The organism is Vulcaniibacterium thermophilum (assembly GCF_007923255.1).
GTDB lineage: Bacteria > Pseudomonadota > Gammaproteobacteria > Xanthomonadales > Xanthomonadaceae > Lysobacter_F > Lysobacter_F thermophilum.
Genome location: NZ_VOHJ01000002.1, coordinates 109,961 through 166,070 on the forward strand (window position 1 = coordinate 109,961; position 56,110 = coordinate 166,070).

Here is a 56,110-nt window from a genome sequence, read left to right on the forward strand (position 1 = left end):
CGGCCGTCGATCGCATGCCGCGTGTAGGCGCCGGTGAGCGCGTCGAAGGTCGCGCGCCGGCTGGCCTCGTCTCGGTCGCGGCGCAGCTCGAGTAGCTTGTCGGAGAGGCCGATGGTCAGCAGCACGCCGCCGAAGGCGTAGCTGACCGAAATCATCTGGTCGATGCCTGTCCAGTCCTGCAGCAGGCCGAACGGCTGCGCGGCGCGCAGGCTGATCGTCACCAGCACCGGCAGCCATCCGACCGTGAGGTAGCGTGCGGCTCGATTGCCTGCCCACAGACTGGTCAGCGACGCCGACAACACGGCCAGGGCGACGACCGGCAGCACGGCGTTGAACACCGGCACGTTCAGGGCAGAAGGCGACACCAGATTCGCCAGCGTCAGGCCGACGGCAATCCATGTCAGCCACGCGAACAGCCGGTCGTGGCGCGGCGCGTACTGCTGCAGGTCGAGGTAGCGCCGGAAGAACAGGCAGGAGGCGACCAAACCGGCAGCGGCGGCCACGCGTGCCGGCTGCGGGCCACTTCCGAACAGGCGGCCCAGGCCCGGCACGGCGCGCAGCTCACCGCCCATGCCGGCACTGAACAGCACGACGAACAGCAGCAGAAGCGCGAGATACACGAAGCTGCGGTCGCCGACTCCGATCCAGTAGGTGAGCGCCAGGACGACCAGCACAAGCGTGGCGGCGAGGATGGCCGCTCGCCAGGCGGCGTGGCGCAGGTCGCCCTCCTGGACCTGCGCGCGCGTTTCGATGGCGATCTTGACCGGCACCGGGCTTGGCATGGTGACGCGCAGGTAGATCGGCTGGCCGGGCTGCAACCCGTCGGGCAGCGGCACCACCAGCGCGCGCGTGGAATGGCGAGGGTCCGAATCGCGCCCGTACAACGCGTGCCGCGTCGGCGTCGCGCGGCCCGGCACCCAGGCCTCGACCACGGTATGGCGCGGCGACAGCAGCAGCAGATGCGGCTCGCTCGCGGCCGGCCTCGGCACCGTGCTCCGCACGCGCCACCAGACCGCGCTCGGTCCCCGCTGCTGGATCACGGCGGGCTTCTCGGCGGGCACGAAGCGCGCATCGTGCAGGCCAGCGACCACCTCCGCGGCAGTCGCGCTCGGTTCGTCCAGACGGTCCACCTGCACCGTCGCGCCGGCAGCCGCCGCCATGCCGGCCGCGTGAAGCAGCAGCAACGCCAGTGCCGCGCGCATCAACCGTGGAAATGTCCCCAGCACGCTCCCCTCCCCAACGGCCATCCTAGCGCGAACGGCCATCGCCGGACGTCAGGCCCGACGCCCGCTCACCCGTGCCACGGCGTCGTGCGCGTGCAGGCTCTCGAAATGCGCGACCTCGACTTCGAAGCGCTCGACGCGTTCGTCGCCGCTCAACGCGGCGGCGACGCGGCGGGCGGCGTCCTCGCAGAACATCAGGTTGTCGGCGTTGAGGCGGGCGAAGGCCTGTTCGTCCTCGCGCTTGACCGCGGTCTGCACTGGGGTGCCGAGCGCCTGCTCGATGCGGTCGATCAGTGCGGTGACCGGCAGCTCGTCGAAGCACGGGCGAAGCTCGACGCGCACGTCGGCGCGGCTGCGCTGCGCGTGCGGGGTGGCGGCCAGGCCGCGCTCGGAGGCCAGCCACTCGGCGACCGCCGGCGGCGACAGCGGGCGGGCGGCGGCGAAATCGGCGAGGAAGCGTTCGGCGTTGAGCTGGCGCGACAGCGCGGCGGAGGCCGGACACGTGCTGGAGTAATCGACCGCGACCCGCAACGCCAGCTTCAGATGTCCGCCGACGAGCTGGGCGTCGATCTCCACCGGATACCGCTTCCAGCCCGCATGCGCGCTGGCCAGGGCGGGACGCAGCAGCAGGTGCTCGAAGCGCAGGGTCAGGCGCGCGGCGTCGGACAGTTCGCCCTGCGTCTCCACCAGCGTCTGCAGCACGCGGCGCAGGCCGGCCGGCGTCATCGGCTCATCGCCGAACGCGTCCTGCAGCGCCAGGTACAGCCGCGACATGTGGATGCCGCGCGCCTCGGCACGACGCAGGTTGACGGCCACGTCGGCCGAGGCGGCCACCCGCACCGTGCCGCCCTGCCCCGTCGCGACCGCGACCGGCAACGCGAGGTTGGCCATGCCGACCCAGTCCAGCGGGCGCGCCAACGCGACCGCGTCGGCGGCGACGTCGGGCAGGGAGCGGGGCGTGGGGGCCTGGGTCACGTCGGTTCCTGGAGGCGGCGGCCCTGCGGCCGGCCGAGCGGGACGCGCATTGTACCGGCCGTCGAGCGGCGGGCCGGTGTCACGGCGGGAACGTTCAGTCCGCGGGGGTCGGGGTCGCGGCTGTAGCCGCTCCTGGCGGAAAAGGACGGCGTTCAGCCGCGCGCGATCGCGCCGCGCCAGGCGGACCAGAGCGCGCGCGGCGGCGAGAGCGGCTGCGCCGGGTCCGGCTGCCGCAGACGCGCCTGCGACAGGCGGAGCCAGATGCCGCGCGGGCGTGCGGCGCGCTGGGCGCGCAGGCGATCGTGCAGCTCGCGCGCCCAGGCCGCGCGGGCGCCGTCGCCGTGATCGAGGCTCCAGCGCACGGGCACGGCATCGTCCGGATGATGCGCCAGCCGCAGGTACAGCAACGACAGCGCGAGCGCCTCCGGTGCGGGACGCATGTCGAACAACGCGGCCTCGGCCTGCGCGGCCGCTTCGGCGAACGGCTGCAACAGCGCCAGCGCCTGGCTGGCGTCGTGGGCGCGCGTCCGGCTCTCCGCCAGCGCCGGCACGGCTTGGGCGAGCGCCGCCCACGGCGCCGGCAGACGCTGCAGCGCCAGCGCGAGCGGATGCCGGCGCATGCCTGCCGACCAGCCCTGCAGTTCCTCCTGCCACCAAGCCAGTTTGGCCTCGCCCGGGCGCGCGTCGCGCCCGCCCCACGCGGCGTCGGTGAGCTCCTGCAGCAGCGTGGCCCAGGCGAGAGCCGCCTGGCGGTGCGGCGGCGGCACGAACACCTCCGCGATCGGCCATTCCGGCCAGCGTCCGCGCCACTTGTCGAGGAAGCTCGCCAGCGCCGGATCGGGCGCGGACGGGGCGCCGGCGGCGTTCATCGCGCAGGCCACCTCGCCGGATCGGCCAGCGCCGCCGGCGTGTCGATCATGACGTCGCCCTGCCACGCGATCGGGTCGTCCTCGGCCAGCCGGTAGCCCCACAGCGCCACGACCGACGGCATGCCGGCCGCGCGCGCGGCGACGATGTCGCGCTCGTCGTCGCCGACGTACACGCAGGCCGACGGCGCGACGCCGAGCCGCTCGGCCGCCACGGTCAGCGGCAGCGGGTCGGGCTTGCGCGCGGTCAGCGTGTCGCCGCCGATCAGCACCGCGCAGCGCGACTGCCATCCCAGCAGCGGCAGCAGCAGACGCGCGAGGTACTCGGGCTTGTTGGTGACGATGCCCCAGCGGCTGCCGGCGGCCTCCAGTGCGCCCAGCATCGCCTCGACGCCGTCGAACGGCGCGCCGTGGCGACCGAGCTCGCGCTGGTACACCGCCAGGAACTCGGGTACCCAGCTCTCGCGGGTTTCCACCGCCACGTCCGCGAACGCCGCCGCGAGCATCGCGCGCGCGCCTTTCGACACGTGCGGCCGCAGCGCATCGAGCGCGATCGGGCCGCGCCCGCGCTCGGCGCGCATGGCGTTCACCGTCGCCAGCATGTCCGGGGCGCTGTCGAGCAACGTGCCGTCGAGATCGAACAGGGCGACGTCGGGGAAGCGGGCGCCGGGTTTCAGACGGGCTTGCATGCGGTGGCCAGGTAGTTGACGTCGGTGCGACGGGTGAGGCGGGCGGCGTGGCGCCAGGGCTCGTACAGCAGGCCGCTGACGTCCTCGAGCTGCAGCCCGGCCTCGCGCAGCCATGCCGCGAGCTCGGCCGGACGGATGAAGTCCTCGTAGCGGTGCGTGCCCTTCGGCAGCAGGCGGGCGACGTATTCGGCGCCGACGATGGCGAGCGCGAACGCCGCCGGGGTGCGGTTGAGGGTGGAGACGAACAGCCGCCCGCCCGGCCGCAGCAGGCGCGCGCAGGCGCGGATCACCGAGGCCGGATCGGGCACGTGCTCGAGCATCTCCATGCAGGCAACGGCATCGAACGCGCCCGGCATCTCGCCGGCGATGTCCTCCACCGACTGCAGGCGGTAATCGACCTTGACCCCGCTCTCCAGCCCATGCAGGCGGGCGATCTTCACCAGCTCGGGCGCCAGGTCGATCGCGGTGACCTGCGCGCCTTCGCGCGCCATCGCCTCGCTCAGCAGGCCGCCGCCGCAGCCGACGTCGAGCACGCGCGCGCCGGCCAGCGGCACGCGCCCGGCGACGTAGCGCAGGCGCACCGGGTTGAGCGCGTGCAGCGGCTTCTGCGGGCCTTCGGGATCCCACCAGCGATGCGCGAGCGCGGCGAACTTGTCGAGCTCCGTCTGGCGGACGTTGGCAGGGGTCATGGCGGGGACGCGGTGCGGGGGACGCCAAGTCTAGCGGCAACCGCGCCCGCCGCCGGTGCCCTTCAGCGCTGCAAGGCGGCGATGCGTTCGCGCCATTGGCGGGCGCGCGCGAGAAGCGCGTCGGCCTCCATGTCCACCAGCGCGCCCGCGCGCAGTTTCGCGCGGCCGGCGATCCACACGTCGCTGACGTGCTGGCGGCCCGCCGCGTACACCAGTTGCGACAGCACGTGGTGCACCGGCTGCGTTTCCAGCGCCGACAGATCGATACAGACCAGGTCGGCCTGTTTGCCGGGCTCGATCGAACCGATCCGGTCCTCCCAGCCGACCGCGCGCGCACCGCCGAGGGTCGCCGCGCGCAACGCGCTCGCGGCGTCGAGCGCGGAGGCGTCGCCCGCGACCGCCTTGGCCAGCAGCGCGGCGGTACGCGTCTCGCCCACCATGTCGAGGTCGTTGTTGCTGGCGCAGCCGTCGGTGCCGATCGCCAGCGCCACGCCGGCGCGCTGCAGCGCCGCCGCCGGGCAGAAGCCGGACGCCAGCTTGAGGTTCGATTCCGGGCAGTGCACCACGGTGACGCCGCGCTCGGCGCACAGCGCGATCTCGGCGTCGGTGAGCTGGGTCATGTGCACGGCGACGAGGCGGTCGTTGACCACGCCCAAGCGGTCCAGGCGCGCGAGCGGACGCTGGCCGTGCTTGTCCTGCGACTCGTGCACCTCGTCGGCGGTTTCGTGCACGTGGCAGTGCACGGGCACGTCGAGCTGGTCGGCGAGCATGCGGATGCGTTCGAAGTTCGCATCCGACACCGTGTACGGCGCATGCGGCGCGAACGCGGTGCCGATCAGCGGATCGTCGCGCCAGCGGTCGTGCACTTCGGCCGCGCGTGCGAAATAGTCGTCGGCGGTCTTCGCCCAGGCGGTCGGGAAGTCGATGACCGGCAGCCCGACGCGCGCGCGGAAGCCGTGACGGCGGTACACCTCCGCCTGCACGTCGGGGAAGAAGTAGTTCTCGTTGCAGCAGGTGGTGCCCCCGCGCAGCATCTCCGCGATCGCCAGCGCCACGCCGTCGGCGACGAACTCCGGACCGATCACAGCCGCCTCCACCGGCCAGATGTGCTGCTGCAACCACTGCATCAGCGGCATGTCGTCGGCGATGCCGCGCAGCAGCGTCATCGGGTTGTGGGTGTGCGCATTGACGAAGCCGGGAATCAGCACCGCATCCGGGCGGCGGACGGTTTCGCGCGCGGCGAAGCGGGCGCGCGCCTCGGCCGCCGGCAGCAAGGCCAGGATGCGGCCGTCGGCGACGGCCACGGCGTGATCCGCCAGGACCGCGCCGTGCGGTTCGACCGGCACCACCCAACCGGCTTCGATCAGCAGGTCGCAGGGCTGGGGCAGCAGATCGGTCATGCAGGCACTCCGAAGGGGCGTTGAAGCCTAGGATGCCGGGGGCGTGCTGTCACGCCGGTGGTCATCCATGCCGGCGGGCGTGGGGACGAAAGCCGACCTGCCGTGGCTGCGCGGCCGCGACGCCGCTCGCCGTTCCCGCGAGCGGGCGGCCCATGCCCTTCGCCGCTTCGATCGAAACGTCCATGGATTCCCCGCGGGAAGGCGAGGTGGGGCCGTGTCGGCCTGCAAGGTGAGGAGGAACGCGTTTCCCGCCGCGCGGTCATCCGGACGCCCGCCGCGCTGCGGCGGGCCGGAGAGGAGTGGGGAGTCAGGCCGGATCCCCGGGTTCGCGGGATGACGCACGGGCAAGGCCAATGGAGCCCCGCTGCGGGGATGACGCGTGGGCAAAGGCCAAATGGATCCCCGCTTTCGCGGGGATGACGCGTCGGCAAAGGCCAAATGGATCCCCGCTTTCGCGGGGATGACGCATCGGCAAAGGCGCCGCGCGAAGCGCGGCGCGCCGATGCGTCACTTCACCCGGCTGACGTACTCGCCGGAGCGGGTGTCGACGCGGATCACCTCGTCCTGCTGCACGAACAGCGGCACGCGCACCACCGCGCCGGTTTCCAGCGTGGCCGGCTTGCCGCCGCCGCCGGAGGTGTCGCCGCGCACGCCGGGGTCGGTCTCGACGATCTTGAGTTCGACGAAGTTCGGCGGCTGGATCACGATCGGGTTGCCGTTCCACAGCGTGACCACGCACTGCTCCTCGCCCTTCAGCCAGCGCTCCACGCCGCCCATCGCGGCCTTGTCGGCCTGCACCTGCTCGAAGGTCTCGGGGTTCATGAAGTGCCAGTACTCGCCGTCCGAGTACAGGTACTGCATGTCGACATCGACCACGTCGGCGGCCTCGACCGAGTCGGTCGCCTTCATCGTCAGTTCGACCACACGGCCGCTCTTGAGGTTGCGGTACTTGATGCGGGTGAACGCCTGGCCCTTGCCCGGCTTGACGTACTCGGTCTCGGTGATGACGCACGGCTCGTTGTTGACCAGGATCTTCTGCCCGGTCTTGACGTCGTTCATGCCGTAGCTGGCCATGCTGCTGCTCCTGCTGGATGTGATTCGGGTGCCGCCCGCCGGCGCCGGGAGCGGAAGGTCGGTAGAATGGAGGACTGGTCGCGCCGCGTCGGCGGCCGCACCGCCCGCACCCCTGGCACCGACCAAGGCCGGCCATGATACCCGTTGCCCCTGCCCCCTTGCAGCCGCAGGCCGCTGCGCCCGCGCGCTGGCAGCGCCTCTGGCGCGAGGCCGTGCGCGATCCGCGCGAACTGCTCGGGATGCTCGAACTGCCCGAGGCCGCCGTGGCGCTGTCCGACGACGCCGCCGCCGAATTCCCGCTGCGCGTGCCGCGCGGTTTCGTCGCCCGCATGCGCAAGGGCGACCCGCACGACCCGCTGCTGCGCCAGGTGCTGCCGCTGGACGAGGAGCTGCGGCCGATGCCGGGCTTCGCGCTGGATGCGGTGGGCGATGCCGCCGCCAAGGCCGGCACCGGGGTGATCCGAAAGTACCGCGGCCGCGCGCTGCTGATCGCCACCGGCAGTTGCGCGGTGCACTGCCGCTACTGCTTCCGCCGCCATTTCCCGTACGGCCAGGAAACCGCCGCCGCGGCCGGCTGGCGGCAGACGGTCGACCTGATCCGGCGCGACGCCAGCATCGACGAGGTCATCCTGTCCGGCGGCGATCCCTGGTCGCTCGCCACCGACAAGCTCGCCGAGCTGACCCGCGCGCTCGCCGAGATCCCGCATCTGAAGCGCCTGCGCGTGCATACCCGGCTGCCGGTGGTGCTGCCGGAGCGGGTGGACGAGGCGCTCGTCGGCTGGATCGCCGCCCTGCCGTGGCCGCTCACCGTGGTGATCCACGCCAACCACGCCAACGAATTCGATGCCGCGGTGGATGCCGCCCTCGCCCGCCTGCGCGATGCCGGCGCGGCGCTGCTCAACCAGGCCGTGCTGCTGCGCGGCGTGAACGACGACGTCGAGGCGCTGGCCGCGCTCAGCGAGCGCGCGTTCGCCGCCGGCGTGCTGCCGTACTACCTGCATCAGCTCGACCGCGTGCAGGGCGCGGGGCACTTCGAGGTCGACGACGTGCGGGCGCGGGCCCTGCACGCCGCGCTCGCCGCCCGTCTCTCCGGCTACCTGGTGCCGCGTCTGGTGCGCGAGGTGGCCGGCGATCCGGGCAAGCGCCCGCTGTGAGCGCGGCCCGCCGGCGAGGCGTGATCCGCGCGTGAAGCCCGATTGGGCAATGGACGCCTCCGCGCGGTTCATGTCATAAACCCTCCCACGCAGGAGGGGAGCGCCTGATGGCATTCGGAAAAGACGCGGCCTTGCGCCTGATGGTGGTCGACGACAGTGTCGAGGCCGCCGAAGCGATCGTGAGCGGGCTGCGCAACAGCGGCATCGCGGTCCGTCCCAGCCGTCCGGAGAACGAAGCGGAGCTGGCGAGCCTGCTCGAGCAGCAGCCGCCCGACCTGATGCTGGTCGATCCGCAGGCCAGCGGCGTGCCGCTGGCGGCGGTGCTGCAGGCGGTCAGCGCCAGCGGCAAGGACCTGCCGGTGCTGTTCCTGGCCGAACACGTGGACGACGCGCTGCTGATGCGCGCGATGGAGGCCGGCGCGCGCGGCGTGGTGATCCGCCGCAGCGTGCCGCACCTGCAGAGCGTGGTGCGTTCGGAATGGGCCGATCTGGAGGCGCGCCGCGCCCTGCGCCGGCTCGAGGCGCACGTGCGCGAGACCGAGCGCCGCTGCGACGCGCTGATCGACTCCTCGCGCGATCCGATCGCCTACATCCACGAAGGCATGCACATCCGCGCCAACCAGGCGTACCTGGAGGTGTTCGGATTCGAGTCGTTCGACGACATCGAGGGCATGCCGCTGCTCGACCTGGTGGCGCCGGCCCAGGTCGGCGCGTTCAAGCAGTTGCTCAAGGAGATCGCCCACGGCGACGCGCCGCCGCGCTTCGAGACCGAGGCGCGCACGATGGAGGGCGAGTCGTTCAAGGCGGTGATGGAGTTCACTCCCGCCACCTACGAGGGCGAACCGTGCCTGCAGGTGGTGATCCGCCGGCAGGAGATCGACCCGGCCCTGGCGCGCGAGGTGGAGGAGCTGCGCCAGCGCGACATGGCGACCGGCCTGCTGAACCGCGCCACCTTCCTGCGCACGCTGGAGGACGCGGTGGCCGCGGCCGCGCAGGGCGACAGCCAGCACGCGCTGCTGCTGGTCGAACCGGACCATTACGCGCGGTTGCTGCAGGACATCGGCCTCGACGCCGCCGACGCGCTGATCGCCGCACTGGCCGAACGCCTGCGCCGCGTGCTCGGCGAGGACGCGGTGGCCGCGCGCTTCGGCGAGCATCAGCTCGCCGTGCTGGTGCGCAACGCCAGCCACAAGCGCTCGCTGGAAGTCGCCGAGGCGGTGCGGGCGGCCTTCGCGGGGCACGTGATCGAGACCGAGCGCGCCTCCCTGAACGCCACCGTGAGCGTGGGCGGCGTGCAGATCAGCGAGAAGATCGCCAGCATCAGCGCCGTGCTCGGCAAGGCGGCGCAATGCGTGCAGTCGGCCGCCGGCGTGGGCGGCAACCGCGTCGAGCTGTTCGATCCGGGCGCCGCCGACCGCGCCGAGGAGGAACGCATCGAGGCGTGGGTCCGGCGCATCCGCGACGCGCTCGACGGCGACCGCTTCACGATGTTCTACCAGCCGCTGGTGCACCTGCACGGCGAACCGGTGGAGATGTACGAGACCTTCCTGCGCCTGCAGGGCGAGCCGGGCGAGCTGATCCAGCCGCTGACCTTCCTGCAGATCGCCGAGGAGCACGGCCTGCTGTGGGAGATCGACCGCTGGGTGGTGGGCCGCGCGATCCAGGTCATCGGCGAGCGCCTGCGGGGCGGACGGCGCACGCGGCTGCTGGTGAAGATCACCCAGGCCTCGCTGCAGGACGACACGCTGGCCGCGTTCATCGAGGAGCAACTGGCCAAGCACAAGGTCGACGGCGAGCTGCTGGTGATGCAGTTGCCGGAGTCGAAGGTGTTCACCCACCTGCGCGCGGCGCAGGCGCTGCAGGAGCGCGTGTCGCGGCACGGCGTCAAGGTGGGGCTGGAGCAGTTCGGCGCCGGTCTCAACTCGTTCCAGTTGCTCAGTCACTTCCCGGCCGACTTCCTCAAGATCGACCGCAGCTTCACCCAGGATCTCGCCACCAATCCGGCCAGCCAGCAGCGCGTGCGCGAGATCGCCGCCAAGGCGCAGGAAATGGGCAAGCAGACGCTGGCGGAATTCGTGCAGGACGCCGCCACCATGACCATCCTGTTCAGCGCCGGCGTGCACTACGCGCAGGGCCACTTCCTCGCCCCGGCGGGCCCCGCGATGGATTACGAGTTCGACGTCTGAGCGGCATCGTCAGCGCCACGGATCGGCGCGGACGAACACGGATTGGAAGCAAATCCGCAGCACCGCTCCGTGGCACGGTGGTTGGAGCCCTGAGCGGGGCAGGTCCAATCTGCCTTCCACGCCTCGCGATGGCGTCAGCGCTCCAACGGGCTACTTCGCCAGCGCGTGGAGGTATTCGACGAAGGACATCACCGCCTCGTCGTAGCCCGCCACCGCGGGGTTGGCGGACTCGATGACGTAGTACTCGTCCGGCGCGTGGGCGCCGCCGCCGTGGCCGAGCCCGAAATGCCCCGACGGCAGGCGCAGCGGCGGATCGGTGAACACGAAGCCGGGATAGGAGCCGGCGGTGCGCGGCCACAACACCGGATCGAGGCCGCGCTTGCGCAGCACGTCGAGCTGCGCGCGGATCAGCGCCGAGTCCGCCGCGGTGCCGGTGGGGTCGTAGCCGCCGGTGACGTTGATCTCGATGTCGCCGAAGCCGCGCTTGCGCAGGTGCTCGCGCAGCGCCGCGACCGCCGCCTCGCGCGTCATGCCCGGCACCAGACGCAGGTCGAGCTTGGCCGCGGCGCGGTGCGGCAGTACGGTCTTGCCGCCGGGGCCGGTGTAGCCGCCGACCAGGCCCTGGATGTTCACCGTCGGCTGCGAGACCAGGCGCTCGTTCGCCTCGCGCCACGGCAGGTCGTCGATCCAGCGCTGCACGCCGAGCTGCTGCTTGGCGCGCGCCTCGCTGCGGCGTGCGCTGGCGGCGGCCACCATCGCCTTCTCCTCGGCGCTGATCGGCCGCGGCTTCGGATAGCCCTCGATGGTGATGGTGTTGCCGTCGTCGGCCACCAGCGTGTCGAGCGCCTTCACCAGATGCCAGGCGGGGCTGTCGACCATCGCGCGCAGCGAGGAGTGCACGTCCTTGGTGGGCCCGCGGCCCCACTTCTCGCCGCTGGCGACCAGCTCCAGTTCGACCACGCCCTTGGCGCCGAGCGACACGGTCGCCACGCCGTCGGCGTCCTGCATCGCGGACGGCATGAACACGCCGATCGTCCCGCGCAGGGCTTCGAGCACCTCCGGCCGGTGCACCAGGCGGGTGATGTGGGGCGAGCCGATCTCCTCCTCGCCCTCGGCCACCAGCACCAGGTTGACCGGCGGCTTGCGTCCGGCCGCGCGGATGGCGTGCAGCGCGGCCAGCAGCGCCGACTGCGGTCCCTTCTGGTTGACCGCGCCGCGTCCGATCATCACCTTGCCGAGTCCCGGTCGGTCCACGATCCGCGCTTCCAGCGGCGGCGAGCTCCATTCCGCCGGGTCGAACTGCTTGACGTCGTACATGAAGTAGAGCCCGACCGTCTTCGGCGCGCCGGCATCCAGCCGGGCGAACACGCCGGGCTTGCCGCCGGTCTCGACGATCTCCACGTGCTGGAAGCCGGCCTCGCGCGCGAGCCGCGCCATGTGCTCGGCGCCCTCGCGCACGTTGAGGTTCTCCGCCGCGATCGACGGCAGCGCGATCCACGCCTGCAGGCGCCGGATCGCGGCGTCGTGCTGGCGCTCGACCTCCTTGCGGATCGCCGCCAGCTCGTCGGCCTCCGCGGCCGGCGCGCGCGGGGCGGTGGCCAGTCCGGTGAGGAGCAGCGCGGCGGCGAGCAGCGAGGCGGAGGAGAGGCGGCGGCGGGTCAGGCGCATGGGCGGCGTACCGGTTGGGCTGCCCGCGCCAGTTAACGCACCCACCGTCAGCGCCGGGTGAGTGCGCGCGCCGCGCAAACGTATGCAGGCGGCGCGCGGCGCGAACCGGCGGTCCGATCGGCTAACGTGTGAACCCCCGCCCGCCTGCGCACGACCATGAGCGACGCCGTCCTGCTGGCCGACATCGGTGGCACCAATGCCCGCTTCGCGTTGGCCGATCCCGCCGCGCCGATGCCGCTGCTGCCCGACAGCGTGCGCCAGTTCGCGGTCGCGGACTTCCCGTCGCTGGCCGACGCGGCCCGCCATTACCTCGAACAGACCGGCGCACGCGCCGGCCGCGCGGTGCTCGCGGTGGCCGGCCGCGTGGACGGCGACGAGGCGCGCATCACCAACCACCCGTGGGTGATCTCCAGGCGGCGCACCGGCGAGGCGCTGGCGCTGACCGACGTCGAACTGGTCAACGACTTCGCCGCACAGGCGATGGCGATTCCGCTGCTGACGCCGGCCGATCTGGCGCCGATCGGCCCGGTGGGCTGGCAGCCCGACGCGGCCGGCGGCGATCGCACCTACGCGATCCTCGGCCCCGGCACCGGGCTCGGCGTGGGCGGGCTGCTGATCCGCGACGGCCGCCACTACCCGCTGCAGACCGAGGGTGGACACGTCAGTTTCGCGCCGGGCACGCCGTTGGAGATCGAAATCCTGCAGCGGCTGTCCAACGAGTTCGGACGCGTGTCGAACGAGCGTCTGGTCTGCGGGCAGGGGCTGGTGAACATCCACCGTGCGCTGTCGGCGATCGCCGGGACCGATCCCGGGCCGATGCAGCCCCAGGACGTGACCGCGCGCGCGAAGGAAGGCGACCCGCGCTGCCAGCACACCATCGACGTGTTCTGCGCGGTATTCGGCGCGATCGCCGGCGACGTGGTGCTGACCCTGGGCGCGTGGGACGGCGTGTTCCTGACCGGCGGCCTGGTGCCGCGGCTGATGCCGTGGCTGGCCCATTCCGCGTTCCGCTTCCGCTTCGAGCACAAGGGCCGGTTCTCGCCGGCGATGGCGCGCGTGCCGACGCTGGCGGTGCTGCATCCGCAGCCGGGGCTGCTGGGCGCGGCGGCGATCGCCCGGCGCTGGCGAGGCTGAGCGCGGCGCGCCGGCTCAGCGGGGCGGTGCGCCGGCCGGCGCGGCTTCGAACTCCACCACCGCCGGTACGCGCGCGATGCGCAGTTCGCCGCCCTGCCACGGCACCGGCGCGCCGTCGATCCGCGCATGGCCGCGCATCGCCGTGGGCCAGGCGAGCACCAGTCCGCCCGGCGGCACGTCGAGGCCGCCCGCGAGCTCCAGCCGCACGCGTCCGTCCGCCTCGCGCAGGCGGTACGACAACGGCCCGTGCGGCGTGCGCAGTCCGTGCACCGCCACGCCCTCGCCTTCCAGCCAGTCGTGCGGAATGCCGGCGGCGAGCACCAGCGCGGCGTCGTGCTCGCGCTCGTAGGCGAACATGTCGAGCAGCGAGCGCACGTAGTCGGATTCCACCCACGCATGCGGCAGATCGCCGAGGAAGAACGGCGTGCGCGGCGTGCGCGAGACCACCTCGGCCCACTGGTTCCACCCGCGCGGCTGCTGGTCGGCGAAGAAGAACCGCAACGCCTCGTGCGCGCGATCGCGCCAGCCGAGGCGGACGAAGGTGCCGACGGTGCGCAGCTCGTACGGCGTGTAGTCCTTCCACGCCCGCCGGCCGTCGCGGCGCTCGACGAACTGGCGCCAGTAGCGTTCGAAGGTGGCGCGCAGCGCCGCCTCCGGCAGCCGGCCCTGCTCGCCGCCGGGGGCGAGCGCGATGGTGGTGGAGGTGGCGTCGAAGTCGCCGAGTTCGGCCGCGCCCGGCAGGTAGTCGATGCCGTGCTGCCTCATCGCGATCCCGAGCGAGGCGTACAGGTCGGCACGGAACCGGTCGCGCGAGGCGGCGATGCGCGCGGCGTCGCGCTCGCGCCCCAGCCAGCGCGCGATCGCGACCGCATCCTTGTACCCGCGCAGCGCCCAGAAGTCGTCCCAGTACGAGTGCATCGGCTTGGCCGAATAACCCTCGTGGCTGATGGAGGCCGGCATCAGTCCGTAGAACGCCGGATTGCGCCGGCGGTTCCGCCCGGTGCGTTCGCTCAGGCGCAGCCGGTCCATGTAGGCGACCGCCTTTTCGACATGCGGCCACATGTCGCGCAACAGTCGCTCGTCGCGCGTGTAGCGGTAGATCTCGGCGACCGTGTAGATCAACTGGCCGTGACTGTCGTTTTCCGGCACCGGATCGCTGCCGCGGTCGTCCACGCAGCACGGCACCTTGCCGTCCGGGAACTGGTACGGCGCGTACCAGCGCAGGAAGGCCTCGGCGACGTCGGCGCGGCCGAGCCGCAGCAGCCCTTCGGCGATCATCGCGCCGTCGCGGATCCAGGCGCGCGCGTACGAGCGCGTGCCCGGCTGCAGCCGCGGGCCGGCGCGGCTCATCAGCATGTGGGCGAGCGCGGTGCGCAGCGTGTCCACCGCATGGCGGGCCCTGTCCGGCACCTGGATGCGCACGGCACCGAGCCGTTCGCGCCAGAACGCGGCGGTCTCCTGCTGCAGCCTGGCGGCGGACACCGCCGGGCCTTCAGCGGGCTCGCCGGAAAGCGGCGTGCGCCAATCCACCTCGAAACTCGCGCCGGGCGCGAGCCGCACCGGAAACAGCACCGCGCCCGACGCAAGACCGCGCGGGTCGCCTGCGGTCCGCTCGCTGGCCGCCGTGCGCGGTCCTTGCCTGCAGGCCACGCACCAGCGCGACCAGTCCTCCGCGCGCAGGCGCTCGACGATCTCGCCGGCGTCGAACGGCGATAGCAGCGCGCCGGCGAACGGCTGCGAGAGCCGCAGCGTGCGCCCGTCGACGCGCATTGCGCGCCCCTCCGCTGCGATCTCGCGGATCGGGGCCACGCCGCCGCGGGTGTTGAGGAACTGCGTCGGCGGGTTGACCTGGAACGGACGCGCGGCGAGGACCAGCACGTAGTCGCGCGGCCGGCGGCCCGGGTTGGTCAGCCGATAGCGGGCCACCAGCCGCGACCGCGCGGCATCGCCATGCGCGAAGGCGGTGATGTCCAGCGCGGCGTCGGCGTGCCGCCAGTGCACGCTCGGGATGGGGAGATGGCGCTCCAGCAGCGACTGCTCCGCGCGCACGTCGGCCCACGTCAGCAGCTTGCCGTCCACCACGACGAACGGCTCGACGCTGAAGCGTCCGCGCGCCACCTCGACCGCGCCGTCCTCGCCGAGCAGTCCCTGCTCGGGGCCGCCGTCCACGCCCAGCAGCGTCCAGTACGGCTGTTCGCCGTGGAAGCCGCGCGGGAACTGGCCGCGCGGGTGCTCCGCGGCCAGCGCGCGGATGAAGTCGTTGGGCGTCGCCGCGAACCCGAGCGGCTTCACCTCGATCTCCTCCAGTGCGTAGGCCGTGCCGGGACCGGACTGCGGCCGCAGACGCAGCAGGCGCGCCTCGGACTCCGGCAGCGCGAGCGCATCGAAGCCGCCGTTGCCGTGCTCGACCCGCGCGATCTCGCGCCACTGCCCGGGCGCACCGGCGGCGTCCACCGCGTAGCGCGATGCGTGCGCGCCCGGCCCCCAGCGCAGGATCAGCCCGCCGAACTCGCGCGGCGCGCCGAAGTCCAGCACCAGCGCGGGCGCGCCGTCCTTCGACACGCGCCAGGCCGTGCGCCGCGAGCCGTCGACCGCGCGCGCGGCCGCCTGCGCGCCGCCGGTCGACGCGGCGTCGCCGAGCGGACGCAGCGGACCGGTCGCATCCGGCGGCAACGGCTCGAAGTGCAGCTCGTCCAGACACACGCGCCCGCGACCGCCCTCGCGCGCGCTGACCGTCAGCTCGATGCGGGCGCTCTCGCGCAGCGTGCGGTCGGCCGCCGGTCCCCAGGCGAACTCGATGTGGCGCTTCTTGAACGCCAGCGGTGTCCACGCCGCCGGCCAGGCGAAGTCCGGGCGGTTGAACCACCAGACGTTGTCGCCGCCGGCATCGACGAACTTGATCTCGAGATTGTTGCGCGGTCCCTCGCCGCGCAGGTGCAGGCGGAAGCGGTAGTTCTCGGGGAACCGGATCGGAAGCCGGCGTCGCGCGACCGCGTAGCCCGCCACGCCGTTGAAGTCGTACTCCAGGCACAGCGCCCGGCCGTGCGCGCCGGCGACCGTATGCAGCCGCGCGCTCACGCTGTCCGAGCCCACCGCTTCCCAGCCCTGCGCCGACTCGAACGCGTCGAGCACGCGCGCCGGGGTCGCATCCGCCGCGACCGGCGGCGCCAGCGCCGCCACCGCCGCGAGCCACCCCAACGCCCGTTCCGCCGTCCGCATCGGCAGCTACCCCTTCACGCTTCCCAGCAACAGACCCTGCAGGTAATACCGCTGCAGCGCGAGGAACAGCAGCAGCACCGGCAGCACCGTCACCACCGAGCCGGCCATCATCATCTCGTTGTCCTGCACGTGCTCGCGCGAGAGCGTGGCCAGCGCCACCGGCAGCGTCTGCATGGACTGGTCGCTGAGCACGATCAGCGGCCACATGAAGTCGTTCCAACCGGCGAGGAACACGAAGATCGCCAGCGTCACCAGGATCGGCCGCAGCAGCGGCAGCACGATGGTGAGGAAGATCCGCCATTCGCCGGCGCCGTCGATGCGCGCCGCTTCCAGCAGCTCGTCCGGGATCGAGCGCGCGTACTGCCGCACCAGGAAGATGCCGAACACGCTGGCCAGCCCCGGCACCATCGCGCCGGCATAGTGGTTGACCAGCCCGAGCGGCTTCAGCATCAGGAACAGCGGCATCATCGCCACCTGCGCGGGAATCACCAGTGCGGCGAGCAGGGCGCGGAAGGTGCGTTCGCGTCCGGCGAAGCGCAGTTTGGCGAACGCATAACCCGCCATCGTGTTGAGCAGCAGCGCCACCAGCGTGGTGCCGCCGGCGACGACCAAGCTGTTGAGCAGATGGCGGCCGAGGCCGGCGCGCGCGAACAGTTCGCGATAGTTGCGAAGCGTCGGCGCGTCCGGCAGCAGCGGCGGCGGGAACCGGCTCGCCTCGCCGGGCTGCATCAACGACACCGACAGCATCCACAGCAGCGGCGCCAGGCTGACCAGCGCCAGACCCAGCAGCGCCCCGTTGACGATCGCACGCGCCAGCCGCGGGTTCATTCCGCCCCCTTGCGCCGCGCCCAGGCCAGCAGCGCGCTGGTCACCGCCATCATCAGCGCGAACAGCAGGAACGCGACCGCCGAGGCGTTGCCGAGGTTCCACCACTTGAAGCCTTCCTCGTACATCAGATACAGCACACTGACGGTGCTCTGCAGCGGCCCGCCCTGGGTCATCACGTACGGCTCGGCGAAGAGCTGGAAGTAGCCCGCGGTGGTCAGGATGGCGACCATCAGCAGCACCGGCCCGAGCATCGGCAGCGTGACGTGGCGGAACTGGCGCCAGGGCGAAGCGCCGTCGATGCGCGCGGCCTCGTACAGATCTTCCGGGATGCTCTGCAGGCCGGCGAGGAAGATGATCATGTTGTAGCCGAAGTTCTTCCACACCGCGAACAGGATGATCGTCGGCATGGCCCAGCGCGGGTCGCCGAGCCAGTCGACCGGGTCGATGCCGAACCAGGACAGCGCCCAGTTGGCCAGTCCGTAGCGCGTGTGGAACAGGTAGCGCCAGATGACGGCGACCGCGACCACGGTCGTGACGACCGGCGCGAACAGCGCGGTGCGGAAGAACGGGCGGAAAATCGCGAGCCTCGAATGCAGCAGCAGCGCCGCGCCCAGCGAGACCGCGATCGACAGCGGCACGCCGACCGCCACGAAGTACGCCGTGTTGCCGAGCGCGGTCCAGAACAGCGGATTGCGCAGCAGCCGGAGATAGTTGTCGAGGCCGACGAAGCGCAGGTTGCGCACATCGGCGAGCGCATAGATGTCGAAGTCGGTCAGGCTCAGCGCGAACGCCGCCAGCACCGGAAGACCGAAGAAGACGGCGATCACCGCGAGCGCCGGAGCGGCGAACACCCAGCCCGCGGTGGAGGCTTTCACGGCGCCCTCCCCGCTTCGCGATCGAGCATCCAGCGGCGCTTCGCGAGGATGGCGTCGGCGCGGCGGTCCAGTTCCGCCGCCGCCTGATCGACGGTCAGTCGGCCCAGCACCATCTGCTCGGCGACCAGGCGCATCTCGGTGGCGATGCGTTCCCACTCCGGCACCTGCGGAGTGGGCTTCGCGCGTTCCAACTGGTCGCGGAAGGCGCGCGCGTGCGCGTCGTCCGCCAGAGCGGCGCTGCGCCAGGCGCTGCGGCGCGGGGGCAGGTCGCCGGTGAGCGCATGGAAGCGCGCCTGCACCTCCGGACGCGACAGATAGGCGATCCATGCCCATGCCGCGTCCTTGCGCCGCGACGAGGCGAACAGCACGAGGCTGGTGCCGCCGGCCACCGAGGCGCCGGGCCCGTCGGGACCGGGCAGCGGCATCGTCGCCCAGTCGTCCGCGCGCTCGGGCGGCAGGCGACGGCGGAACTCGGCGATGTTCCACGGCCCGCTCACGTAGAAGGCGTAGTAGCCGCGTCCGAACTCGTCCCACACGTTGGCGATCTGCGTGTTGCTCACGCGCGGCGCGAGCCCGCGGTCGAACATCGACTTGTAGAACGCCAGCGTCCGCCGGAAACCCGCGCTGCGGAAGTTGCCGTAGCGGCCGCCCTCGCGCAGCAGCGGTTCGGGCTGCTGGATGGCGAGGTTGAGCAGCGGCTCGAACTCGTTGAGCGGCAGCAGGATCGCATAGCGCTCCGGGCCCGCGTCGCGTTTCACCGCCACGAGCGCGTCGCGCCACTCGGCCCAGGTGCGCGGCGGGCGCGTTACGCCGGCGCGTTCGAGCAGATCGCGCCGATAGAACGGCAGGCGCGTCTCCACGTACCACGGCAGCGCGTAGATGCGGCCGTCGATCGCGCCGCTCTGCCACGCGCCGCGGAAGTAGTCGTCGGCACGGATCGACGGTGTGCGCGCCAGCCGGCCGTCCAGCGGCGCCAGCGCGCCGAGCGCGGCGAACTCGGGAATCCACGTGTTGCCCAGCGCGCATACGTCCGGGAGCGCGTCGCCGGCGAACGCGGTCAGCAGCTTCTCGTGCGCGGCGGTCCACGGCACCTGTTGCAGTTCGATGCGGATGCCGGGATGCGTGCGCTCGAACTCGGGGATCAGCCGGGCGACGACCTGGCCTTCGAAGCCCATCGCCCAGAAGCGCACCACCTGCCGCTCGTCCTCGCGCGCACAGGCGGCGAGCAGCATCAGCAGCGCGAGCAGCGCCGCGCGCAGCACTCAGCCCGCCCTCTCCAGCCACCCGCCGCGGAAGCCGGCGCGCTCCAGCCCGCGACGGATGTGCGGATTGCGCCGCATCACCCGCCACACGAAGTCGTCGCGGTGGTTGGCGATCGCCAGCACGATCGGGCCCTGGTCGATGCCGATGTAGTCGCCGTCCACCCAGCCGACGCCGGGCACCACCCGTCCGTGCCTGAGCGGAAGGTCGTAGTGGAAACTCGGGTTGAACGCATCGAGGAAGCCGTACTTCGCGTAGATGGCATGACCGTAGCGGCGGTGCATCTCCTCCACCGCGGGGACCACGACCTCCGGCGCGAACGGCAGCGAACCGGCCGCGGCGGTCGGCGCGATCGTGCCGTCGTCGAGCTCGTACTCGCGGCCGACGCCGCGCGCGGCGTAGGTCCGGAAGCGGCGTTTCCCGCCCCGCCAGTCGAGCTCGGCGTCGATCGGGCCGTCGCAGGCGGTGAGGCCCCAGACGTTCTCGCCATAGCCCGTCCAGCCGCGCGGATTGGCGATCGCGTAGGCGCGCTGCGAGAGCACCGCGCGCCGGCTGTTCTCGAAGTAATCGAATCCGCGGCGGCGCATGTAGTCGTCGAGGATGCCGCGGAGGTCGATCCACAGGTGCGAGTACTGGTGGCCGAACAGCGGCGGAAAGCCCAGGTGCGTCTGGCCGTGGTAGTCGCCCCAGCCGCGGTCGTAGGTGGACGTCCAGGCGTCGTAGGCGTCGCGCCCCACCGGATGTGTGGGCGAGCCGAGCGCCAGCACGTAGACGAGCAGCGCCTCGTTGTAGCCCTGCCAGTCGTGCTCGAGCATGCCCTGCTCGGGCTTCCAGCCCATCGAGATCAGCGCGCCGCGCGCCTGCGCCCAGGGCCATTCGATGCGGCGGTAGAGCGTCTCGGCCCGTTCGCGGATCTCGCGCTCGCCGGCGCTCGGCCCGTCGTAGTACGACTGCGCGAACAGCACGCCGGCCACCAGCAGTGCGGTGTCGACGGTGGACAGCTCGTTGGTCTGGAATCGCCGCCCGCGCTCCATGTCGAGGAAGTGATAGAAGAAGCCCTTGTGCCCGGCGGTACCGGCGGCCGCCGGGCCCTGCGGCGCCGAGGCGAAGAAGCGCAGCGTCGCCAGCGTGCGCGCCACCGCCTCCTCGCGCGCGATCCAGCCGCGTTCGACGCCGACGCCGTAGACCGTCAGGCCGAATCCGACCGCGGCGATGCTGGCGAACGACGGCGTCGGCCAGCGGTCGGGCACCAACCCGGTGCGCGCATCCGCGAGTTCCCAGAAGTAGCCGAACGTGCGCCGTTCGAGATCGTCGAACAGCGGCGGCAGCGCGCGCCGTGCGGGCGCCGCCGGGCCCGCCGCGAGCGATGCCGCGCGATGGCAGCCGCCGGCGGCCATCGCCGCCGTGGCGGTGGCCACCGCGCCGAGGAACCGGCGGCGCGACGTCAGGCCGTGGCTCATCGCATCGTCTCCGCGGCCGTCATCACCAGCTCAGGCCGAACGAGAGCTTGAACGTGCGCGTCGGCAGCACGATGTCGTCGTTGTGCCGGCCGAAGTTCGGATTCGGCACGCCGGCGAAGCCCCACCAGTCGTCGTAGCCGGCCCAGTTGCGCGCGTTGGTGACGTTCAGCACGTCCGCGCGGACGCGCAGCTTGACGTCGCTGCCCGTGTCCCATTCCTTCGCCAGCGACAGGTCCCACTGCCTCAGCCCGTAGGTGCCTTCCGGCCGGTACCAGTCGACGAAGCAGGCGTCGCCGCCCGGCAGGCAGTTCACGCCCACCCGCGGCTTGGGGCTTTCCAGCGTCAGCTTGGTCGAGAGCGTCAGCCCCCACGGACCGTCCCAGATCGCCGTGCCGACCAGGCGGTGCCTGGCCACGCCGCGCGCGGGCAGCCAGCCGAAGCCTTCGGTGTCCGGATAGTCGAACAGGCCCGGCCAGCCGTCGACGTTGGAGTTCTGCTCCGCGTCGGTGTAGGTGTAGGCCAGCGTCACGCCCCAGCCCGACTCGCGCGTGTACGGCTTCTCGAGCTTGGTCAGCAGCGCGTTGGTGCGCGTGCCGAGCATGTTGTCGACCAGGATGATGCGGCCGAACGGCGGATCGAAGCCCCACGGCGCGCCCCAGCTCGTGCCGGGCGCGAAGTAGCTGCCGTCGGGGCGACGGTTGCCGAGCCGGAACGCGATGCCGTCCTTGCTGCGGATGTGCGACAGCGTCACCTCGCTCAGCCAGTCGTGGCCGAACATCGGGAACACGTTGCGCATGCCCAGGCTGAACTGGTCCGAGTACGGCACCTTCAACCCGTTGTTGTTGAGGAACCACTCGCGCGGCAGCGTGACGGTACGCGCCAGCTCCGCCAGCACGCCGGGGTTGAGGTAGTCCGGATCCCACGGCACGCAGCCCGACGCCTGCCGGCACACGCCGTCGGCGTCGGTGAAGTAGAAGCTGTAGCGGCCGTAGGACGTGCGGTTGACCTCGACCTGCAGATAGTCGAACACGTTGCGGTCGTACGCGCGCCCGGCGCCGCCGAAGATCACGTGCCGCTGATCGGCGTTGAGGTCGTAGGAGAAGCCGACGCGCGGCTGCCACGCGTCCTTGAACGGCTCGCGGTTGTTGCCGGTGCTGATGTAGTCGTCGATGTCGTAGCCGGCGTTGGCGTTGTTGATGTTCGGCCAGGCGCGCAGTTGCGCCGCGAGCGTCGCCGGCGTGACGTAGTCCTCGTAGGTGGGCGAGGTCTCGTAATCCCAGCGCACGCCGAGGTTCAGCGTCAGGTGCTCGTTCACCTCCCAGTCGTCCTGGATGTAGAGGCCGAACTGCCTGTTCTTCGAGGTCGTGAAACCCTCGCGGGTCCCCGGCACGCCGGTGGCGAACTCCACCCGGTACGGCTGCGTGGTGCTGAGGTTGACGTCGTAATAGAACTGCGGATTGGCGAAGTGGCGTTCGATCGCGTTGACCTCCACCTCCTTGAACTTCACACCCATCTTGAGCGTGTGCCCGGCCCAGCCGGTGAAGGTCACATCGTTCTGCACCGACCAGCCCTTCTGGCCCTTCCGCTGGTTGTTGGGACTGGCGCCGTCGCGCAGGATCTCGACCACCTGACGGCGCTCGGTCGGCGTCAGCTCGGCGGCGGTGAGGATGTAGCCGTTGCCGCTGCTGAGCGGCTGCGGCGCCCAGGCGGTGTCCTCGTGGGTGATGTGCAGGTCGTTGAGCCAGCGCGATCCGCTGTACTGGTAGCGCAGGTCGTAGCGGTCGATGTCGTTGGCGTTGACGGTCGCGTAGCGGGGCGAGTCCTGGCCGCCGTTGCGCACGGTCTCCTCCTCGCGGCGCACCTGCGCCGAGAACTCGACGAAGTTGGCATCGTCGATCGACCAGCTCAGCTTGCCGAAATACATGTCCTGCTTGAACGGCGAACTGGTGCCGCCCACCAGCGCGCGCAGGTCGGCGGGCACGTCGTCCGGCGAATAGAACGAGCTGCCCGGCAGGAACACCGTCTTCGGCGTCACGTACTCCTTCGCCTCGTAGGCGACGAAGAAATGCAGCCGGTCGGCGAGGATCGGGCCGCCGAGGCTGACGCCGTACTGTTCCTCCTTCGATTCGGTCTTGACGCCGGAGCGCTCCTCGGCCGGCGTCGGGTCGCGCCAGTCGGTGCTGGTGCGGTCCCAGAAGAAGTCGCCCTCGAACTCGTTGCTGCCGGAGCGCGTGGCGGCCACCACCGCCGCGCTGCTGATCTGGTCGAACTCGGCCTTGTAGTTCTGCGTGATGACCTTGTACTCGCCGATCGCCGACTGCGGGAACGGGTTGCCGCGACTGGTGTCCTGGCCGGTGATGCCGCCGGGCAGCACGTAGTCCTTCTGGCCGACGCCGTCGATGTAGACGTTGATGGCGCCGTGCGGCTGCGCGCCGCCGCGCAGGCGCGTGTTGCCCGCGCCGTCGCGGATGAACTGCACGCCCGGCACCACGTCCGCGAACGCCAGGAAGTTGCGCGTGCCCTGCGGCAGCGCCTCGATCTGCCGGTTGGACACGTAGGTGGCGATCTCCGACGTGCGCGTTTCCGGCAGCGCCTCGCCGACCGCCACCACCCGCTCGAGCGTGGTCGCCGGCCCTGCGGGCGCCGCGTCCGCTACGTCCAGATCGAGCGTGGCCGTCTGCCCGACCTGCAGCGTCACGGTGCGGCTGGATGTGCGCCCATCCGCGCTGACCTCGATGCGATACGTGCCGGGCGGCAGACCGGGCAGCACGTAGCGGCCGTCGGCATTGGCGCGCACGCTGCGGGTGAGGCCCGTGGCGGTGTTGGTCGCGGTCACCTGCGCGCCGGCGGCGTCGGCGACGCGTCCGCGCACGGTGGCCGCGGTCGACTGCGCCACGGCCGGCGCGGCCACGCAGCCCAGGCAGGCGGCCAGCGCGCAGGCGAGCAGCGAAGGGCGGGCAAGGTGTCGAGAATCGGGCTTCATGGGAGCGCTCCCTGGTTGGGCGTAGCGGCTGTAATCGGTTACATCCCGGGACGACAAAAATCGCTCACGGCGGCTCGACCGAGCGCGTCGAGTCGCGCACCACCAGTTGCGGGCGCACGGTGTCGTCGCCGGGGTCGGGCTCGCCATGCATCTGCGCCAGCAGCCGCCGCGCGGCGCGCGAGCCGAGCGCGGCGATGTCCACCTGCATCGTGGTCAGGCTGGGGCGCACGTAGCGGGCCAGCGGAATGTCGTCGAAACCGGCCACGGCGATCTCGCCCGGCACGCGCACGCCGCGCTCGGCCAGCGCGAACATGCAGCCCAGCGCCATCATGTCGTTGGCCGCGAACACCGCCTGCGGCGGCGTCGCCGCCAGCAGCACCTGCGCGGCGCGATGGCCGGACGCCTCGCTGAAGTCGCCCTCCACGATCCACGGCGGTTGTCCCGGCCGGTGGCGGGCGAGCGCGTCGACGTAGCCGCGCTGGCGCTCCTGCGCCTCGACGTTGTCGGGGGGACCGGCGATGAAGGCGATGGGCCCCCGCCCGCGTTCGGCCAAGTGCGCGACCATCGCCATCGCGCCGCCGTGGTTGTCGACCCGCAACGCGGCGTAGCCGGGCACGTCGCGTCCGGCGTTGATCAGCACGGCCGGCAGCAGCGGGCTCAGGCTGCCGGCGATCGCCTTCAGCGTCGCCTCGGCCGCGAACGGCGCCAGCACCAGCAGACCGTCGACCCGGCCGCGCATCGCCCGCAGCGCCGCGCCCTGCTCGTCCGGGTGGCCGTGATAGCTCGACACCAGCAGATGCAGCCCGTGCTGCCGCGCCACCAGATCGATACCGCGCACCAGTTCGGAAAAGAACTCGCCGTGCAGATCCGGCAGCACCACGCCGAGCGTCTGCGTGCGCCGGCTGCTCAGGCTGCGCGCCGCCGCATGCGGCGTGTAGCGCAGACGCGTGGCCGCCTCCAGCACGCGCACGCGGACCGCCTCGGCCACGTTGCCGGTGCCGTTGAGCGCGCGCGATACCGTCGCCACCGACACCCGGGCCTCGCGCGCGACATCGCGGATGGTTGCGTTCATGACAGGCGTCCCAACGCGGCCGGCCGAATGTAAACGGTTACAGCCGACCGTGCAAAGCGGGGTTCCGCGCGCCCCCGCACGTTGCCAGCAACGCCGGTTCCGCTAAGGTTTCGGCCGGCAGGCGTGCTGCGGTGCACGAGGGCGCCTGCGCGGATGTGTTCCCCAGCCGACCATCAGGACGATGCCCGATACCCCCCCGCCCGCCGCCACGCCCGCCCCCGTCTTCCACCGCCATCCGGACGCGGACCGCTGGGCCGCCGCCGCCGCGGACGCCATCGCCCGCGCCCTGCAGGAGGCGCTCGCCCAGCGCGAACGCGCCCGTCTGCTGCTGTCCGGCGGCACCACGCCGGCGCCCGCCTACGCGGCGCTGTCGCGGCACGAACTGGACTGGTCGCGGGTCGATGTCGCCCTGGTGGACGAACGCTGGCTGCTCCCGGACGACCCCGACAGCAACGCGCGCCTGGTGCGCGAGCACCTGCTGCAGAACCGCGCCGCCGCCGCGCGGTTCGAAGCGATCACCCAGCCCGGGCGCACCCTCGACGACGCCGTGGCCTGCGCCAACGCCCACGCCCGCCAGCCCGCCGCGGCCGCCGTGCTGGGCATGGGCGACGACGGCCACACCGCCTCGCTGTTCCCCGGCATGCACGGACTCGATCGCGCGCTGGGCAGCGAGCGGCCCTACGTCGCGGTGGACGCCCGCGACTGCCCGGGCGCGCGTCAGTGGGCCAAGCGCATCAGCCTGACCCCCGCCGGCCTGCGCTACGCGCGCACCCGCCTGCTGCTGCTCCGCGGCGAGAACAAGCGGCAGGTGTTCGAGCGCGCACTGGCCGACGGCGACCCGCACCGCTGGCCGGTGCTGGTGGCGCTGCAGGGGGAGACGCCGTTGCAGGTGCATTGGTGTCCTTGAGGGGTGGGGGCGGGGATCGGGGATCGGGGATCGGGGATCGGGGATCGGGGATCGGGGATCGGGAATCGGGAACTGGGAACTGGGAACTGGGAACTGGGAAGCGGGAACCGGGAACCGGGAACCGGGAACCGGGAACCGGGAAGCGGGAACCGGGAACCGGGAACCGGGAAGCGGGAACCGGGAACCGGGAAGCGGGAAGCGGGAAGCGGGAACTGGGAAGCGGGAACCGGGAACCGGGAACCGGGAACTGGGAAGCGGGAACTGGGAAGCGGGAACCGGGAAGCGGGAACCGGGAAGCGGGAACTGGGAAGCGGGAACTGGGAAGCGGGAACCGGGAACCGGGAACCGGGAGGCGGGATCGAGATCGGGGAAGCGGTCCCCGGCTATGAACCCGTCCCCCCGGCGAAAGCCGGGGCCCATTGTCGGGGCTCGCAGAATCGATCCCGGCCTGCGCCGGGGCGACGGTGCACGGGCTCGGCCATCGCGCGGCGGCAGCGCCCCGCAGGCGCCGCCCGCTCCAAATCCCTATCCCCTATCCCCTATCCCCTATCCCCTATCCCCTATCCCCTATCCCCTATCCCCTATCCCCTATCCCCTATCCCCTATCCCCTATCCCCAATCCCCAATCCCCTGTTCCCTGTTCCCTGTTCCCTGTTCCCTGTTCCCTGTTCCCTGTTCCCTGTTCCCTGTTCCCTGTTCCCTGTTCCCTGTTCCCTGTTCCCTGTTCCCTGTTCCCTGTTCCCTGTTCCCTGTTCCCGATTCCCGATTCCCGATTCCCGATCCCCGATTCCCGATTCCCGATTCCCGATTCCCGCCCTCCTCCACAGGCGTCCGCGCCACGATCGACAGCGCATGGATGTCGGTGGTCATCAGCGCGCCGAGCGCGGCGTACACCGCGCGGTGGCGGGCGATCGGACTCATGCCGGCGAATGCGTCGCTGACGATCTCGACGCGGAAATGGCCGCGGCCGTCGCGGGCGCCGGCGTGGCCGGCGTGCAGGTGGCTCTGGTCCTCGATCCGAAGCCGCAGCGGCGAAAGCGCGGCCTCGAGCGCGGCGCGGATCGCCGGCACGCGCTGCTCGCGCGGCAGCGGGCCGCTCACGGCAGCACCTTGCGGAAGGGGCGCACCTCGACGCGCGCGTACACGCCCGCCTCGACGTACGGATCGGCCTGCGCCCAGGCCTTCGCTTCCTCCAGCGAAGCGAACTCGGCCACGATCAGGCTGCCGCTGAAGCCGGCCGGGCCCGGGTCCTCGGCATCGATCGCCGGGCACGGGCCGGCCAGCAGCAACCGGCCGCAATCGCGCAGCGCCTCCAGCCGGGCCACGTGCGCGGGACGCGCGGCAAGCCGGCGCGACAACGCATCCGGCGCATCGAAACCTTCGATCACGTACCACATGAACGCGCGCAACCCTCGGGAGGAAGGCGCGCATTGTAGGCGCTGGACAGCGCCGGTCCCGCGCGCTTACCCTAGCGGCCAATTGCATCAGGCCGGCGCAGCGGCTTGGGCGTCCGAACCGCCCGACACACGGCTCCGTGTGCACGCTGCTCCCCCCACCGGCCCGGCTCGCAACCCTTCGACCCAGGCGGACGCTGCCGCGCTCCGTCCGGTCCGGGCCTTGCGACCGCGCGAACCGCTTTGCTGTCCGTTGCATCGTGCCGTCCACGGCCGCGCCGCCGTGTGCGTTCGAGGTGACGCCTCTGGTCCCGCGGACAGGCGCCCGCCCGTCCAACAGCGCATCGCATGAGCCACGACCTCGCGCCCGCCGCGAACGACGCCAATCCGACGCCTCACGCGCCGCAGCAGCAGGAAATGCCGCTGGCGGTGGTGCACGGGCAGCCGGTGCTGCAGATCCCGCAGGACCTGTACATCCCGCCGGATGCGCTGGAGGTCATCCTCGACGCGTTCGAAGGCCCGCTCGACCTGCTGCTGTACCTGATCCGCCGGCAGAACCTGGACATCCTCGACATCCCGGTCGCCGAGATCACGCGCCAGTACATCGACTACATCCAGGCGATGCACGAGATGCGCTTCGAGCTCGCCGCCGAGTATCTGGTGATGGCCGCGATCCTCGCCGAGATCAAGTCGCGCATGCTGCTGCCGCGGCCGGTCAGCGAGGACGGGCTGGAAGAGGATCCGCGCGCGGAGCTGGTGCGCCGGCTGCAGGAGTACGAGCGCTTCAAGAAGGCGGCGGAGGACATCGATGCCCTGCCGCGCATGGAGCGCGACACCGCGCCGGTCGCCGCCTACGTGCCCGACCGCGCGGCGGTGAAGCTGCCGCCGCCGGTGGACCTGCAGGAGATGCTGCTGGCGCTGCGCGACGTGCTCAAGCGCGCCGAGCTGTTCAGCCAGCACGCGATCAGGCGCGACGCGCTGAGCGTGCGCCAGCGCATGGGCGAGCTGCTCGAGCGCATGGGCGACGGCGCGTTCCATCGCTTCGAGTCGCTGTTCACCGCCGAGGAAGGACGGCTCGGCGTGGTGGTGACGTTCCTGGCGATGCTGGAACTGGCGAAGGAGCGCCTGATCGAGATCGTGCAGGAGCTGCCGCTGGCGCCGATCTACGTCAAGTCGCTCGCCGCCGGCGGCGCGCCGGAGGGCGTGGAGCTGCGCAGCGAGTTCGACGACGCGCCGGATGCGGCGAACGATGCCTGAGGCGCGGGAGCGGGGATCGGTGATCCGCGATCCGTCCAGGCGGATGGCGACTCCCCATGCGGCCCGACATCCTCGCACTCCCGCCGAACGTAGACACTGGATTCCCGCTTGAGCGGGGATAACGAAGGCAAGCCCGAACGCCCCTCAATGGATCAATCGCTCATCACCCGCATCGTCGAGGCCGCGTTGCTCGCCGCCAACCAGCCGCTGTCGCTGGCGCAGTTGCACGCGCTGTTCCCGGAGGACGACCCGGCGCCGCCGGGCAGCGTCGAACAGGCGCTGGAAACCCTGCGCGAGGGCTGCGCCGAGCGCGGCATCGAGCTGATCGAAGTGGCCTCCGGCTTCCGCTTCCAGGTCAAGGCCGACGTGCACCCGTGGGTGGCGCGGCTGTGGACCGAGCGGCAGACGCGCTACACGCGCGCCACGCTGGAGACGCTGGCGCTGATCGCCTACCGCCAGCCGATCACCCGCGGCGAGATCGAGCAGATCCGCGGCGTGGCGGTCAGCAGCAACATCATCAAGGCGCTCGAGGAGCGCGACTGGATCCGCGTGGTCGGCCACCGCGACGTACCCGGCAAGCCGGCGCTGTACGGCACCACCAAGGCCTTCCTCGACTACTTCGGCCTCAAGCGCCTGGACGAGTTGCCGCCGCTGTCGGAACTGAAGGACATCGGCGAGCTCGAGCCGGAGCTGCCGCTGGAGAACCCCATTCCCGCGAACGTGTCCGACGCGGGAGGCGCGGAAGGCGATACGCCTTCGCCCGGCGCGGGCGCCGACACCGGCATCGCGGCCGACGCGCCAGCATCGGACGACACCGGCGGGGACGGCCCCGCCGCCCACCCCGGCCCGGCCGACGCCGCGGCCACCGAAACCCCCAACGAAGCCCTGGATGACGACGCCGAACCGGTCTCGTCGGAGCACGCTACCCCATGACTGATACTTCCCGCCGCACGCTGTCGCTCAAGCGCGGCGATACCCCCCGCGACACCGCACCCCGCCTCGAGGAACGCCTGCACAAGGTCCTGGCCCAGGCCGGCCTCGGCTCGCGGCGCGCGCTCGAACAGCGCATCGCCGACGGCCTGGTCAAGGTCAACGGCGAAACCGCCCAGGTCGGCATGAGCGTGCGCAGCGGCGACCGCATCGAGCTCGACGGCCGCCAGTTCGTCGCCACCGCGCTGGCCGAACCCGCGCGCGTGCTGGTCTACCACAAGCCGGAAGGCGAAGTGACCACGCGCGAGGATCCCGAAGGCCGCCCGACCGTGTTCGACGCCCTGCCCGCGCTCAAGGGCGCGCGCTGGATCGCGATCGGGCGGCTCGACATCAACACCACCGGCCTGCTGCTGCTCACCACCGACGGCGAGCTGGCCAACGCGATGATGCATCCGTCCTACGAGGTCGAGCGCGAGTACGTCTGCCGCGTGCGTCCGCCGGAAGGTCAGGAGCACGTGCCGGAGAACCTGGTCGACCGCCTGCGCCGCGGCGTCGCGCTCGAGGACGGCCCGGCCAAATTCGACGAGATCGAGGCGATCGGCAGCAGCGAATCGCACGACTGGTTCCGCGTCGTGGTGAAGGAAGGCCGCAACCGCGAGGTGCGCCGGCTGTGGGAATCGCAGGGCTGCCAGGTCAGCCGGCTCAAGCGCATCCGCTACGGCAAGGTCACCCTGCCGCGCGAGCTCAAGCGCGGGCAGTCGCAGGAGCTGCCGACCGCGCAGGTCGAGGCGCTGCGGCGCGAGCTGGGCCTGGAGGACGGGCCGCCACCGGCGCTGACGCTGCAGCCGGTGATCGGCCAGCGCAAGGCGGCGAAGGCCACGCTGCACCTGGCCGGCGAACGCCCGCAGGGCTACGTCAACGGGGTCAACACCGCCGACGAGGGCCGCGAGCTGCGGCGCTTCGACCACGTGCGCGACGACCGCCGCGGCCGGCGCGGCGGCAAGCCGGGCGGGCTCACCGTCACCGGCGAGGCGGCCGCCAAGCAGATCAACAAGCCGCTCAAGACCCGCAAGCAGAAAGGCCCCAAGCCGCTGCCCGAGGGCAACCCGGCCGCGTTCCGCACCTGGTACGTGCCGGAAGGCGTCGAAACCGGCCCCAGCGGCCACCGCAACCCGGGCGGCCGCGGCAAGAAGCCGTTCGCCAAGGGCGGCGGCGCCAAGCCCGGCGGCGGCAAGTCGGGTTCGGGCCAGCACGCGCGCAAGGCGCCCTATGGCCATCCGGGCGGTGCCATGAGCTTCCCGTCCGACCACGCCAACCCGGGCTATTCGCCTTACGGCGACAAGCCGCGCGGCCCCAAGCCCGGCGGCGCCCGCCGCCGCGGCGGCGGCGGCGGTGGACGCCCCGGCGGCGGCGGACGCGGCCCGCGCTAGCAGCACCGCGAGGACGTACGTCGGCCAAGCGTAGGCTGGCCGGGGCCGTAGGTTGGGCTGAGCCGAAGGCGAAGCCCGACGCCCCGCGCACCGGAGTCGACCAGGGCGACGTTGGGCTTCGTTTCACTCAGCCCAACCTACATCGCTAGCAGCACCGCGAGGACGTACGTCGGCCAAGCGTAGGCTGGCCGGGCCGTAGGTTGGGCTGAGCCGAAGGCGAAGCCCGACGTCCAAATTCCGCCGCGCCTGCGTTTCGCACGCCACGGTGGGCCTGGTTTCACTCAGCGCAACCGACGCACCGGGAACGCGCGGACGTCCGCGCGCGCATTTCACCCTCGCTCCATCCTCGCTTCATCGAGCGGGCGCAATCTCCGCGGCGGTTGGCCGGGGAAACGCGCATGCAGGACTGGGATCTGGTGGTGGTCGGGGCGAGCTTCGCCGGCGCGGCGTGCGCACTGGCGGCCGCGCATCGCGGGTTGCGCGTGTGCGTGCTGGAGCGCAAGCGCGACCCCGGCGAGCGGCTGCACACCACCGGCATCATCGTCAAGGAAGCGGCGGAGCGGACCTGGCTGCAGCGTCTGCCGCCCGGACTCACGCGGCGGATCGGGCGCGTCCGGCTGTACTCGCCCCGGCTGCGCCACCTCGATCTCGGCGCGCCGGACTACTACTTCCTCACCACCGACACGCCGGGGGTGATGCGCTGGCTGGCGGACGAGCTGGTCGCGCACGGCGTTGCCCTGCATCTGGGCACCGCCTTCACCGATGCGCGCGACGAGGGCGAACGTCTGGTGCTGCCGGGCCTCGGCCGCACGCGCTTCCTGGTCGGCGCCGACGGTGCGCGCTCGCGCGTGGCGGTGCGGTTCGGACTCGGACGCGTGCGCGAGCACCTGCACGGAGTGGAATACGAGTTCGCCGGTCGCACGCTGTCCGACCCGGACGCCCTGCACTGCTTCATCAGCAAGCAGTACGCGCCGGGCTACATCGGCTGGGTGGCGCAGAACCCGGGCGGTGTGCAGGCCGGCATCGCCCTGCGACGCGGCGCCGGACGGGCGCGTCGCCCCGATCTGGACGGCTTCCTGCGTCACGTCGGGCCGCGCGTCGGCCTGCCGGCGGACGTCAAGCCGAGCGCGGTGCGCGCCGGCCCCATCCCCTGCGGCGGCGCGGTCGCGCCGCTGGCCCGCGGGCGCGTCATCCTCACCGGCGATGCGGCGGGGATCGTCTCGCCGGTCACCGCCGGCGGCATCCACTCCGCGTGGGAGCACGGCTGGCGCGTGGGCGAGGCGATCGCCGGGCATCTGCGCGACGGCGGCCCGCCGCCCGCGCGGGTGGCCACCGACGCCGCGCCCACGTTCCGCCGCAAGCGCGCGCTGCGTTGGGCGTTCGACCGCTTCCAGGCCGACTGGCCGTTCGATCTGCTGCTGTACTCGCTGCCGCTGCGCTGGGCGGCGGAACTGGTCTACTTCCATCGGCGGGGGACACGCTGACGCCAGCCGTCCCGCACCCGTCCGCGTCCCGCGCAGGCTGCGACGCCGCGCGCGCGATTGCTCTATGCTCGCGCGCATCGCGTCCGCCGGTGCCGCCCGCATGAACGAGATCTCCTGGGCCGACTTCGAGCGCGTGGAGCTGCGCGTCGGCCGCGTGGTGGACGCCCGACCGTTTCCCGAAGCGCGCAAGCCGGCCTACGTGCTGCACGTCGACTTCGGCCCGCAGCTCGGCATCCGCAAGTCGAGCGCGCAGATCACGCGCCGCTACACGCCCGAATCGCTGGTCGGCCGCCTGGTGGTGGCGGTGGTCAACTTCCCGCGCAAGCAGATCGGTCCGCTGATGTCCGAGTGCCTGGTCACCGGGTTCCACGACGCGGCGGGAGACGTCGTACTCTGTGTGCCGGACGGCGAGGTTCCGCTGGGCACCCGGCTCGCGTGAGCGCGCACGTCCATTCCATCGCGGCGGAGGAAGGCATGAAGACGGGAAGCTGCCATTGCGGCGCGGTACGGTTCACGGTCGAGGGCGCGCCGGAGCAGGCCGTCGAATGCAACTGCTCGCACTGCCGCCGCAAGGGGTTCCTGCTGTGGTTCGTGCCGCGCGCGGCGCTGGAGGTCCATGCGGGCGAAGACCGGCTGTCGACCTACACCTTCAACAGGCACGTCATCCAGCACCGCTTCTGCGCCACCTGCGGCTGCCAGGCGTTCGGTCTGGGCCGGTCGCCCGACGGCGCCGAGATGGCGGCGATCAACATCCGCTGCCTCGACGACTTCGACGCGCTGGACGTGCCGCGCGTGCCGTTCGACGGCCGCGATCTCTGAGCGCCGTGCGGCAGGCGATCGCCCACGTCGCCCTTGTCGTCCGCGACTACGACGAGGCGCTGGCGTTCTACGTCGGCAAGCTGGGGTTCCGTCTGATCGAAGACACCCACCAGCCCGAGCAGGACAAGCGCTGGGTAGTGATCGCACCGCCGGGTTCCGGCGAGGGCACCACGCTGCTGCTGGCGCGCGCGTCCACCCCCGAGCAGGCGCGCTTCGTCGGCAACCAGGCCGGCGGCCGCGTCTTCCTGTTCCTCCGCACCGACGATTTCTGGCGCGACTACCGCCGCATGCAGGCCGCCGGCATCCGGTTCGTGCGCCCGCCGAGCGAGCAGCCCTACGGCACGGTGGCGGTGTTCGAGGATCTGTACGGCACGCGCTGGGATCTGATCGAGTACGCTCGCCCCGCCCCGCATGCCTCCTGTTGAGACCGCGCCCATGTCCGATTCTCCCGAAGCGCAGTGGCAGGCCTACCACGCGCGCAAGCGCGCCGAGCGGCTGAGCGAGGCGGAGGCGGTCTGGCGCGCGCTGGCCGCGGTCGGCGTGGGCAACGACACCGTGCTGGTGGTGGAGTTCACCCACTTCGGCGCCGACCGCGCGCGGGCCGAGGCGCTGGCGCGGCAGCTTTCCGAGCACTACACCGCCACGCTCGAAGCCGGCAACGACGGCTACTGGCTCGTGCGCGGCACCACGCATCCGTACGGGGTCAGTTTCGACGACGCGCAGCATCGCGACTGGGTGGAGTTCATGTGCGATCTCGCGCAGTCGCACGGCTGCGTGTTCTCCACCTGGGCGGTGACCGTGCATCCTCGCGGCCCGCGCATCGACAGCGAGGCGATCGAAGCGCCCTGACCCCGTTCGTTCGCTTGCCCGCCCTTCACCTGCCCGCCCCGGCGCCGGGCCCTCACGGAGACATGCCGATATGGAAAGCCAGAGCCGTTCGACCTTCGTCACCGTCCTCGCCTGGATCTTCATCGCGCTGTCCGCGTTCGGCACGCTGATCGCGATCCTGCAGAACGTCATGCTGGCGACGATGTTCGCCGAGCCCGACGTCGCGCGCGCCTTCGCAGGCCCGATGCCGCCGGAGATGCCGGCGCCGTTGGGCCTGCTCATGCGTCACCTTCCGCTGTTCTTCGTCGCGTTCCTGCTGGTGTCGGTGGCAACGCTGGTGGCCTCGATCGGGCTGCTGCGACGCTGGAACTGGGCCCGCCTGCTGTTCGTCGGCCTGCTGGCGCTCGGCATTCTGTGGAACGTCGGCGGCCTGGTGGTCAACTGGAGCGTGATCGGCGCGGCGCAGGACACGATCGGCGCCCCCACGACGCCCGGCGCGCCCGACCCGCGGTCGTTCCTGGTCGCGATGCTGGTCGCCAGCGTGCTGCTCACGCTCGCCTTCGCGGCGCTGTTCGGCTGGATCATCAAGCGGCTGCTGTCGCCGTCGATCGCGGCGGAGTTCCGCCGTCGCCGCGACGCCGCACGCGCCTGACGGCAGGCAGCGCCGCCGGCACGGGCGCTCAGCGCTGCGGCAGCGCCAGGTGGGCGGCGTCCAGCGGCGAGCCGGCGCGCGGGCGGGCCGGGATCGCGGCGTCGGACGGCAACGGCGCGCCGCTCTCCAGATGCGCCCAGGTGCGGTCGAGCGCCTCGTAGACGTACGGCAGCAGCGGCACGTACTGCGCGGCGAAGACCGGCAGGCCGAGGAAGGCGTCGAAGTGCTGGGCGTTGGCGACCTGCCAGTAGCGCACGTCGCCTCCGGCCTCGCGCGCGTGACGCACGTAGGGCGCACTGGTGAAGGCGGCCGGGATCAGCCCGTCGCTGCGGCCGTGGACGACGAAGACGGGCAGACCGGCGCGCGGCGCGCCGGCGCGGGTTGCGGCGACGCCGGCGCGGACGCGCGCTGCCGCCTCGCCCTCGCCCGTCCACAGCTCGCGCAGGCAGCGCAACTGCCGCGCGATGCCGTCGCGGGCGACGATCTGCGCGCCCGCGCCGGGCGGGATGCCGCTGGCATCGGCCCACCACGCGGCGCGCTCGGCATCGGTGGCCGGGCGCGGCTGGCCGTTCGCGTCCGTGGCCGCGAAGCGGATGCCGCAGGGGTGCTCGTCGACGCCGAAACGGCCGTAGGCGGACGCATAGGTGGCGGCGATCGCCCGCCACAGATCGAAGCTGACGCTGATCGCGCCGCCGCGCAGCGCTTCGTCGGTCCAGCCGCGCGCGCGCAGCCGATCGTAGGCTTGGCGCTGGCGGGCGGCCTCGTCGTCTCCGTCCACGAGCCCCGCTTCGGCCGCGGCGATGCAGGCCTCGCCCACGGCCGGCGGCAGCGGAACGCCCATGTGCCTCAGCGCGCACGGCATCAGCAGCGCGGCCTGGGTCGTGTAGTCGTAGAGCGGAATCGCGCCTTGCACCGTGACGTTGGGCTCGCCGGCCACCACCGCGTCGAGCCAGGGCGCGTCGTCCTCCGCCGCGCGCAGCACGGCGCCGCCGCCGTTGGAGATGCCGACCGCGATCACGCGCGTGTTGTCGAAACGAAACGGCGCGGCCTGCGGAAACGCGCGATCGAGCGCCTGCAGGGCGAACTCGGCGGCCTGGCGCACGTGCAGGCCCCACGCGGCCTCCGGGTTGTCCTGCGAGTGGGCGTGCTTCACCGCGATCCCGCGCACGCCGCTTCCGGCGGCGGGCGCATCGGGCGCGAACGCGAGCGGCGCATCGGCCGCCGGGGCGACCGTGCCGTCGAGGGCGATGCCCTGCCCGGCGTCGAGGTCGAACCAGTCGGTGCCCGCGCCCTTGTCGGTGTAGGCGACCGCGCAGCCCTTCGGCAGCCCCCAGGCGCCGCCGACCGCGATCGCGCCGTACACGCCGCGCGAGCCCGATGCCGGCGCGACCACGACGCAGCGCCTGCCGGTGTCGAACGCGTCGGGCACCTGCACCACCACGCGGTGCGGCTGGCGCGCGCCCGGCACGCGCGCGAGGGCGTGGTACTCGCGCCCCGGCACGCGCGCGGTCGATCCGTACAGCGCGCCATAGCCGCCGCCCGGGGAAAGGTCGGCGATGCCGCGCCAGTTCGACCACAGTGCGCGACGCCGCAGTTCCGCCGGTGTGGGCCGCGCCGGATCGGCGAACGCCGGCGGCGCGGCGGCGCGCAGGCCGTCGGGGCCCAGGCCCGCCGTCAGCAGGTCGTCGCCGTCGCGATGCTCGGTGACGCGCACGGCGTCGAAGGTCGGTGCGGCGTCGCGCATGCCGGGGCTCGCACAGCCGGCCGCGAACGCGGCCAGCGCCAGGGTCAGGACGGATTTCGCGCTCATGACACGCACCCTACCGCGGGCCCGCGTCGCCGCCATCGTACGTTGGTACCACGCCGGCGGCCCGCGCGATTGCTAGGCTGGGCGGCAGGAGGACCGCATGAAGACCCACACCATCCTGATCACGGGCGCCGGCAGCGGCATCGGCGCGGGCATCGCCGGGCAGCTCGCGCGCGACGGCCACCACGTCGTCGTCACCGATCTTTCCGCGCAGGCCGCGGAATCGGTCGCGCGCGCCATCCGCGAGGCCGGCGGCAGCGCCGAGGCGCACGCGCTCGACGTCACCTCGGACGAAAGCGTCGCCACCGTCCTGCGGGCGCTGTCGCGGCCGCTCGACGTGCTGGTCAACAACGCCGGGCTGCAGCACGTGGCGCCGCTGGAGGAGTTCCCGATGGAGAAATGGGAACTGCTGGTGCAGGTGATGCTGATCGGGGTGGCGCGCCTCACCCGTGCCGTGCTGCCCGGCATGCGCGAGCGCGGCTTCGGCCGCATCGTCAACATCGGCTCGATCCACTCGCTGGTCGCCAGCCCGTTCAAGAGCGCCTACGTGTCGGCCAAGCACGGCCTGCTCGGCTTCTCGAAGGTGATCGCGCTGGAGACGGCCGGCACCGACATCACCGTCAACACCATCTGTCCCACCTACGTGAAGACGCCGCTGGTCGACCGGCAGATCGCCGACCAGGCGCGCACGCGCGGCATCCCGGAATCGGAAGTCGTCAGCCAGGTGATGCTGAAGCCGATGCCGAAAGGCGTGTTCATCAGCTTCGAGGAACTGGCCGGCATCACCGCGTTCCTGATTTCGCCGGCGGCGCGCAACATCACCGGACAGACGATCACCGTCGATGGCGGATGGACGATCCAGTGAGCGGCTTCGGCGTCGAGGTGACGGGTCGGTCGTTCCGGCGGATGCGGACTGCTGTCCGGACGCCAACCCGCCTTCGTACTCGTCGTCCCCGTGGAAGCGGTAACGACGAAAACGGGTATGGCGGGCGAGCGGTACGCGACGTCACTGGTCACAGCTCGCCATGCGCGCCAACTGCCGCCTCCGCCGCGCACGGTACCGATCTCCGGCTGCCGCCACGAACGTTCTCCGGACGGCGGCAGGCGGAAGCGGGAACCTGTCGCCGTTGCGGCACGCACGGGTTGACGGTGCCGCCATGCCCTCGCTGCTGATCGCCGACGACCACCCGCTGTTCCGTGCCGCCCTGCGCGGCGCGGCGGCGGAGGCCGTGTCGGATCTCCTCGTGCACGAGGCCGATTCGCTGGACGGCGTGCTGGCGGTGCTCGAAGCCGAACCCGACATCGACCTGGTGCTGCTCGATCTGCACATGCCCGGCAATCACGGGCTGGCGGGACTGGCGGCAGTCCGCGCGCAGTACCCGGGCGTTGCGGTCGTGGTGGTGTCGGCCAACGAAGATCCGCGCGTGGTGCGGCGCGCGCTCGATCACGGTGCCGCGGGCTACCTGCCCAAGAGCTCGAGCCTCGAGGACCTGCGCGAGGCCATCCGCGCCGTGCTGGCCTGCGAACAATGGCTGCCGCCCGCCCTGCGCGCCGCGGTGGCGCGCACCCAGAGCGCCAGCCGCGACGCCGATCTCGCCGCGCGCCTGGCAAGCCTTTCGCCGCAGCAGTTCCGCGTGCTCACGCTGGTGGCGCAGGGCCTGTTGAACAAACAGATCGCCGACCGCCTCGACGTGCAGGAGCGCACGGTGAAGGCGCATTTGTCGGCGATCTTCGAACGGCTCGGCGTGCGCAACCGCACGCAGGCGAGCGTGGTGCTGCGCGAACTGGAACTGAGCGATCCCGCCCGCCTGATCGACGAGCCGTAGGGCGGGTCTCGACCCGCCGCTCCGATCACGCCAGCTTCGTCGGTTGGGCTGAGCGCAGCGAAGCCCAACGTCGCATGGCACACCGACGTTGTCCCGCGGGAACGTTGGGCTTCGCCTTCGGCTCAGCCCAACCTACGCATCCGCCCCAGCGACCGTAGGGCGGGTCTCGACCCGCCGCTCCGATCACGCCAGCTTCGTCGGTTGGGCTGAGCGCAGCGAAGACCAACGTCGCATGGCCGCGCCAACGTCGCGCCGCGGAGGCGTTGGGCTTCGCCTTCGGCTCAGCCCAACCTACACATTCGCCCCAGCGACCGTAGGGCGGGTCTCGACCCGCCGCTCCCGATCACGCCAGCTTCGTCGGTTGGGCTGAGCGCAGCGAAGCCCAACGTCGCATGGCACACCGACGTCGTCCCGCGGGAACGTTGGGCTTCGCCTTCGGCTCAGCCCAACCTACGCATTCGACCCAGCGGCCGTAGGGCGGGTCTCGACCCGCCGCTTCAGCCTTCGACGTATGCGCCCACGGCGGGTCAAGACCCGCCCTACTGCATCAGCCGCTCACGCTGGGAACCAACCCACGCCGCTCGGCGGCGAGCAGGCGGTCGAGCGTGGACTTCAGCGCCAGCGGTTTCAGCGGCTTGGTGAGGAACGTCAGGCCCGCCTCGTGCACCGCGCGCCGCACGCTCGCGCCACCGTCCGCGCTCAGGATCACCGTCGGCGGCATCGCGCCTTCGCCCGCCAGGTCGGCCGCCAGCGCAAGGCCGGTGTCGCCATGGTCGAGGTGATAGTCGAACAGCCACAGCGCCGCCGGGCGCTCGCGATGGGCCGCGATCGCCTGCGCGCGCTCGGCCACGGCGACCGTCTCGCAGCCCCATCCCTGCAACAGGCCGCGCAGGGCCGCCAAGGCCGCCGGATCGTTGTCCACGACCAGCACGCGCAGGCCCGCAAGTCCCTGCGCGCGCGGCGCGGCCGGCGCGGCGGCACGTCGTGCGGCGCGCGGCACGCTCACCGCGAACGCGGTGCCCGCGCCCACGCGGCTGCGCAGCGTCAGCGGCGCGTCGAGCAGATGCGCGATGCGGTCGGCGATGAACAGGCCCAGCCCCAACCCCTGCCCCGCCGCGTCCTCGCCGCGACGGAACTCCTCGAAGATCGCGCGGCGCTGGTGTTCCTCGATGCCCGGTCCGGTGTCGTGCACCTCGATGCGGATGCGGCCACCGTCCATCCGCGCACCCAGCAGCACGCTGCCGCGTGCCGTGTAGCGCACCGCGTTGGCGAGGAAGTTCTGCAGCACCCGACGCAGCAACTGCGGATCGCTGTGCACCCACGCGCCGGTGCGCACGAAGCGGAAGCGCAAACCGCGCGCGGCGGCGATCGCGGCGAACTCGGACGCCAGCGGCTCCAGCACCTCGGCCAGCGGGAAGTCGCGCATCTGCGGCGCCAGGCCGCCGGCCTCCAGCCGCGACATGTCCAGAAGCCCGGTCAGCAGCTCGCTGGTGGAGGCGAGCGCGCCCGCGATCTGGCCGGCCAGCGTGCGCTGCTGCGGCCGTTCGAGCTGGGTGGCGAGCGAATCGGTGAACAACTGCGCGGCATGCAGCGGCTGCATCAGATCGTGGCCGATCGCGGTCAGGAAGCGGCTCTTGGCGACGTTGGCGCGTTCGGCCTCGCGCTTGGCGACTTCCAGGTCGGCCGTGCGCTCGGCCACGCGCTGCTCCAACGTCTCGTTGGCCTGGATCAGCGCGGCCTGCGCACGGCGGAACGCGGTGACGTCGGTGAAGGTGGCGACGAAGCCGCCGCCCGGCATCGGGTTGCCGCGGATCTCGATGATGCTGCCGTCCGGCAGCACGCGCTCGGACAGGTGCGGTGTGCCCGCGCGCATGAAGGCGAGCCGGCGCTCCAGCGCGCGTTCGATGTCGCCCTCGAACGGCAGGCGCTCCAGCGCCCAGCGCGCGAGATCGGCGATGGGCCGGCCGACCTGCAGCAGATCGGCGGGGAAGCCGAACAGTTCGGCGTAGCGCCGGTTCCAGGCGACCAGACGCAACTGCGCGTCGACCACGCTGATGCCCTGGCTCATGTTGTGCAGCGCCGCCTCCAGCACGCGCTGGTTGAAGCGCAGATCGGCGGACGCCTCGCCGACGATCGCCGCCACCGTTTCCAGATGTCCGGCCTCGCGGCGCGCGGCGTCGAGCAGCACGCGCGCCGACGCCGAGCCCAGCACCGCGGCGAGCTCGCGCTCGACCCGATCCTCGACCGCCGCCGGCACCGGGCCGGTCGGCACCACGCCGTACATCAACTGCGCGATGCGTTCGCGCGGAAGGAAACGCGCGGCGGCGTCGCGCAGGGTGGCGGCGTCGAGCCCGCGATACGCCTGCCGTGGCGGTTCGCGCCGCCACACCGCGACCAGCACCGTCGCCAGCGTCCCGAGAAACAGACTGGCCCCGACCGCACGCGCGAGCCGGCTCCAGCCGGTCAGCCCGAACAGGCTCTCCGGCGCGAGCCACCCGATGCCCCACGGCCCGGCCGCCAGCCACGACGGCGCGTTGCCGCGCGCCTCCGCGGTCAACGGCAGCAGCAGCACCCACGCCCACGCGGCGAAACCGACCACGATGCCGGCGATCGCCGCGCGCGGCGGCGTCTGCGGCCGCCACACCGCGAACGCGAGCGCCGGCGCCAGCGTCGCCAGCGCCGAGAACGACACCGCGCCGACATCGGCGAGCGCCGCGTTGCCGGCGATCAGCCGGCTGTACGCCCAGGCCAGCAGCATGATCGCGACGATCCCCACCCGGCGCAGGGCCAGCACGCTCGGCTGCAGGTCGGTGCCGTCGTTGCGCGCCCACGCGCCGCGCAGCAGGCCGGGCGCGAACCAGTGGTTGCCGATCATCAGGCTCAGGCTGAGCGTGCTCACCACCACCATGCCGGTGGCCGCGCTCAGCCCGCCGAGGAAGGCGAACAGCGCCAGCCCCTCGTGCCCCTGCGACAGCGGCAACGCCAGCACGTACAGATCGGACGGCACCGCATCGCCGAGCAGCGCGCTGCCGGCCATCGCCAGCGGCAGCACCGGCAGTGCGATCAGCAGCAGATACAGCGGGAACTGCCAGCGTGCGGTGCGCACGTCGTTCTCGTCGCGGCACTCGACCACGGCGATATGGAACTGATGCGGCAGGATGAACATCGCCAGCGCTCCGAGCACCACCAGCGGCGCGAAGCCGCCGATCGCCGGCTCGGCGCCCGACGGCGGCGGCACGACCGCGGCCGGTTCGAACGCCGCATCGAGCCCGAACCACACGAACAAGCCGATCGCCAGCATCGCCGCCAGCTTGACGACCGACTCCAGCGCCATCGCCAGCACCAGCCCGCGGTTGTGGTCGGCGGCCCGCGCCCGGCGCGTGCCGAACAGCATCGCGAACATCGCCATCGCCAGCGCGACGTATAGCGCGCTGTCCTGCCAGGCCGGCGCGGCGCCCGCGTCGCGCGCGGTCAGCATCGCGAAGCTCATCGCCACCGCCTTGAGCTGCAGCGCGATGTAGGGAACCAGCCCGAGCGCCGCGACCAGCGTCACCGTCGCCGCCAGCCAGGCGTCCTTGCCCAGGCGCGTGGCGATCAGGTCGGCGAGCGAGGTCGCATTGCTCTCGCGCGCCAGCCGCACCAGCCGCAGCATGAAGCGCACCGCCAGCGCGTACAGCAGGATCGCGCCGACGAACGTGGGCGGCAGCGGCCAGCCGTAGCGCGCGGCCTGGGTTACCGTGCCGTAGAACGTCCACGAGGTGCAGTGCACCGCGAGCGACAGCGCATAGACGTGCCGCCAATGGCGCGTCCACAGCGCGGGCCGGCGTTCGGCGACCATTGCCGCCCCGAACATCAGCGCCAGCCACGCCAGGCCGGCGACGGTGACGACTGCGATGTTCAGCATGCCCGGCTGCACTCAGCGCCCTGCGTCAGGGCGACGCGGCGAGGATAGCCAAGCGGACAGGGGTGCGGGTGCGCAGTCGCGCGGATCGCCGAACGTGCCGGGCACCTTCCGTCGCCCCGGCGAAAGCCGGGGCCCGATCCGCTCTTGCTGGTGCGCTCGCAACAATGGGCCCCGGCTTTCGCCGGGGCGACGGGTTTCGCGAAGGCACGAACAGCGGCGCGCGGATACGAAAGCGACAACTCAGAAGTCGTACCGCACCGTCACCGCGTACTGCCGCGGCGGCCCGTAGAAACCGGTCAGCACGCCGAGCGCGCTCTGCAGGTTGTAGCCGGTGGTGCGGTATTCCTTGTCGGTGAGGTTGGTGCCCTGCACCGTCACCGACCACGGCCCGCCGCTGCGCCAGGTCACGCCGGCGTTGACCAGGCCGTAGGCGTCCTGGGTGATCGGCCGCGCGCCGGTGCGCACGATCTCGGTGGTCGCCACCACGTCGTCCTGGTAGCTGTAGCCCACCCGCGCCGCGAGGTTGCCGGCGCCGATGTCGGTGCGGTACTCGAGATTGACGGCGCCGGAGAATTTCGGCGCGTTGGTGAACTCCTGCTCGTCGGCGATGTTGACGCCGGCGTACATGAACTCGTCGTACTCCGCGTCCAGCCACGCGAGGTTGCCGGTCAGCAGCCAGTGCTCGGTGGGCAGCCACTGGTACTCGACCTCGAAGCCGCGGACCGTGCCGGCGCCGGCATTGGTGAAGTCGCCGAAGAAGGCGTCGTTGGTGCCGTCGCCGTTGCTGTCGTAGGCGGTGAACACCGACAGCTGGATGTCCTTGTACCTGTTGTGGAAGTAGGCCAGGTTGAGGAACAGCGTGTCGTCGAGGAAGGCCATCTTGCTGCCGACCTCGTAGCTGTCGACCACCTCGTCGTCGAACGGCTCGGCCGAGCGCGGCACCGCGGTGGCCTGCGCGCGGATGTTGTAGCCGCCTGACTTGAAGCCGCGGGTGGCGAGCGCGTACAGCATGATGCCGTCGGTCGCCTGCCAGTCGAGCGACACCTTCGGCGACAGGTTCTGGAAGTCGATGCGCTTGTCGAAGTTGGCCGCGATCGGCGTCGGATTGTTCGCCGCGCAGCGCACCGCGAGCTGGCTGAAGGTGGCATCGCTGTAGCAACGGTTCAGCACCCGCGCGCGCTTCTTCTCGTCCGTGTAGCGGGCGCCGACGTCGAGCGTGAGGCGCTCGGTGAGATCGAACGTCCAGTCGGCGTAGACGGCGACGCTCTCGGTGTAGACCGTGCCCTGGGTGTCGCCGAAGGACAGGTTGAAGAAGTTGTTGAGCACCTGGCCGCCAGCCTCGCCGTCGAACGCGTAGACGCCCATCACGCCGCGCGCGCGGCCGCCGGCGTCGTAGTTGGCCTGCAGTTCGTGGCTGACCTGCTCGTCGGCGTAGAACGCCTTCACATCGGCGATGATGTTCGGCAGCGTGTCGAAATCGATGTTGGTCTCGGTGTCCGACTCGCGCTTGGCGAGCACGTACTTGAACACCCAGTCCTCGCTCGCGCGCCAGTTCACCGTGGCCGAGGCGCCCTTCATCGTGGTGTCGTTGACGTTGGGCATGCCGTTGCGGACGTCGTAGCGGTCGTCCATCGGCGCCTGGGTCGGGGCGAACCGGTTCGGCGCCAGCATGCGCGCGCCGCGCACGCCGGACTGGTCGTCCATCCAGTCGAACGCGAACTGGATGTCGACGTCGTCGCCGATCCACGCGCCGAGCTGGCCGCGGAAGGCGAGGATCTCCTTGTCGCTCACGTCCTGCCCGGTGCGCACGTTCTCGCCGAAGCCGTCGCGGTTGAGGCTGGCGACGGCGACGCGGCCGCGCAGGCTCTCGCTGCCCAGCGGGCCGCCGACCGCCGCCTTGACGTCGAGCTGGTCGTAGTTGCCCACCGTCACCGAGGCGAAGCCATCGAACGACTGCGGCAGCCCGCGCGCGACGTACTTGATCGCGCCGCCGATGGTGTTCTTGCCGTACAGCGTGCCCTGCGGTCCGCGCAGCACCTCGATGCGCTCGACGTCGAACACGTCCAGCAGCGCGCCCTGCGGACGCGCGATGTAGACATCGTCCATGTAGATGCCCACGCCCGGATCGACGCCCCACAGCGGATCGGACTGGCCGATGCCGCGGATGTAGGCGGTGATCGTGCTGCTGGAGCCGCGCGCGGCGTAGACGGTGAGGTTCGGCACCTGCGCGTCGAGATCGCCGAGGTCGTCCACCGCCAGCCGGTCCAGCGCCTCCGGCGTGAACGCGGTGACCGCCACCGGCACTTCCTGCAGCGTCTCCTCGCGCTTGCGCGCGGTCACGGTGACGCCGCCGAGCGTCGTGGCCTCGGCCTGGGGCTGCTGCGTCTGCGCGTCGGCGCTCTGCGCCCAGGCGGGCGGAGCGAGCAGCGCGCAGGCGATGGCGAGACTGAGATGGGTGCGGCTTGCGGCAATGCGACGCTTCACGGTTGTTCCCTCGCGGCGGACGGGTGGCACTCGGTGCCGTCGTGCGCACCCTAGGCGAACGGCCGCGTGACCGGACCTGTACCTTCGGACAATGCCGGCTGCGGAAACCGGGTGCGGATACTGCGCGCAACCTGCCCGAGGACTGCCGAATGTCGCTGCTGATCGTGCTCGCCGCGCTGGCGTTCCTGATGGTCGTCGCCTACCGCGGCTACAGCGTGATCCTGTTCGCGCCGGTGGCGGCGCTCGGCGCCGTGCTGCTGACCGACCCCTCGCTGGTGGCGCCGATGTTCACCGGCCTGTTCATGGACAAGATGGTCGGCTTCCTCAAGCTGTACTTCCCGGTGTTCCTGCTCGGCGCGATCTTCGGCAAGCTGATCGAGACCTCCGGGTTCTCGAAGGCCATCGTCGCCTCCACCATCAAGGTGGTCGGCACGAAGCGCGCGATGCTGTCGATCGTGCTGGTGTGCGCGCTGCTGACCTACGGCGGCGTGTCGCTGTTCGTGGTGGTGTTCGCGGTGTACCCGTTCGCCGCCGAGCTGTTCCGCCAGAGCGACATCCCCAAGCGCCTGATCCCCGGCACGATCGCGCTCGGCGCGTTCACCTTCACGATGGACGCCCTGCCCGGCACGCCGCAGATCCAGAACATCATCCCCACCACGTTCTTCGGCACCGACGCCTGGGCGGCGCCGGTGCTCGGCACGCTCGGCGGCGTGTTCATCCTCGCCCTCGGACTGCTGTATCTCGAATCGCGCCGGCGCAAGGCCGCCGCGGCGGGCGAAGGCTACGGCGATCCGGCGGCACTGGTGAACGAGCCGGCCCCGTTCGCCGGCGACCGCCTCGTCCCGGCCTGGCTGGCGCTGTTGCCGCTGGTGCTGGTGGGCGTGAGCAACAAGCTGTTCACGGTGTGGATTCCGCGCCTGTACGGCACCGAGCACGCGTTCGATCCGGCCGTGATCGGCAGTGCGCCGCCGGTGGTGCAGGAAGTCTCCAAGGTCGCCGCGATCTGGGCGGTCGAAGGCGCGCTGCTGGTCGGCATCCTCAGCGTGCTGGCGTTCGCGTGGAAGCCGGTGGTCCGCAGCTTCGCCGACGGCACCAGAACGGCGATCGGCGGCGCGATGCTCGCGGCGATGAACACGGCATCGGAATACGGATTCGGCGCGGTGATCGCCGCCCTGCCCGGCTTCCTGCTGGTGGCCAATGCCCTGTCGGCGGTGCCCGATCCGCTGGTGAACGCGGCGGTGACGGTGACCTCGCTGGCCGGCATCACCGGCTCGGCCTCGGGCGGCATGAGCATCGCGCTCGCCGCCATGTCCGAAAGCATGATCGCCGCCGCCAATGCGGCCGGCATCCCGATGGACGTGCTCCACCGCGTGGTGGCGATGGCCTCCGGCGGCATGGACACGCTGCCGCACAACGGCGCGGTGATCACCCTGCTCGCCGTCACCGGCCTCACCCACCGCCAGGCCTATCGCGACATCTTCGCGGTCACGCTGATCAAGACCGCCGCGGTCGGCGTGGTGATCGCGCTGTTCTACCTGACGGGCTGGGTGTAGCGCGCCGGAAGATGCGCGACGCCCCCGACGGTGCGGCCGCCGGGGGCGCTGGGAAGACCGGTCGGGACGCGCGACGCCGCCGCACCGGCGGCGGCACCGGCCTGCGGCGGATCAGGCGACCACGCCCTGCCGCACGGCGCGCTCGTCCGGACGCGCCTCGCGCAGGGCCTGGATGCGCTCGGCCAGCGGCGGATGGCTCATGAACAGGCGCGCCAGCCCCTGCCCCACGCCGCCGCTGATGCCGAACGCCTGCACCTGCTTGGGCAGCGTGCTTTCGCCGTAGGTCATCGCCAGCCGCTCGAGCGCGGCGATCATCTTGTCGCGGCCGGCCAGGCGCGCGCCGCCCGCATCGGCGCGGAACTCGCGATGACGCGAGAACCACATCGCGATCATGCTGGCGAACAGGCCGAAGACGATCTCCAGCACGAACACGGTGACGAAATAGCCGATGCCGCCGCTGCTCTCGCCGTCGCGGTTGCCGCTGAGCACGCCGTCGACCACCCGGCCGACCAGACGCGCCAGCACGATCACGAAGGTGTTGAGCACGCCCTGGATCAGCGCCATGGTGATCATGTCGCCGTTGGCGATGTGGGCGACCTCGTGGCCGAGCACGGCTTCGGCCTCGTCGCGGTTCATCGCCCGCAGCAGGCCGGTGGACACTGCCACCAGCGCGTTGTTGCGGTTGGCGCCGGTGGCGAAGGCGTTGATCTCGGGCGCCTCGTAGATGGCGACTTCGGGCATGCCGATCCCGGCCGCCTGCGCCTGACGGCGGACGGTCTCCACCAGCCAGCGCTCGGCCTCGTTGCGCGGCTGTTCGATCACCTGCGCGCCGGTGCTCATCTTGGCGACCCACTTGGACATCAGCAGCGAGATCAGCGAGCCGCCGAAGCCGAACACCGCCGCGACGACCAGCAGCCCGGCGTCGTTGCGAAGGGAAATGCCGAATACCGCCTGCAGCACCGAAAGCACGATGCCGAGCAGCAGCAGGACGGCCAGATTGGTGGCGAGGAACAGCGCGATACGCTTGAGCATGGTCTTGGGCGAACGATTCCGCGCACCGTGCGCGGTCAGAGCGTGAAATGTGGCAGGCTGGGCTTGAATTCAAGACGAACGCATGCGGTTGACCGACACCCCCGCGCCCTACTGCGGCCGCTTCGCGCCCTCGCCCACCGGCCCGCTGCACTTCGGCTCGCTGCTGGCCGCGTTCGGTAGCTGGCTGATGGCGCGCAGCGCCGGCGGCGCGTGGCTCGTGCGCATCGAGGACGTGGACCGTTTCCGCGAAGTCGCCGGCGCCGCCGAGGCGCAGCTCGCCACGCTGCGCGCGTTCGGCCTGCAGGCCGACGGCGAGGTGGTGCGCCAGAGCGCGCGCGATGCGCTGTACCGCGCCGCGCTCGAGCGTCTGCTGGACGAAGGCCACGCGTTCGTCTGCCATTGCAGCCGCAGCGACCTGGCCGAAGCCGGCGGCGTGCACCGCCGCTGCGTGCCGGGCCGCCGCCGGCGCGATCCGGCGATCCGCCTGCGCGTGCCCGACGGCAGCGCGATCGCGTTCGTCGATGCGGTCCACGGCCCGCAGCGCCAGGACGTGGCCGCCGCGGTCGGCGACTTCGTGCTGCGGCGCGCGGACGGCTGCTGGGCCTACCAGCTTGCGGTGGTGGTGGACGATGCCGCACAGGGCATCACCGAGGTCGTGCGCGGGGCCGACCTGCTCGACTCCACCCCGCGCCAGATCCTGCTGCAGCGGACGCTCGGCCTGCCCACCCCCGGCCATGCCCATCTGCCGCTCGTGCTGGACACGCACGGACGCAAGCTGTCCAAGTCGGAGGCCGCGCTGCCGGTGGACGCGGCCGATCCGCTGCCCGCCCTGCGCCGCGCGTGGCAGGCGCTGGGCCAGGCGCCGTTCGCCGACGACAGCGACCGCGACCGCTTCCTGCGCCAGGCCGTCGAACGCTTCGAGCGCCACCGCATCCCGCGCCGCCCCGTGATGCCCGCTGCGACGCACAACATGCTTTCATGAAGCCCGACTAGACTCGCTGCAGGCCGCACGGTGCGGCCAAGGAGACGGATTCATGCAGTCACGCGTGGCATTGGTTACCGGAGGCACCGGCGGCATCGGCACCGCCATCATCGAGCGGCTGGCGCGGATGGGACACCGCGTGGCCACCAACTACCGCGACGAGGCCCGGGCGCGCGCCTGGCAGGCCCGCATGCGCGAACGCGGCGTGGAGGTGGCGATGGCGCCCGGGGACGTGGCCTCGCCCGAGCACGCCGAGGCGATGGTGCGCGAGATCGAGCGCCAGCTCGGCCCGGTCGAGATCCTCGTCAACAACGCCGGCATCACCCGCGACACCACCTTCCACAAGATGAGCGCGCTGCAGTGGCAGGAGGTGATCAACACCAACCTCAACTCCTGCTTCAACGTCACCCGCCCGGTGATCGAGGGCATGCGCGAACGCCGCTGGGGGCGGATCATCCAGATCAGCTCGATCAACGGCCAGAAGGGCCAGTACGGCCAGGCCAACTACGCCGCCGCCAAGGCCGGCATGCACGGCTTCACCATCTCGCTGGCGCAGGAGAACGCCCGCTTCGGCATCACCGTGAACACGGTATCGCCGGGCTACATCGCCACCGACATGGTGATGGCCGTCCCGGAACCGGTGCGCGAGAAGATCGTCGCGCAGATCCCGACCGGCCGCCTCGGCAAGCCCGAGGAGATCGCCTACGCGGTCGCCTTCTTCATCCCCGAGGAGGCCGACTGGATCACCGGGGCGAACCTCGCCGTGAACGGCGGCCAGTACATGGGCTGGTGAGGCCGACGGGCCGGCGGCACCGGCCCGTTGCAGCCCGTCGGAACGCGATCCGCCACATCTTGCAAGGCCCTTTCCGCTGCGCCATGCTGCGGGGCATCACGGTTTTTAGAGTGGATGCTCGATGGCCCCGCCGCGCGTGATCAAGAAATACCCGAACCGGCGCCTCTACGACACCGAGATCTCCACCTACATCACGATCGAGGACGTGCGCCAACTGATCGTCGACGGCGAGGAGTTCGAGGTGCGCGACGCCCGCACCGGCGAGGACCTCACCCGCCAGGTGCTGCTGCAGATCATCGCCGAGCACGAACAGGCCGGCGAGCCGGTGCTCACCACGCAGATGCTCAGCCAGATCATCCGCTTCTACGGCGATTCGATGCAGGGCTTCATGAGCAGCTACCTGGAGCGCTCGATGCAACTGTTCATGGAGCAGCAGCAGCAGTTCCGCAGCCAGTTCGGCAGCATGCTCGGGCAGACGCCGTGGGCCATGCTCAACCAGCTCACCGAGCGCAACCTGGCGATCTGGAAGGAGTTCCAGCAGAACCTCGCCAGCAACGTCGGCCAGCCCGTCGGCGCCAAACCCAAGCACAGCAAGAACGGCGTCAAGCCCGAAGGCTGAGCCGCCCTCCTCCGCGCTTTCCCGATGAGCAAACGCATTGCCGCCGTCAGTGGCGGCCTCGGCGGTCTCGGCACCGCGATCTGTCTCCACCTCGCCCGCGCCGGCCGCACCGTGATCGCGCTCGATCTGCCGCGGCCGGAGCGGCTCGACGCGTTCCGCCGCGAAACCGCCGGCCTCGACGTGCACGTCATGCCGCTCGACGTCACCGACTTCGCGGCCTGCGGCGAAGCGGTGCGCGCGATCGAAGCGGCCCACGGCGCGCTCGACATCCTCGTCAACGCCGCCGGCATCACCCGCGACGTCACCCTGCGGAAGATGGAGCCGGCGCAATGGGACGCGGTGTTGGAGGTCAACCTGGGCGGCGTGTTCAACCTGTGCCGCCATGCGGTCGAGGGCATGGCCGCGCGCGGTTTCGGCCGCATCGTCAACATCAGCTCGGTCAACGGCCAGACCGGCCAGTTCGGGCAGACCAACTACGCCGCCGCCAAGGCCGGCATGCACGGTTTCACCATGGCGCTGGCGCGCGAGGTGGCGCGCAAGGGCGTCACCGTCAACTCGGTCTCGCCGGGCTACTGCGAGACGGCGATGGTGGCGGCCATTCCCGACGCCGTCCGCGCCAAGATCGTCGAGCAGGTGCCGGTCGGCCGGCTCGGACGCCCGGAGGAGATCGCCCGCGCGGTGGCGTTCCTGGCCGACGACGATGCCGGTTTCATCACCGGCGCCAACCTGCCGGTCAACGGCGGACTGTTCATGAGTTTCTGAGGATGCGATGAAGCTGACCGCCCCGAGTCCCTTCGCCTGGTTCGTCGCCGTCGCCGCCGGCGGTGCCGGTCTGGCCGCCAAGTTCGGCCTGTTGCCGGCGCTGGCGCCGTTCGCGTTCTGGCTGGTGACGATCGGCTTCGCCGTGCTGCTGCTGGGCACGCTGCTGCGCGGCATGTGAGCGCGGCGCCGGGCATACCGACATGCCGGCGCGGCGCGCCGGGCCATGCGGGCGCGCCCGTTACACTTTCGCGCATGACCGAATTCATCCCACCCGGCACCCGCTTCGTCGAACTGCCCTCGCCGTTCCCGATGAAGCGGGGCGGCGCGTTGCACGGCGCGCGCATGGCCTACGAGACCTGGGGCACGCTCGACGACGAAGGCGACAACGCCGTGCTGATCCTCACCGGCCTGTCGCCCGACGCGCATGCGGCATCCAGCGAGCGCAACCCCGAGCCCGGCTGGTGGGAGGCCATGCTCGGCCCCGGCCGGCCGATCGACACCGACCGCTGGTTCGTGATCTGCGTGAACTCGCTGGGCAGTTGCAAGGGCTCGACCGGGCCGGCGTCGACCAACCCCGCGACCGGCGAACCGTACCGGCTCGATTTTCCGGACCTGTCGGTCGAGGACGGCGCCGACGCCGCGGCGCACGTGGTGCGCGCGCTGGGCGTGGAACGGCTCGCCTGCGTGATCGGCAACTCGATGGGCGGCATGGTCGCGCTCGCCCTGCTCTCGCGCCACCCCGGCATCGCCCGCACGCACATCAACATCTCCGGCGCGGCGCGCGCGCTGCCGTTCTCGATCGCGATCCGCTCGCTGCAGCGCGAGGCGATCCGGCTCGATCCCAACTGGAACCACGGCCACTACACCGACGAGCGCTACCCCGAATCGGGCATGCGCATGGCGCGCAAGCTGGGCGTGATCACCTACCGCTCGGCACTGGAATGGGACGGCCGTTTCGGCCGCGTGCGACTGGACCCGGACCGCCGCCCCGACGACGATCCGTTCGGGCTGGAGTTCGAGGTCGAAAGCTATCTCGAGGCGCACGCGCGCCGCTTCGTGCGGCGCTTCGATCCGAACTGCTATCTCTACCTCAGCCGCTCGATGGACTGGTTCGACCTCGGCGACTACTGCCAGGTGCAGCCCACCAGCCGGGCCGCCGACGCGCGCGACGCGCTCTCGCGCATCCGCATCGAGCGCGCGCTGGCGATCGGCGTGCACACCGACATCCTGTTCCCGCTGCAGCAGCAGCAGGAGATCGCCGAAGGCCTGGCCGCGGGCGGCGCCGACGCGCGCTTCCTGCCGCTGGAATCGCCGCAGGGGCACGACGCGTTCCTGGTCGACATCGCGCGCTTCGGGCCGGCGGTGCGCGGCTTCCTCGACCGCGTGCGCTGACGCGGCAGCGCCCCGCGCCCGGCGTGTCGCGGACGGGCGGCAAGCGCTCGCTCCGGTGCGTTGCAGGGACGGGCGCGTCTGCCTCCCTGCGGTTGTCGCCTCGTCCGTCGCACGGGCGGCGGCGTGACCGGAGGCCGCCCGGTGCCGGATCGGCCGGCGTAGAATCGGCCGCATGAACGCCGTCGCCGCGCCCCCGAACGCCCTGTTCCCCGACCGCGACCGGCTGGTCGCCGCCATCGACGCCGCGGTGACCGCAGGCGACGAGCACGCCGTCACCGCCGCCCTGCGCAGCGCGCTGTGCGGCCTGATCCGCAACCGCAGCGTGCGCCTGCCGGAATGCGTGTTCGAGCCGATCGGCGATCACTACGCCCGCCGCGAGCTGTACCGCAGCGACGAACACGGCTACAGCGTGGTGGCGATGACGTGGGGCCCCGGCCAGGGCACGCCGGTGCACGACCACTGCGGCCTGTGGTGCGTGGAGGGCGTGTGGCACGGCGAACTGGAGATCACCCAGTACGAGCTGCTCGAACGCGACGGCGACCGCTTCCGCTTCCGCGCCGCCGGCGGCATGCACGCCGGCCCCGGCAGCGCCGGCAGCCTGATCCCGCCGCACGAGTACCACACCATCCGCAACGCCAGCGAGGACGCGGTGGCCGTCTCGCTGCACATCTACCAGCGCTCGATGGAGCGCTGCTCCACCTTCCTGCCGGAAGGCGGCGAGTGGTACCGCCGCGCCAGCCGAACACTGTGCCTGGACCCCGCGGGCTGACGCCGGCCTTCCGCTTCCTCCGCGCATCCCGCGCGCCCACCGCGGTCCGCTTCCGCGGAGCCCCTGCGCGTCACGCTCGATCGACACCTGGGCCTCACCCGCCTGCGGGGTGAGGATGACCCGCTTGCGCGGCACAGCCGCGCGGGTCATCCGAACGCCTGCCGCGCTGCGGCAGGCCGGACGAAGGGTTGGGTGAGGGTGCGGCGTGGACGGGCCCCTGCCCATGCCCACTCTCGCCTCCCGCGCGCCGCATCGTTAATCTCGGCCGGCCGTTCGCCCGAGCCGACGCCGATGCTCACCGACTTCCTCCTCGCCAGCCTGCATCACCTGCTGGTCTACGGCCTGGTGGCGATGCTGGTCGCCGAAGCCGCGCTGCTGCGCGCGCCCGCGCCCGATGCCGCCACCGTGCAGCGTCTGGCGCGCCTCGACGCCGGCTACGGGATGACCGCGCTGGCGCTGCTGCTGGCGGGACTGGCACGCATCGGCTTCGGCCTGAAAGGGCACGACTTCTACGCGCACAACCCGTGGTTCTGGGCCAAGCTGGGCACGTTCCTGCTGATCGGCCTGCTCTCGCTGGGGCCCACGCTGCGCTACCTGCGCTGGCGGCGCGCCCTGCGCGATCGCCCCGACGCCGCCGTCCCCGTCGAAGACTGGACGCGCGCGCGGCGCCAGGTGCGCCTGCAGCTCGCCCTGCTCGCCCTGGTGTTCGTGTTCGCCGCCGGCATGGCGCGCCACGGCGGCCTGTGACCCACGGCAGCACGCGCGCCGCTATACTTCCCACCCGCGCCGGAATGGCGGAACTGGTAGACGCAGCGGACTCAAAATCCGCCGCCCTCAAAAGCGTGTGGGTTCGAGTCCCACTTCCGGCACCATCCCGAAAGGCCGCCTCGCGCGGCCTTTCCTTTTTTCCGCACGCACTTCACCTGCGCACCGCCAGCGCACCCTGCTTACCGCGCGGACCGGAGGCGTAACCATTACGCCCTCGAATAAGACCCTCCCGACCGCGACGCCAACCCACTTGCACCACCGCGCCAGCGCCACCGCCCCGCGCCCCAGCCGTTGACTCGTCCCCGTGCACTCGCTGAACATGCCGTGCATATCCCCGCTTGTGGGGACTAATTGGTGTTAGGCCCCACATATGCAGCCTCGCAACTGGTCCAACATTCTTCTGGCCGCGTCGTCAGTACCGAGTGCGCTGCTGCTGGCTTACGTGCTCTGGTACATGTTGGTTTTCCGCCCGTCCGGGCAAGAGGCGTGGGGAGACGGTGTCACCATCCTCTATCTCGGCGCGCTCAGCTATCCAATTTCGCTGGTCCTGCTCGCCACCGGCATCTTCCTAGCTATTCGCTGGCGTCGCCGGCACCCTGGCGTGAGCACGGCGGGTCCGCTGTGGTTTGTGTTGTCAGTCGTGCTACTGGTGGCGCCCTTTGTAGCGCTGTTTGCGGTAGCCCGCTAAGGTGGGGCCTAACAATTCGTCCAAGCCGACGCCGCTTCGCGGCGCGGCTTAACTCAGGTGTTAGCCCACGATGGACAAGCAACGCCGCCGCGAGTTGAAAGCGCTTGGAAAGGCTGAGGTAGCTCGCCAGTCGGCCGCGGTTTGGGCCGCTTTGCGCGAGGCGAACCCAGCTCAGCCCGGCGACCCGGAGTGGTCAGAAAACTATCGCCGCGGAGTAGAACGTGAGCGGTGGCTGCGCAAAGAACTACCGCTTCTGGCCCCCGACACGCTTCATAAGCTGTTCGTCGTTCGAGAAGCTGGTGGCGCGGGATGGGTCCCGCACATCGGTGGATACCTGCTTTGCACCTCATGTGGGTACGCCACTCCCTCCGCACTGCCCCGTCGTATGCTTTATTGGCGCGCCTGCGGCTGTGGCAATGTCCGCTGGCGTATGCTTTTCTGGTGGCGTCGCTCCAGCGTCAGGTATCCCGAAAAGCTAGTCCCAGTGAAGCTTACCGGCAGGGGCTAACGATTCGTCCAAGCCGACGCCGCTTCGCGGCGCGGCTTAACTCAGGTGTTAGGCCCCGCATGAAGCATTCGTCGGCCCCGTTCGTCCTTGCGCTGCTTCTCTGGGTTACGCCAGTCCAAGCGGCGAAATGTCCGCTGTATTCCTACATCGCGCAGCCCGGGCAAGATCCGGTCGGTCTGCTCAAACTTGAAGCTAGCTCGGAAGATGCACTTCGGAGCCAAATTCCCGGCGCACCTTCGGGCAAGCTTTGCTGGTACACCAGCCCGGAGGGTTTGCTGTTCGCGGAGCCACCGAAGGGGAACAAACGCTACATCTTCAGGCGCACCGAAGGCCGCTGGTCGTTTTCGGAAACCCAGAACTAATAATCGTAGTCGGCTGGGGCCCAGTGGCGGGGCCTAACAATTCGTCCAAGCCGACGCCGCTTCGCGGCGCGGCTTAACTCAGGTGTTAGGCCGCTTTGGAGAATCTAGTGGCTGCCCCATCAGACGCACAGCGCATCGCACTACTGACTGGCTACACCGTCATCAGCCTCTACTATGCTGCGGCGCTCTACGTTGCTTGGGCACAGCCAGGCTCGAAACGGTTTGGGCTGCTGCGACCGCGCTGGCGCGGCGGAGTTCGCGCCAGCCGATTCGGCGTTACTGCTCAGGCCGCATTTGCCTTCTCGCTCAGCGCGTTTGGAGCAAGCAAACTACTGCAGTTGTCCCTCCCAGCTCTTGAAGCGGTGTTTTGGGTTTCACTCGTCTTCTGTTTGGCCGGATGGCTTGTAGATTTCGCGGCCGACGGCGACTAGCTAGCGGCCTAACAATTCGTCCAAGCCGACGCCGCTTCGCGGCGCGGCTTAACTCAGGTGTTAGGCCCCCATGGCGAGTAACGACGCAAGTGCAATGATCGAGCAGGTCACAGACCGGGAGTCATTCCTGCAGTTTGTCCATGCGTTGGCTGCTGACCGCGAGGCGTTTGAGGGTACAGCCACCTCAGTAGATGGGTTTCAGGGCCCTTGGGCCAACACAAGCATTGCATCGTTTCTGGAGGCGGCAGCTGCCTGGGCTGAGGACTCGGCGTTCGGGGCGCGTATCGATCCGCAACCTCTTAACGAGTGGCAGGCTTTTGCCATGTTCCTATGGGCGGGCCGCAGCTATGAGTAGGGGGCCTAACAATTCGTCCAAGCCGACGCCGCTTCGCGGCGCGGCTTAACTCAGGTGTTAGGCCTCTGAGGGAACTATGTCGGAATTCCGAAAGCTACAGGCTCTTCCACCAAACCGCCTCGACAGCCGTGCACTTGAGGAACTGGAGGCGATCCTCTTGCAGGATTTCGCGCCGTGCGACGATGCGTTTGAAGTCACGGCTGAAGTGGGAGACAAGCGAGTTGTTGCTCGGTCTGTTGGAGAACTCCTGTCAAGGCTAGGTGGAGCAGAGCCTCAGTCGGTTCGCCTTCGAGCATTAGACTGGCGCGAAACCAACATCACTCGCGGGGCAACTGTTGAGGCGTACCCGCTTTGGGCGCAATGTCAGGTCCACGGTCTTGATGAAGCGTGGTTTAGGGGAAAGCTCCACCAAATTGACGAGTTCTTCCGGCGCAATAGGCCTTGGTACGGCCTTGCCCGGCCTTTGTTGCCATTCGCAATTGGCGGCGTTGTGGCGACGTCCCCCCGCCTTTGAGTAGCACGGCGATCTGGAGTCCAATCCCCAACGACAAGGAGATTGGACGTGAAGAAGCGTTTTACCGAAGAGCAGATCATCGGCTTCCTGCGTGAGGCGGAGGCC

General features: G+C 71.3%; 47 protein-coding genes, 1 tRNA gene and 2 pseudogenes (1 of these 50 only partly in view). 28 read left to right on the top strand and 22 right to left on the bottom strand.

Translation table 11 applies throughout. The annotated features are described in order from the left end of the window. From FQY64_RS01645 to efp, 7 genes are all read right to left on the bottom strand, one after another. Nucleotides 1-1,202, bottom strand: partial view of a GGDEF domain-containing protein gene (locus FQY64_RS01645; RefSeq protein WP_186760823.1) — the 5' portion only. Its footprint begins 463 nt before the window's first position; only the first 1,202 of its 1,665 coding nucleotides appear in the window; the start codon lies at nt 1,200-1,202; its stop codon lies off the left edge, out of view. 72 nt (nt 1,203-1,274) lie between these two features. Further along, entirely contained in the window at nt 1,275-2,198 is a 924-nt protein-coding gene (gene folE2, locus FQY64_RS14985; RefSeq protein WP_146471961.1) for a GTP cyclohydrolase FolE2, read from the bottom strand. Nucleotides 2,199-2,350: 152 nt separating this feature from the next. Further along, nucleotides 2,351-3,067 carry an isoprenoid biosynthesis enzyme family protein gene (locus tag FQY64_RS14990; protein WP_146471962.1) on the bottom strand — a complete coding sequence of 239 codons (717 nt, stop codon included), beginning with the start codon at nt 3,065-3,067 and terminating at the stop codon, nt 2,351-2,353. Then, a complete protein-coding gene (locus FQY64_RS01660) occupies nt 3,064-3,753 on the bottom strand; it encodes a phosphoglycolate phosphatase (protein ID WP_146471963.1) in 690 nt (229 codons plus the stop codon). Before FQY64_RS01660 ends, FQY64_RS14990 begins: the two co-directional genes overlap by 4 nt. Beyond that, entirely contained in the window at nt 3,738-4,442 is a 705-nt protein-coding gene (gene ubiG / locus FQY64_RS01665; RefSeq protein WP_146471964.1) for a bifunctional 2-polyprenyl-6-hydroxyphenol methylase/3-demethylubiquinol 3-O-methyltransferase UbiG, read from the bottom strand. Before ubiG ends, FQY64_RS01660 begins: the two co-directional genes overlap by 16 nt. A gap of 62 nt (nt 4,443-4,504) precedes the next feature. Then, nucleotides 4,505-5,842, bottom strand: a complete 1,338-nt coding sequence (locus tag FQY64_RS01670) for a TRZ/ATZ family hydrolase (RefSeq protein WP_146471965.1) — start codon at nt 5,840-5,842, stop codon at nt 4,505-4,507. A gap of 507 nt (nt 5,843-6,349) precedes the next feature. Beyond that, nucleotides 6,350-6,916, bottom strand: coding sequence for an elongation factor P (efp, locus tag FQY64_RS01675; RefSeq protein ID WP_146471966.1), 567 nt, complete (start codon nt 6,914-6,916; stop codon nt 6,350-6,352). A gap of 134 nt (nt 6,917-7,050) precedes the next feature. On the opposite strand from efp, the gene epmB reads away from it, so the two are divergent. Continuing rightward, on the top strand, nt 7,051-8,070 hold the full coding sequence (epmB, locus tag FQY64_RS01680) for an EF-P beta-lysylation protein EpmB (RefSeq protein WP_146471967.1): 1,020 nt from the start codon (nt 7,051-7,053) through the stop codon (nt 8,068-8,070). A gap of 107 nt (nt 8,071-8,177) precedes the next feature. Further along, nucleotides 8,178-10,256 carry an EAL domain-containing protein gene (locus FQY64_RS01685; protein ID WP_146471968.1) on the top strand — a complete coding sequence of 693 codons (2,079 nt, stop codon included), beginning with the start codon at nt 8,178-8,180 and terminating at the stop codon, nt 10,254-10,256. Between the two features lie 150 nt (nt 10,257-10,406). On the opposite strand, the gene FQY64_RS01690 is transcribed toward FQY64_RS01685, so the two are convergent. After that, nucleotides 10,407-11,924, bottom strand: coding sequence for a M20/M25/M40 family metallo-hydrolase (locus tag FQY64_RS01690; protein ID WP_146471969.1), 1,518 nt, complete (start codon nt 11,922-11,924; stop codon nt 10,407-10,409). A gap of 156 nt (nt 11,925-12,080) precedes the next feature. Here FQY64_RS01690 and glk point away from each other — a divergent pair, with 156 nt between their 5' ends. Beyond that, the gene (glk, locus tag FQY64_RS01695; RefSeq protein ID WP_146471970.1) at nt 12,081-13,058 is read left to right on the top strand and encodes a glucokinase; all 978 of its coding nucleotides are present in this window, start codon (nt 12,081-12,083) and stop codon (nt 13,056-13,058) included. Between the two features lie 15 nt (nt 13,059-13,073). Here the strand turns inward: glk and FQY64_RS01700 are convergent, their stop codons facing one another. The 7 genes from FQY64_RS01700 to FQY64_RS01730 form a co-directional block, all read right to left on the bottom strand. After that, on the bottom strand, nt 13,074-16,277 hold the full coding sequence (locus FQY64_RS01700) for a discoidin domain-containing protein (protein ID WP_146471971.1): 3,204 nt from the start codon (nt 16,275-16,277) through the stop codon (nt 13,074-13,076). A 6-nt stretch (nt 16,278-16,283) separates the two neighbouring features. Next, complete coding sequence (locus tag FQY64_RS01705) at nt 16,284-17,105, bottom strand: carbohydrate ABC transporter permease (protein WP_146471972.1); 822 nt, start codon at nt 17,103-17,105, stop codon at nt 16,284-16,286. Beyond that, a complete protein-coding gene (locus FQY64_RS01710) occupies nt 17,102-17,980 on the bottom strand; it encodes a carbohydrate ABC transporter permease (RefSeq protein ID WP_146471973.1) in 879 nt (292 codons plus the stop codon). Before FQY64_RS01710 ends, FQY64_RS01705 begins: the two co-directional genes overlap by 4 nt. Beyond that, a complete protein-coding gene (locus FQY64_RS01715) occupies nt 17,977-19,212 on the bottom strand; it encodes a sugar ABC transporter substrate-binding protein (protein WP_146472012.1) in 1,236 nt (411 codons plus the stop codon). Before FQY64_RS01715 ends, FQY64_RS01710 begins: the two co-directional genes overlap by 4 nt. A gap of 30 nt (nt 19,213-19,242) precedes the next feature. Next, complete coding sequence (locus tag FQY64_RS01720; RefSeq protein ID WP_386112937.1) at nt 19,243-20,637, bottom strand: glucoamylase family protein; 1,395 nt, start codon at nt 20,635-20,637, stop codon at nt 19,243-19,245. An 85-nt stretch (nt 20,638-20,722) separates the two neighbouring features. Continuing rightward, the gene (locus FQY64_RS01725) at nt 20,723-23,683 is read right to left on the bottom strand and encodes a TonB-dependent receptor (RefSeq protein ID WP_146471975.1); all 2,961 of its coding nucleotides are present in this window, start codon (nt 23,681-23,683) and stop codon (nt 20,723-20,725) included. A gap of 64 nt (nt 23,684-23,747) precedes the next feature. Beyond that, nucleotides 23,748-24,755, bottom strand: a complete 1,008-nt coding sequence (locus FQY64_RS01730) for a LacI family DNA-binding transcriptional regulator (RefSeq protein ID WP_146471976.1) — start codon at nt 24,753-24,755, stop codon at nt 23,748-23,750. Nucleotides 24,756-24,936: 181 nt separating this feature from the next. Between FQY64_RS01730 and pgl the strand changes: the two genes are divergently transcribed. Beyond that, on the top strand, nt 24,937-25,662 hold the full coding sequence (gene pgl, locus FQY64_RS01735; RefSeq protein ID WP_146471977.1) for a 6-phosphogluconolactonase: 726 nt from the start codon (nt 24,937-24,939) through the stop codon (nt 25,660-25,662). Between the two features lie 813 nt (nt 25,663-26,475). On the opposite strand, the pseudogene FQY64_RS14995 reads toward pgl, so the two are convergent. Both FQY64_RS14995 and FQY64_RS01755 read right to left on the bottom strand, forming a co-directional pair. Next, a pseudogene (locus FQY64_RS14995) lies at nt 26,476-26,763 on the bottom strand (BolA family protein); the annotation flags it as partial. Continuing rightward, nucleotides 26,760-27,059, bottom strand: a complete 300-nt coding sequence (locus tag FQY64_RS01755) for a YciI family protein (protein ID WP_146471978.1) — start codon at nt 27,057-27,059, stop codon at nt 26,760-26,762. The pseudogene FQY64_RS14995 and the gene FQY64_RS01755, both read right to left, overlap by 4 nt. Before the next feature lie 345 nt (nt 27,060-27,404). Between FQY64_RS01755 and FQY64_RS01760 the strand changes: the two genes are divergently transcribed. From FQY64_RS01760 to FQY64_RS01800, 9 genes and pseudogenes are all read left to right on the top strand, one after another. Then, entirely contained in the window at nt 27,405-28,313 is a 909-nt protein-coding gene (locus tag FQY64_RS01760) for a segregation and condensation protein A (RefSeq protein WP_146471979.1), read from the top strand. Between the two features lie 147 nt (nt 28,314-28,460). Further along, nucleotides 28,461-29,009: pseudogene (gene scpB / locus FQY64_RS01765) on the top strand (SMC-Scp complex subunit ScpB); the annotation flags it as partial. A 233-nt stretch (nt 29,010-29,242) separates the two neighbouring features. Then, complete coding sequence (locus FQY64_RS01770; protein WP_146471981.1) at nt 29,243-30,673, top strand: pseudouridine synthase; 1,431 nt, start codon at nt 29,243-29,245, stop codon at nt 30,671-30,673. 398 nt (nt 30,674-31,071) lie between these two features. After that, on the top strand, nt 31,072-32,157 hold the full coding sequence (locus tag FQY64_RS01775) for an NAD(P)/FAD-dependent oxidoreductase (protein WP_146471982.1): 1,086 nt from the start codon (nt 31,072-31,074) through the stop codon (nt 32,155-32,157). 100 nt (nt 32,158-32,257) lie between these two features. After that, nucleotides 32,258-32,596, top strand: coding sequence for a tRNA-binding protein (locus FQY64_RS01780; RefSeq protein WP_146471983.1), 339 nt, complete (start codon nt 32,258-32,260; stop codon nt 32,594-32,596). 35 nt (nt 32,597-32,631) lie between these two features. Beyond that, entirely contained in the window at nt 32,632-32,976 is a 345-nt protein-coding gene (locus FQY64_RS01785; RefSeq protein ID WP_146471984.1) for a GFA family protein, read from the top strand. A 5-nt stretch (nt 32,977-32,981) separates the two neighbouring features. After that, entirely contained in the window at nt 32,982-33,401 is a 420-nt protein-coding gene (locus tag FQY64_RS01790; RefSeq protein WP_146471985.1) for a VOC family protein, read from the top strand. A 10-nt stretch (nt 33,402-33,411) separates the two neighbouring features. Next, nucleotides 33,412-33,825, top strand: a complete 414-nt coding sequence (locus tag FQY64_RS01795; protein ID WP_146471986.1) for a hypothetical protein — start codon at nt 33,412-33,414, stop codon at nt 33,823-33,825. A gap of 70 nt (nt 33,826-33,895) precedes the next feature. Continuing rightward, on the top strand, nt 33,896-34,456 hold the full coding sequence (locus FQY64_RS01800) for a hypothetical protein (protein WP_146471987.1): 561 nt from the start codon (nt 33,896-33,898) through the stop codon (nt 34,454-34,456). A 28-nt stretch (nt 34,457-34,484) separates the two neighbouring features. On the opposite strand, the gene FQY64_RS01805 is transcribed toward FQY64_RS01800, so the two are convergent. After that, nucleotides 34,485-36,266, bottom strand: a complete 1,782-nt coding sequence (locus tag FQY64_RS01805) for a 3-hydroxybutyrate oligomer hydrolase family protein (RefSeq protein ID WP_229814965.1) — start codon at nt 36,264-36,266, stop codon at nt 34,485-34,487. A 97-nt stretch (nt 36,267-36,363) separates the two neighbouring features. Here FQY64_RS01805 and FQY64_RS01810 point away from each other — a divergent pair, with 97 nt between their 5' ends. Then, entirely contained in the window at nt 36,364-37,128 is a 765-nt protein-coding gene (locus FQY64_RS01810; RefSeq protein WP_146471988.1) for a 3-hydroxybutyrate dehydrogenase, read from the top strand. 292 nt (nt 37,129-37,420) lie between these two features. Further along, on the top strand, nt 37,421-38,089 hold the full coding sequence (locus FQY64_RS01815; RefSeq protein ID WP_146471989.1) for a response regulator: 669 nt from the start codon (nt 37,421-37,423) through the stop codon (nt 38,087-38,089). A gap of 547 nt (nt 38,090-38,636) precedes the next feature. Here the strand turns inward: FQY64_RS01815 and FQY64_RS01820 are convergent. Further along, on the bottom strand, nt 38,637-41,993 hold the full coding sequence (locus FQY64_RS01820; RefSeq protein WP_146471990.1) for a hybrid sensor histidine kinase/response regulator: 3,357 nt from the start codon (nt 41,991-41,993) through the stop codon (nt 38,637-38,639). A gap of 240 nt (nt 41,994-42,233) precedes the next feature. Beyond that, complete coding sequence (locus FQY64_RS01825; RefSeq protein ID WP_229814964.1) at nt 42,234-44,477, bottom strand: TonB-dependent receptor; 2,244 nt, start codon at nt 44,475-44,477, stop codon at nt 42,234-42,236. Nucleotides 44,478-44,626: 149 nt separating this feature from the next. Here FQY64_RS01825 and FQY64_RS01830 point away from each other — a divergent pair, with 149 nt between their 5' ends. Further along, entirely contained in the window at nt 44,627-46,030 is a 1,404-nt protein-coding gene (locus tag FQY64_RS01830) for a GntP family permease (RefSeq protein WP_146471991.1), read from the top strand. 111 nt (nt 46,031-46,141) lie between these two features. Here FQY64_RS01830 and htpX read toward each other — a convergent pair whose 3' ends face one another. Then, the gene (gene htpX, locus FQY64_RS01835; protein ID WP_146471992.1) at nt 46,142-47,062 is read right to left on the bottom strand and encodes a protease HtpX; all 921 of its coding nucleotides are present in this window, start codon (nt 47,060-47,062) and stop codon (nt 46,142-46,144) included. 82 nt (nt 47,063-47,144) lie between these two features. On the opposite strand from htpX, the gene gluQRS reads away from it, so the two are divergent. The 12 genes from gluQRS to FQY64_RS01890 all read left to right on the top strand — a co-directional run bounded on the left by gluQRS (nt 47,145) and on the right by FQY64_RS01890 (nt 55,491). Continuing rightward, on the top strand, nt 47,145-48,044 hold the full coding sequence (gene gluQRS / locus FQY64_RS01840) for a tRNA glutamyl-Q(34) synthetase GluQRS (RefSeq protein WP_146471993.1): 900 nt from the start codon (nt 47,145-47,147) through the stop codon (nt 48,042-48,044). A 52-nt stretch (nt 48,045-48,096) separates the two neighbouring features. Beyond that, nucleotides 48,097-48,837 carry an acetoacetyl-CoA reductase gene (gene phbB, locus FQY64_RS01845; RefSeq protein WP_146471994.1) on the top strand — a complete coding sequence of 247 codons (741 nt, stop codon included), beginning with the start codon at nt 48,097-48,099 and terminating at the stop codon, nt 48,835-48,837. Nucleotides 48,838-48,958: 121 nt separating this feature from the next. Further along, nucleotides 48,959-49,456 (top strand): polyhydroxyalkanoate synthesis repressor PhaR, encoded by a 498-nt coding sequence (phaR, locus tag FQY64_RS01850; protein ID WP_146471995.1) that lies wholly within the window; start codon nt 48,959-48,961, stop codon nt 49,454-49,456. A 24-nt stretch (nt 49,457-49,480) separates the two neighbouring features. Beyond that, a complete protein-coding gene (phbB, locus tag FQY64_RS01855) occupies nt 49,481-50,218 on the top strand; it encodes an acetoacetyl-CoA reductase (protein ID WP_146471996.1) in 738 nt (245 codons plus the stop codon). 7 nt (nt 50,219-50,225) lie between these two features. Then, nucleotides 50,226-50,396, top strand: coding sequence for a hypothetical protein (locus tag FQY64_RS14660; RefSeq protein WP_186760824.1), 171 nt, complete (start codon nt 50,226-50,228; stop codon nt 50,394-50,396). A 74-nt stretch (nt 50,397-50,470) separates the two neighbouring features. After that, complete coding sequence (gene metX / locus FQY64_RS01860; protein WP_146471997.1) at nt 50,471-51,610, top strand: homoserine O-acetyltransferase MetX; 1,140 nt, start codon at nt 50,471-50,473, stop codon at nt 51,608-51,610. A gap of 172 nt (nt 51,611-51,782) precedes the next feature. After that, nucleotides 51,783-52,379 (top strand): cysteine dioxygenase family protein, encoded by a 597-nt coding sequence (locus tag FQY64_RS01865; RefSeq protein WP_146471998.1) that lies wholly within the window; start codon nt 51,783-51,785, stop codon nt 52,377-52,379. Between the two features lie 291 nt (nt 52,380-52,670). After that, the gene (locus FQY64_RS01870; RefSeq protein WP_146471999.1) at nt 52,671-53,126 is read left to right on the top strand and encodes a DUF2214 family protein; all 456 of its coding nucleotides are present in this window, start codon (nt 52,671-52,673) and stop codon (nt 53,124-53,126) included. A gap of 38 nt (nt 53,127-53,164) precedes the next feature. Next, a tRNA-Leu gene (locus FQY64_RS01875) sits at nt 53,165-53,251 on the top strand. A gap of 266 nt (nt 53,252-53,517) precedes the next feature. Continuing rightward, nucleotides 53,518-53,835: a hypothetical protein gene (locus tag FQY64_RS01880; protein ID WP_146472000.1), complete on the top strand. Its 318-nt coding sequence runs from the start codon at nt 53,518-53,520 to the stop codon at nt 53,833-53,835. A gap of 567 nt (nt 53,836-54,402) precedes the next feature. Further along, on the top strand, nt 54,403-54,705 hold the full coding sequence (locus FQY64_RS01885; RefSeq protein WP_146472001.1) for a hypothetical protein: 303 nt from the start codon (nt 54,403-54,405) through the stop codon (nt 54,703-54,705). Nucleotides 54,706-55,230: 525 nt separating this feature from the next. Then, nucleotides 55,231-55,491 (top strand): DUF7660 family protein, encoded by a 261-nt coding sequence (locus FQY64_RS01890; RefSeq protein WP_222431739.1) that lies wholly within the window; start codon nt 55,231-55,233, stop codon nt 55,489-55,491. A gap of 295 nt (nt 55,492-55,786) precedes the next feature. On the opposite strand, the gene FQY64_RS14910 is transcribed toward FQY64_RS01890, so the two are convergent. Continuing rightward, on the bottom strand, nt 55,787-56,110 hold a 324-nt coding region (locus tag FQY64_RS14910; protein ID WP_222431740.1), incomplete at its 5' end, for a hypothetical protein.

Bases quoted from the DNA above. Each gene is read 5' to 3' on its own strand.
- FQY64_RS01775 (WP_146471982.1), top strand. From the start codon at position 31,072: ATGCAGGACTGGGATCTGGTGGTGGTCGGGGCGAGCTTCGCCGGCGCG.
- FQY64_RS01885 (WP_146472001.1), top strand. From the start codon at position 54,403: ATGAAGCATTCGTCGGCCCCGTTCGTCCTTGCGCTGCTTCTCTGGGTT.
- FQY64_RS01780 (WP_146471983.1), top strand. From the start codon at position 32,258: ATGAACGAGATCTCCTGGGCCGACTTCGAGCGCGTGGAGCTGCGCGTC.
- pgl (WP_146471977.1), top strand. From the start codon at position 24,937: ATGCCCGATACCCCCCCGCCCGCCGCCACGCCCGCCCCCGTCTTCCAC.
- FQY64_RS01820 (WP_146471990.1), bottom strand. From the start codon at position 41,993: ATGCTGAACATCGCAGTCGTCACCGTCGCCGGCCTGGCGTGGCTGGCG.
- FQY64_RS01670 (WP_146471965.1), bottom strand. From the start codon at position 5,842: ATGACCGATCTGCTGCCCCAGCCCTGCGACCTGCTGATCGAAGCCGGT.
- efp (WP_146471966.1), bottom strand. From the start codon at position 6,916: ATGGCCAGCTACGGCATGAACGACGTCAAGACCGGGCAGAAGATCCTG.
- FQY64_RS01890 (WP_222431739.1), top strand. From the start codon at position 55,231: ATGATCGAGCAGGTCACAGACCGGGAGTCATTCCTGCAGTTTGTCCAT.
- phbB (WP_146471996.1), top strand. From the start codon at position 49,481: ATGAGCAAACGCATTGCCGCCGTCAGTGGCGGCCTCGGCGGTCTCGGC.
- FQY64_RS14660 (WP_186760824.1), top strand. From the start codon at position 50,226: ATGAAGCTGACCGCCCCGAGTCCCTTCGCCTGGTTCGTCGCCGTCGCC.
- FQY64_RS01830 (WP_146471991.1), top strand. From the start codon at position 44,627: ATGTCGCTGCTGATCGTGCTCGCCGCGCTGGCGTTCCTGATGGTCGTC.
- phbB (WP_146471994.1), top strand. From the start codon at position 48,097: ATGCAGTCACGCGTGGCATTGGTTACCGGAGGCACCGGCGGCATCGGC.
- FQY64_RS01810 (WP_146471988.1), top strand. From the start codon at position 36,364: ATGAAGACCCACACCATCCTGATCACGGGCGCCGGCAGCGGCATCGGC.
- FQY64_RS01660 (WP_146471963.1), bottom strand. From the start codon at position 3,753: ATGCAAGCCCGTCTGAAACCCGGCGCCCGCTTCCCCGACGTCGCCCTG.
- FQY64_RS01865 (WP_146471998.1), top strand. From the start codon at position 51,783: ATGAACGCCGTCGCCGCGCCCCCGAACGCCCTGTTCCCCGACCGCGAC.
- glk (WP_146471970.1), top strand. From the start codon at position 12,081: ATGAGCGACGCCGTCCTGCTGGCCGACATCGGTGGCACCAATGCCCGC.
- FQY64_RS01795 (WP_146471986.1), top strand. From the start codon at position 33,412: ATGTCCGATTCTCCCGAAGCGCAGTGGCAGGCCTACCACGCGCGCAAG.
- FQY64_RS01800 (WP_146471987.1), top strand. From the start codon at position 33,896: ATGGAAAGCCAGAGCCGTTCGACCTTCGTCACCGTCCTCGCCTGGATC.
- FQY64_RS01725 (WP_146471975.1), bottom strand. From the start codon at position 23,683: ATGAAGCCCGATTCTCGACACCTTGCCCGCCCTTCGCTGCTCGCCTGC.
- metX (WP_146471997.1), top strand. From the start codon at position 50,471: ATGACCGAATTCATCCCACCCGGCACCCGCTTCGTCGAACTGCCCTCG.
- FQY64_RS01815 (WP_146471989.1), top strand. From the start codon at position 37,421: ATGCCCTCGCTGCTGATCGCCGACGACCACCCGCTGTTCCGTGCCGCC.
- FQY64_RS01705 (WP_146471972.1), bottom strand. From the start codon at position 17,105: ATGAACCCGCGGCTGGCGCGTGCGATCGTCAACGGGGCGCTGCTGGGT.
- gluQRS (WP_146471993.1), top strand. From the start codon at position 47,145: ATGCGGTTGACCGACACCCCCGCGCCCTACTGCGGCCGCTTCGCGCCC.
- FQY64_RS01715 (WP_146472012.1), bottom strand. From the start codon at position 19,212: ATGCTGCTCGCCGCCTGTGCGCGCGAGGACGAGCGGCAGGTGGTGCGC.
- FQY64_RS01805 (WP_229814965.1), bottom strand. From the start codon at position 36,266: ATGAGCGCGAAATCCGTCCTGACCCTGGCGCTGGCCGCGTTCGCGGCC.
- FQY64_RS01880 (WP_146472000.1), top strand. From the start codon at position 53,518: ATGCAGCCTCGCAACTGGTCCAACATTCTTCTGGCCGCGTCGTCAGTA.
- FQY64_RS14990 (WP_146471962.1), bottom strand. From the start codon at position 3,067: ATGAACGCCGCCGGCGCCCCGTCCGCGCCCGATCCGGCGCTGGCGAGC.
- FQY64_RS01870 (WP_146471999.1), top strand. From the start codon at position 52,671: ATGCTCACCGACTTCCTCCTCGCCAGCCTGCATCACCTGCTGGTCTAC.
- FQY64_RS01770 (WP_146471981.1), top strand. From the start codon at position 29,243: ATGACTGATACTTCCCGCCGCACGCTGTCGCTCAAGCGCGGCGATACC.
- FQY64_RS01755 (WP_146471978.1), bottom strand. From the start codon at position 27,059: ATGTGGTACGTGATCGAAGGTTTCGATGCGCCGGATGCGTTGTCGCGC.
- htpX (WP_146471992.1), bottom strand. From the start codon at position 47,062: ATGCTCAAGCGTATCGCGCTGTTCCTCGCCACCAATCTGGCCGTCCTG.
- FQY64_RS01760 (WP_146471979.1), top strand. From the start codon at position 27,405: ATGAGCCACGACCTCGCGCCCGCCGCGAACGACGCCAATCCGACGCCT.
- FQY64_RS01690 (WP_146471969.1), bottom strand. From the start codon at position 11,924: ATGCGCCTGACCCGCCGCCGCCTCTCCTCCGCCTCGCTGCTCGCCGCC.
- epmB (WP_146471967.1), top strand. From the start codon at position 7,051: ATGATACCCGTTGCCCCTGCCCCCTTGCAGCCGCAGGCCGCTGCGCCC.
- phaR (WP_146471995.1), top strand. From the start codon at position 48,959: ATGGCCCCGCCGCGCGTGATCAAGAAATACCCGAACCGGCGCCTCTAC.
- FQY64_RS01685 (WP_146471968.1), top strand. From the start codon at position 8,178: ATGGCATTCGGAAAAGACGCGGCCTTGCGCCTGATGGTGGTCGACGAC.
- FQY64_RS01730 (WP_146471976.1), bottom strand. From the start codon at position 24,755: ATGAACGCAACCATCCGCGATGTCGCGCGCGAGGCCCGGGTGTCGGTG.
- FQY64_RS01720 (WP_386112937.1), bottom strand. From the start codon at position 20,637: ATGGCCGCCGGCGGCTGCCATCGCGCGGCATCGCTCGCGGCGGGCCCG.
- FQY64_RS01785 (WP_146471984.1), top strand. From the start codon at position 32,632: ATGAAGACGGGAAGCTGCCATTGCGGCGCGGTACGGTTCACGGTCGAG.
- FQY64_RS01700 (WP_146471971.1), bottom strand. From the start codon at position 16,277: ATGCGGACGGCGGAACGGGCGTTGGGGTGGCTCGCGGCGGTGGCGGCG.
- ubiG (WP_146471964.1), bottom strand. From the start codon at position 4,442: ATGACCCCTGCCAACGTCCGCCAGACGGAGCTCGACAAGTTCGCCGCG.